The following is a 57,671-nucleotide window of genomic DNA, read 5'->3' as shown; positions in this document are numbered from 1 at the left end:
TATCAAATACCTGGTGGTGGAATAATTTACGTCAAACGTCGTGAAGTAACATCGCTATAGTATAAATTCATACAAAAGGCTTGTCTCACGACAGGCCTTTTTTTTATGAAATTTTTGTCATTTCTGCCAAGGCAGGAATTCCTAATAAGAAACAGATCAGAAAAATAAATTAATTTGACTCACGCTTTTGCGGGAGTGACGGAAAAAAATATTTTATGTACCAACTAACCACCACCTATAAAAAGCTTCTTGCCGACACCATTACCCCTGTAAGTGTTTACCTTAAGGTGCGAGACAAGTACCCCAACAGCCTGTTGCTTGAAAGTAGCGATTACCACGCTAACGATAATAGTTTCTCATATATTTGCTGTAATCCCATCGCTTCCATTAAGATTCAAAATGAAATTATTACGGAAGTTTTCCCTGACGGAAATAAAAATAGTACTGAAATTAACCCTGGAGTAAATGTGCCACTTAAGATCCAGGACTTCGCCAAACAATTCAAGACTGAAGTCTCTGATTTTAAATTCATTAATAACGGGCTTTTTGGTTATATAGCTTACGATGGGGTAAGGTATTTCGAAGACCTGGAGATTAAAAAGCGAAATGGTGATCTTAAACTTCCGGATATTTACTACGCAGTTTATCAAAATATTATTGCCATAAATCATTTCAACAACGAAGCTTATATTTTTGATCACAGCTATGATACTGATTCCAAAATCGCTGAAATTGAGCAACTGCTAAAGGTTAAGAATTTCGCCACCTATAATTTTGAACGCCAGGAAGCACCTGTTTCAAATCTAACGGATGAAGAATTCAGGGAAAATGTAAGGCTTGGCAAAAAACACTGCTATCGCGGGGATGTTTTTCAAATTGTGCTTTCTCGCCGGTTTTCACAAAAATTCAAAGGTGATGAATTCAATGTTTACAGAGCTTTACGCAGCGTAAATCCTTCCCCATACCTTTTTTATTTCGATTACGGAAACTTTAAAATATTCGGAAGTTCTCCTGAAGCCCAATTAGTAGTCCAGGACGGCCAGGCAGAAATTCATCCAATTGCCGGCACCTTCAAACGTACCGGGAACGATGAAGAAGACGCTGAATTAGCCAAAAAACTTGCTGCTGATGAAAAGGAAAATGCAGAACATGTGATGCTGGTAGATTTGGCTAGAAACGATCTTAGTCGGCACGGTAGCAATGTAAAAGTGGAGAAATACCGGGAAATTCAGTTCTTCTCGCACGTGATCCATTTGGTAAGTAAAGTTACCGGTACTAAAGATCCAAAAACGCCTACTATGCAGGTAGTGGCTGATACTTTTCCAGCAGGAACTTTAAGTGGAGCGCCCAAACATAGTGCTATGAAACTTATAGAACAATACGAAAATGTCAACCGTGATGCCTATGGCGGCGCCATTGGGTTTATGGATTTCCATGGCAACTTCAACCACGCGATCATTATCCGCTCTTTTGTGAGTAAAAATCACCAGTTACATTACCAGGCAGGTGCCGGTGTGGTTTCTGAATCGGTAGAGGAAAACGAATTACAGGAAGTTTACAATAAACTCGGAGCCTTGACCAAGGCACTGGGGATTGCTGAAGATATTTAAACTCTAGAAAATTAAATTTAAATTCACACCAGGTAGAATGAAAAAAATATTAGTTATAGATAATTACGATTCCTTTGTGTACAACCTTGTACATTATCTCGAAGAATTGGATTGTGAGGTTACAGTAATTAGGAACGACCAACTGGAACTGGAAGACGTAGAAAAATACGATAAGATTCTTCTCTCCCCCGGCCCTGGGATTCCTGATGAAGCAGGCCTTTTAAAACCCATTATTGAAAAATACGCATCCTCAAAGAGTATCCTGGGAGTTTGCCTTGGCCAACAGGCAATAGGAGAAGTTTTCGGTGGAAAGTTAGGTAATTTGGAATCGGTTTTTCACGGCATTGCCACTAATATGGAACTTTGTGTCGATGACGAGCCGCTTTTTAAAGACTTGCCCAAAACGATGAAGGTAGGTCGTTATCATTCCTGGGTGGTTTTAAAAGAACTCCCCGATTCTTTAGAAGCCACTTCATATGATGAAAAGGGACAAATTATGTCGCTTCGGCACCGGGAATATGACGTACGTGGGGTGCAGTTTCATCCCGAGTCTGTGTTAACCCCGGACGGAAAAAAAATGATTCAGAATTGGGTAAACATTTAAGTTATGAAGGAATTGTTAAACAGGCTTATCAACCACGAAACCATCTCAAAGGATGAGGCTAAACAAGCGCTTTTCAGTATTTCTAATGGGGAGTACAACGAAAGTCAGATCGCGGCATTTCTTACGGTCTATATGATGCGTAGCATTACAATAGAAGAACTCGAAGGTTTTCGAGATGCCCTTTTGGAACTATGTGTGGCCATTGATCTAAGTGATTATAATCCCATAGACCTTTGCGGAACAGGAGGCGATGGTAAAAACACCTTTAATATTTCAACCACTTCTTCTTTTGTGACTGCCGGAGCGGGGGTAAATGTAGCAAAACACGGAAACTACGGGGTCTCGTCGGTAAGCGGTAGTTCCAATGTTATGGAAAGCCTTGGAATTAAATTTAGCAAGGATGAAGGCTTTCTCGAAAAATGTATTTCAGAAGCTGGAATTTGCGTTTTGCACGCTCCCCTATTCCATCCAGCTATGAAAAACGTGGCTCCAATCAGGAAATCTCTTGCGGTAAAAACCTTTTTTAATATGCTGGGCCCAATGGTTAACCCTGCTTTTCCGAAAAATCAGTTAGTAGGCGTATTTAACCTGGAGTTGGCCAGGATGTATGGCTATTTATATCAAAACACCGATAAGAATTTTACTATTTTACACGCTTTGGATGGCTATGATGAAATTTCACTAACCGGAAAGACTAAAACTATCTCCAATAATTCCGAAGGAATGTTGAGTCCGGAAGATTTTGGAGTGGAACCTTTAAAACAGGAAGAAATTGCAGGTGGTGGTTCTATTGAAAGTTCAGCTGAAATTTTTGTGAATATTTTAAAAGGAAAAGGCACCAAAGCACAAAACGATGTAGTTTGTGCCAACGCGGGAATGGCCATAGCTACTACCAAACAAATTAGTGCTCTGGAAGGTTTTGAAACTGCCCGGGAATCTATAAATTCGGGGAAAGCTTTAAAAGCCCTGGAAAAATTGCAGGAACTGAGCAAATAAACCATCTCCGGGAATTCGCATAGGCAAACTTTTAAGCAGGATACTGATCTTCATTAAGATCACAACAAGGTTCAAAAGCAAAAAACCGAGATACATAACAGAAGAATGAACATCTTAGATAAAATCATAGCAGATAAACACAAAGAACTGGTTTTAAAAAAACTTGTAGTTCCCATTTCGCAATTAGAAAAGGCGGAACTTTTTAAGCGCCAAACCATTTCCTTAGGCCAAAAGCTCAAAGCTAGTAAAACCGGAATAATTGCGGAGCACAAAAGACGTTCTCCATCAAAATCAGTAATCAACCAGGATCTAAATGTTGAAGACGTTGCTAAAGGTTATGAAGATGCCGGTATCTCAGGAATGTCCGTACTTACCGATGGCAAATATTTTGGAGGATCTTTAGACGATTTACTTTACGCCCGTGCAGCGGTAAAGCTGCCCTTGCTGCGAAAAGAATTTATTATTGATGAGTATCAAATCCTGGAAGCAAAAGCCCATGGCGCAGATGTTATTCTGCTGATCGCGGCGGTTTTGGAAAACAAACAAATAAAGAAGTTTTCAGAATTTGCACAAAGCCTTGGTCTGGAGGTTTTATTAGAAGTGCATAACGAAGATGAATTAAAAAAATCCATTATGCCCAGCCTGGATATGCTGGGGGTAAACAACCGAAACTTAAAGACATTTGAAGTAAGTACCGATATCAGTAAAGAGCTTTCGAAAAAGATCCCTGAAGAGTTTGTAAAGGTTTCAGAAAGCGGAATAAGTTCGGTGGAAACAATTAAAGATTTACAGCAATACGGCTATAAAGGATTTTTGATCGGTGAGAATTTTATGAAAACCAGTAATCCCGGCAAGGCTGCAACAGCCTTCGTGAAAAAATTAAGCACATCACCTTAAATTTATTTCAGGCAATATGTTTTCTCAAAGCTGAAAGATATTCTGCTTGAACCAAACAAGGACGAAAATCCTTTTAAACATAAGTTCTATAGGTGAGAAATGTCAATGAGATAATCCAATGAAAAACTTAAAGTTAAAAATATGTGGGATGAAAAATCCCGAAAATATCAGTAAAGTCGCACGGCTACAGCCAGACTATATGGGCTTTATATTTTATAAAAAGACGCCACGCCATTTTGATGCTGAAATTCCAGAAATTCCTTCAAAAATAAAGAAAACCGGAGTTTTTGTCAATGAAGCTATCGATGTTATTTTAGAGAAAGTTAAGAAACACGATCTCAATGCAATTCAACTCCACGGAGAGGAAAGTGCCGCATTTTGTGCAGAATTGAAAATACTTTTCACACAAACCCCGGTGGAGATAATCAAAGTGTTTTCGGCGAATGATGATTTCGACTTTAAACTTTTAAAGGATTTTGAAAATGTGATTGATTACTTCCTTTTTGACACTAAAGGCAAAAATAAAGGAGGAAATGGAATCACTTTCAACTGGGAGATTTTAAAAAATTATCCTTCAAACAGACCATTTTTTTTAAGCGGGGGAATAGGCCCTCAAGAAGTTGAAGAAATCAAAGAACTTCAAACTTATTTTTTAAAAAAGGGAAAGGATAATTTGTTATACGCTATTGATGTAAACAGTAAATTTGAAGATCAACCAGGGCAAAAAAACATTGAGAATCTGGAAGGATTCCTCAAGGAATTTAATTAGAAAATTAGTGAATTTGCAGCAAGCCAGTATAGGTCCTTCTGCAAGGTTTGTTATACTGGGGTTTGGATTTAAATAAAATAAATAAAAATGAGCTATCAGGCTAACGAAAAAGGATATTACGGTGATTTTGGCGGGGCTTTTATCCCGGAAATGCTCTATCCAAATGTAGAGGAATTGCGTTCGCAGTACCTGGATATTATGAAAGAGGAATCTTTTCAGAAAGAATTTAAAGCTTTATTGCGAGATTATGTGGGACGCCCTACCCCGCTTTATTATGCGGAACGTTTTAGCAAAAAATACGGGACAAAAATTTACCTAAAACGAGAGGATCTTTGCCATACCGGTGCACATAAGGTGAACAATACGGTTGGCCAGATTTTAATGGCTAAACGCTTGGGTAAAGACCGAATTATCGCTGAAACCGGTGCAGGGCAACACGGAGTTGCTACCGCTACTGTTTGCGCGCTGATGGGCATTGAATGTATCGTTTATATGGGCGAGATTGATATTGAGCGACAGGCCCCGAATGTAGCCCGAATGAAAATGTTAGGTGCTACAGTGGTGCCTGCAAAATCGGGAAGCCGAACCTTGAAAGATGCCACCAACGAAGCGATTCGGGATTGGATTAATAATCCCCTTGATACGCATTATATTATCGGTTCTGTTGTTGGGCCCCATCCCTATCCTGATATGGTAGCCCGGTTCCAGGCGATAATTTCTGAGGAAATTAAAATCCAATTAAAAGAAAAGGAAAATCGTGAAAACCCTGATTATGTTGTGGCCTGTGTAGGTGGCGGAAGCAACGCCGCAGGTGCTTATTTTCATTATCTGGACAATCCCGATGTCGGCATTATCGCTGTTGAAGCTGCAGGAAAAGGTATACAAAGTGGGGAAAGCGCTGCTACCTCGGCGTTGGGAAAAGAAGGAATTATACACGGCAGTAAAACCCTGCTTATGCAAACCGATGACGGTCAGATTACAGAACCCTATTCTATTTCCGCCGGTCTAGATTATCCGGGAGTTGGTCCTATGCATGCCAATTTATTTAGAAGTGGCCGCGGTGAATTTATTTCAATAACCGATAAAGCAGCAATGGATGCCGGCCTTGAACTGGCAAAACTTGAAGGCATCATACCGGCAATAGAAACTTCTCACGCCCTGGCGATTTTCGAGGATCGAAAGTTTAAAAAAGATGATATCGTAGTGATCAATCTTTCGGGACGTGGAGACAAGGATTTGAGTACGTATATCGACTATTTTGGTTTATAGGAACCTGGACTCGTAACTTACAGATTGGAATATAAAAAAGATTGAAGGGGTGATGCTCTCTAAATGGTAATTAGAACAACTTTGATTCTGAATTTCAGAATAATGATTGATAAGCTTATTAAATATGAACAGAATAAATAAAAAACTTCAGGAAGACCATAAACTGCTCTCTATATACTTCACAGCGGGTTATCCTGAAACCGATGATACGGTTTCTATTATCCAGGAATTAGAAAGAAATGGGATTGATTTTATAGAAATTGGCTTACCCTTTAGCGATCCCCTAGCCGATGGACCTACTATTCAGGAAAGCTCTACCAAGGCGCTTAAAAGCGGAATGACCACTAATAAACTCTTTGAACAACTAAGTGGGATAAGGCAGTCTGTGAAAATTCCATTGATTATTATGGGTTACTTTAATCCTATTCTTCAATATGGGGTGGAGAAATTCTGTAAAAAATGTGGAGAAACAGGCATTGACGGACTAATAATTCCCGATCTCCCTGTGGATGTTTATAATGAAGAGTATAGATCTATTTTTGAAGAAAATGGAATCCAAAATATATTCCTGATTACCCCACAAACATCGGAGGAACGAATCCGTTTTATAGATTCGGTTTCCGATGGTTTCATTTATATGGTGAGCACTGCAAGTGTTACTGGTTCAACTTCAGGGTTTAGCCCAGAAACAAGAAAATATTTCCAAAGAATTTCAGAAATGAAACTTCAGAATCCCCAGGTGGTTGGTTTTGGAATAAGCGATGAAGAAACCTTTAACCAGGCCACTGAATTTTCAAAAGGTGCAATTATTGGTTCGGCATTTATTAAACATCTTAACCACAATGGAAAAAATAAAATAAGCGATTTTGTGAAAACTATTAGGCCGGTTTAACCAAATTCTAACATCCTCTTGGGAGTCCTTATGGATCATATTTCTTATCTTAGTAAGTGAATCAAAAAACAATACAATTATGGGAGGCCCAATTGAAGAAAATAAGAAAAAAAGAAAAGATAAGGATTCAGATCCTTTGAATGAAATAGGAAACCGTGATGTTGATACTAATAAAGTGGATATCGACGAAAAAACCATAAAAGACCAACAAAATAAAAAGTAATTTATGGGTCGTGGAGACAAAAAAACAAAACGAGGAAAAATTGCTATTGGTACCCATGGAAGATTACGCCCTAAACGTAAAAAGTTTAAGGTTAAACCAACCACTATGGCCCAACAGGAAAAGAAAGAATTAGAGTAGTTGTAAGTTGACTACGTCTGGAAACCCTGAATTTGAAAGTTTAAACTTTTAGGTTCAGGGTTTTGTTATTAAATAGTATGTCATCTGCTTATCAAGCACCTACTTTGTAAAGGCTACAGACACTCTTCACGAGATTATCTAATTTACCACTATATTGGTTTTATCGACCCCGGTATTTCCGGTGAGAGGATCAAAAGCATAGATTGTGATGGTGTGATATCCTTTTTCTAATTTCGTTTGTGCAGTAAATGTACTTGGCTTCTGGGTAGGATTTAGAGTCACTTCTTTGCTTTTGGTTTCTTGCGAATCTATAATTGCTTTTACTTCATATTGATTGGCATCCCAAATGCCTTCTTCGGTTACAGGACAACCGCACATCATTACTATATTGGCTTTCAGATCGATTTCCTCTGTAGATTTTATACGCTCATGGGTTTGGGGGGAGAGTATATCAACCACGAATCCCGGGACTTCCAGTATTACTCCGTCGCCGGTTATATCCTTTCCTGGGATTACCCAGAGTTGGGTGGTGGAAACCACCCTGGCCTGCTTTTTATTAAAAGGAGCTTGGGCCTCCACCTCTATAAATGTAGGTTTGTCTATATCTAATTCCGCTTTAAACCCGGCGGTTTTCTCATCGGTCAGCCGGGAATAGCGTTTTTGTGGAGTTTCAACAATTAGCTTGGTATTACCCGTGCTTCCGGAAGTTAAGCCCTGATCAAGGATTTCTCCTGTTTGGGCATTCCTGATAACAATTTTTGCGCCTCCAATGGAGCTTCCAATGAATTTCGCGTCCTTCGCCAATGCTCTTACCATAACCGAAGTTTCCTGGGCAGTTAGACTTCCTAAGGAAAATAACAAGACAAATAAACTGAAAAGCTTTATTTTTAATTTCATAAAATAGAATTTCATACTAAAATACAAAATACTGAACAACCTATAATATAATATCGTCCTCCCCCAGATCTTCGAAATTAAAGTTTAACGGGTCGTTTTGATAGCGCTGAGCATAAATCTTAAGGGTGTTGATTTCTTCAGCATTTAACTCATTGTCTTTATTGTTTTGAGCAAGTTTAAACCAGGGCTGAATATCTTCAAAATCATATTGGCCAATAACCATAAATGGGGTTCCATTCTGCACAATCACATCACTTTCCAGGTGCCACATCTCAGCCCAATGGTAAATAAATTTCGCATCTTCCTGGTACATTCTTACACAACCATGGCTAGCAGGATAACCCGGTAAGGTATATTCGTGTGTTCCTATACCTTCAAAATTCATAAAATTGAAGTAAAAGGGCATGACCCAGGAATCATCTATAGTACTTATTTTTCGTTTCGCCTTATAATTTCCGTAATATAAGCCCGAGGGGGTACCTGTACTTTGCTTTCCAGTACTTACCGGGCCCCAGCGTAACAGAATCCCATTCTCATAAAGCGCGAAAGCCTGGATTCGCTGTGAGATTACCACGGTTTTGCTTATAGAATCAAAGAGCCTTAAATTTTTAGGAAATGGAGCATATAAATTCAAATCAGCAACTAAAGAATCTGGAATTATAAGTTTTGTCCCGGGTTCAATTCGGTGAGCATCTATTCGATTTAAAGCATAGACCAACTTTTTCTCCTCTTCAGAAAAACTATTTTTCAGACTATCTAAATGTTCCCTGCTGGAAATAGAATCCAACCTGTAATTAGTTTTAAAAACCGGCGGTTCCAAAGCAATGGTATCCAGTTGGGTGGGTCTGACCTCTTTTATTTTTTCACTTTCTTTATTGTTACAGGACGAAAATAGCATTACTACTATAACGAAAAATATCGAAATCAGTTTAGGGGATTGTTCCTTCAAAATTTGTAGGTTTAAGTTGTGTGCCAAAGAATAAAGCTTCCTTCTAGACACTACTAAATTAGGCCGCTAGCTTATTGTTGGGTGCCAAAGAACCGTTAATAGTTTGTTGTAGGATTGGTAAAAAAATGCTGTTTTATTTGTGATTTTGTTGGGTAATTCCTATTAAAGGTTCGCACTAATATTGTGTCTTAAGCTTGTCTCTCCTTCCGGATGTTCCCAAAGGTCAATCAACCTCAAATTAAGATTATAATAACCTCAATTGCTTACCTCTTTATAATCACCCTCTTAACGGTCACCCCTTCATTGGTGAAAATTTGCAGGGTATAAACCGATTCTGCAACGGCAAGAATACTCATTCGGTAAAAGCGGGCATTGCCACTATAATCCTGTTGCATTATATAGCGCCCTCGGGAATCAAATACACGTATGCGCTCTATAAACATTCCCTCGGGAGTGGCAATGGTGAAAATACCATCACTGGGATTGGGGTAAAGAATTGGAAATTTGATTTCATTATCTTCAGGGGTATCACACTGCTCACCTGTGATATCTAGCTCAATTAATTTTTCTGCTATATTTCCATTTGCATCTTCAACTTCCACATTCACCATATTGTAACCAACGTCCTTACAGGTGAATAGCGATCTATCAAACCGGTAAATAAGTTCTTCACTGCAATTATCTTCAGCCAAAATATCCTCTTGCTTGAGATAGGCAAAACCTTCATTATCCAAACTCAATTCTACAAGATCAGTTCCAATGTAAGGGGGAATTTCATCCCGAACTTCCACGTTAATCATACAACTACCATTCTGTTCCCCTGTATAATTAAGTTGAATTTCCACCTCACCTAAATCGCTGCAGCTAAAATTCAATCGACTTGCTTCCAGGGAAAAGTCGGTGGCATCACCTGTATAAAGATCCTGAAGGTCGAGCCTGGCCTCCCCGTTTTCGTCCAGGCTTAATGCTATATTTTCGCGACACTGAAATGCCCCTGAAGGCTCTTCTACTACCTCCACAGTTGTTTCACAAGAGTCCATATTTCCAGCATCATCACGCACGGTTAAAGTTACTGGCACTTCTCCGATATCCGAGCGGTTGAACTCTGTTTGGCTCAGCGACATAGAAACAATGCCGCAATTATCAGTAGAACTATTGTCCAGCTCCTCGGGAGTTATACTGGCGTTTCCGGAATTATCTAAGTTCACCACAAAGCCAGAAACACAGGAAGCAACCGGAGTTTCATCATCTACCAGGTTTACCATAAAATAGCAGTCGTCTGTTTCGCCGTTAAGGCTGGCGGTGAGTTGTATTTGTGTATTTTCGGTTATAATTGATCCTGGTGGTGGGGTTTGGGTTATCTGGGCACCATCAAAATTAACTTCGGCAGTTCCGGTATAATCTGGTAGCCAAAAACTGCAATTATCATCCGGGCTAACGTTCTTATCTATTTGGCAGGTGATATTTAAAACATCGGTCTCGGTTAATTCCAGCTCAAAACTACAACTGGCTTCCAGGCCGTTTTCATCTTCCACAAAAAGATTTACGGTGGTATTAGTGTAAATTATCTCCCCGGCTTCAGGATCCTGTCGGAAACTCACTTCCCCGCAATTATCTGATACCCCAGCCATATTTTCATAATCAGGGACCTCAAAACCTGTTTCAGGATCAAAGCTTTCCCGCTGATCATCAAGACAGGAAATTGTAGGTGGTATAAGATCTACCAGGTTTGCCGAAAAAGAACATTCGCCCACCAGTTCCCCGGTTGCTTCGTCCCTTATTTCAATAGTAATTAAATAGGTTTCTTCGGTAAGTTGCTCTGGAATTTGGGTAAAATCTGGAGTAAAGTTATCAGTTTCAATCAATTCGGTGTAATAGGGGAATTGAGGAGTACAATTTTCATCCAGACTAATATCGGGAATTTCTGCTTCGGGAATACAGGTGTAATCGCGATTGTCTGGTTCTTCGTCATCAGGCAAAATTTCAATGGAAGCTGTACATTCAGCAATATTTCCGGCTGTATCTTCTACGTAAAGGGTAATATTTTTAGTGCCCGGCGTTGTAAAAGTATCTTCAGAAAGCGTTCTGGTGATTTCACAGTTATCAGTGGAATTTAAATCGATCGCCGAGGGAGAAATCGTTACGCTTCCATTTTCTAATTGGAATTCCCGGCCAGGCGTTATGCAATTGGTCTCGGGAGCAATATCATCCATGACCAATACCTCGGTAGTACAACTACTGCTTAAGCCCGTTTCAGGATCGGTAGCGGTTAAAATCACAGTGTTTTCTCCTAAGCTAGAACAATCAAAATTTTCTGGTGAAACACTTAATTGTAAATCATTTCGTTCGCCATTATACACGGAATTCGGATCCAGAACTGCCTGCCCGTTTTTATCGAGAAAAATCTTCTGGTTAATACATTCTATTTCGGGAGCTTCGGAATCTGCCTGGGTTACGGTGATTGTAAAACTACAATTGGCTGTTAAACCAACTTCATCGATTACTTCAAATTCTATAGTATGAATTCCTTCCTTAAATTCATTTCCTGAAGCTAGACCATCTACCAAAGTGGGAGTGAGATTTTCACTACAGTTATCGGACACTTCAGGCAAATCGTAATTTATAATTATTGAATCTTCTCCGGCAGGAATTTCTCGGGCAATATTTAAAGGACAGGTAATTGCTGGCTCGATTTCATCAATTAATGTAAACTGAAGCTGACAGGTTTCAATAAGTTCTCCATTTTCCAAAACTCCCACTTCAACATTCAGAGTATTATCAACTCGATTTTCATTCACAGAAAAATCCAGATCATTAAAATTATCGGTTTCAATAATATCAGCAAAAGCCGGCAATTCATATTCGCAGTTTCCGTCTAAAGACAGATTTTGAAGATCAGAATTATCAGGGCAGGTAACAACTGGCTGTAATTCCTCTTCCCCATAAAATAACAAAAATTCACATTCAGGTTGTGGATCGCAAGGGAAAAACTCGTTTTCAGCATTTAAAGAAACTTCTACTAAACCTTCTTCCTTAGGAATAACTTCCGCGGTAAAATTATCGTGGCGAGTAAAAATTCTTAATTCGAAATTAAAGTTAGTTTCGATTACATTTTGTCCCGGAAATAGAAAAGGAGTTAAAACCATTTGAATCCAATTGGGATTCAAACCTGGACCACTTAATTTCAAATTATTTACATAAATTTTCCCACAATTTCCAATTTCAAGATCAATTGGAAGGTTCAATCCATCATTAAATGTATGGACCAGATTGAAATTTCCCTGATTTGTATCATACACATTTATTGAATATTTTTTTGAAACTATCTCATCATAATTCAAAATTAAATCTTCAGGAGATTCATAAATACTACTTAATGTTAAATCATCTTCATAGTCGATAACATATAAATAACCATAATCATCAATAACCATGCTTCCAGGAGCACCAAGTTCATCAATATCCTCCCCCTTTATGGTATGAATGAGTTCGTATTTATCAAGATCTGGATTTTTTTGAAAAATTTGAATTCTTCCTAAATCTTCATCGGAGTCACTCTCACCGTCTGCAACATAAATTCTCCCTTCTTTATCTACCGCTATACGATAAGGATCATAAAAATCATATCCTGTTTCCTCGGATAAGGTATATTCCAAATTACCTTGATGATCATATATTTTAACTAAATCTAAACCATCAGCCCCGCCTGTATAAGCGTCCGCTAGATAAACATATTCACTATCTGAAACAAGCCCTGTGGGTCCGTAAAATTCATTTTCCCCATCGCCTAGTGCTCCTGTACCCCAATTTGATAAGCGGATTCCGGCATTATTAAATCTTTTGATCATTAAATCATTTTTATCAGCAATGTAAACTATCTGGGGATTAGGATTTTGCAAATAATTTGTGGCTTCAATGTCTAGTGGTGAATTTAATTCTGAGGAATTTATAAATTTTTCATTTGTAATATTCCCGTTTTTATTTAAATCTTTTACCCCATCTCCGAATGTCAATAAAAGTAAGTGACTATTATTAACTTCTGTTATTGAAATTATACTTTTAGCAAGACGCTCGGCAAGCAAAGCCCCTGTTTTATCGAAATCGAATGAAATTTCACCTGGCTTGACATCTAAATCAAAATTAACTAATGGGATATGCGGATCTTTCTGAATAAACTCAGGAATTCCTCTTTCAAAACTTCTAATTTCTCCATTGGTTATCACAAAATCCTCTTCAATCAATTCACGATTTATTAGGCCTTCAAAATTAAGATCAAGAGGAATGGGACTTTCATCTGTAGGATCAAGTGCCGAACTGTTAATAGTGCAATTTGCCTGCCCAAACCCACTAGAAATATTCAGTAAAAAAAAGAGTAGAAAAAGCGCAGTAGTAATACCAAACGGCTGTAGCCGAAAAGTAAAACCGGGTGGTGTAAGGTAATTTTGCTTCATAGCCGGATTTTAGCGCCTCCGACAGTAAAGATAAATATTGTTGGGTGAAAGAATTAAAAATTACGTTAATTATGTGGTTTTCCGTAATTCAAATATAGGCACAAGAAATCAATGCCAATCGCAAGTTGGCAGGGGGTTGGATTAAAATTCCGGGTAAGAAAACAATGAGAAAGCCTAAAGATGATTAAAACGTGTCATTCTGAAACTGGTTCGCTGACACAAATAGCACATTTAGACGCTCTCATTATTCCCGGAAACTGAAAATTACCTTGCTTTATGCTTCGGCATTTTCGTTGTTCTTTACCACCAATCTAAATCCTTCGCCGTGAATGTTCAAAATCTCAACATTCTCATCTTTCTTAAGATATTTACGAAGTTTGGCGATATATACATCCATACTTCTGGAGGTAAAATAGTTATCGTCCCTCCAAATTTTGGTAAGCGCCAGTTCTCTTGGCATCAGGTCATTTTCGTGAAGGGCAAGTAAACGCAATAATTCGTTTTCTTTTGGAGAAAGTTTTTGAGCCTCCTCTTCCTTATAGGTTAAGAACCTTAGTTTGGAATTGAGGTGGAAACCACCTATTTCAAACTCAAATTGCTTAGAATCTGCCACGCTGTCTGTAGCTTTACGCTGCATAATGGCTTTAATCTTCATCAGCAATACTTCACTATCAAAAGGCTTGTTCAGGTAATCGTCTGCCCCTACTTTATAGCCTTTAAGCACGTCTTCTTTCATCGCTTTTGCGGTAAGGAAGATGATTGGAATTTCTTCGTTCTTCTCTCTTATTTCCTTAGCCAGTGTAAAGCCATCCTTATAAGGCATCATCACATCAAGGATACAAAGGTCGAAATCATCCTTTTTGAACTTTTCAAAACCTTCCATTCCATTCTTGGCGTGTGTTACTTCGTAATCGTTCATCGCCAAATAATCTTTTAAGACAGTACCAAAGTTTGGATCGTCTTCTACTAACAAAATTTTCTTGTCTTCAGTTTCCATATATTTAAGATATTAAAGGTAATTTAATTATAAATGTGCTTCCTTTTCCTTTTTCGCTTTCTACCGAAACCTGTCCATGATGGTCTTCAATAATGCGTTTGGCATAAGCCAAACCTAAACCATGACCTTTTACATTATGGATATCCCCGGTATGTTCGCGATAAAACTTTTCAAATATTTTCTTTTGAACTAGCTTGGTCATTCCCGCGCCCTGGTCACGAATTTTAAGAATGATATAGTTCTTTACATTTTCAGTATAAATATCAATTTTAGGCTCCTCTGCTGAGTATTTTACTGCGTTATCCAGTATATTAACAATCACATTGGTAAAGTGATCCTGATTGGCCAAAATTGAAGAACGTAGCGCGCCAAAATGAGTTGTTACATACCCGCCACGATCTTCTACAATAAGTTCTATGTGAGCTATGGCATCCTCTACGAGTTCATGTAACTGGATCCTTTCTTTTTTTAAGTCCAGCTCATTTCTTTCCAGTTTAGAAATTCGCAATACATTTTCTACCTGGGCATGCATTCTTTTGTTTTCGTCCCGAATCATCTTAAGATAACGCTTTTTCTTTTCTTCGTCACTACTAATCTTAGGATTTTTGATCGCGTCTAAAGCCAGGTTAATAGTGGCAATTGGCGTTTTAAATTCATGAGTCATATTATTGATAAAGTCCGTTTTAATCTGTGAAATCTGCCGCTGTTTTATAAGTTGTGATAAAGCGCTGGAATATGCGATTACGATAATAAGGGTAAAAATTATAGAAAGTGCAGCCATTAACGTAATGGAGGAAAGCACTACCTTTTTCTTTTCAGTAAAATTAACCAGTAGCTGATAATTGCTATTTCCCATATCATCAGCAAAAAGCGGAACCCCATAAGTGGCAGGATGGCTCAGGGAAAAATCATCACTATGCAAATTGGTGGAAATACTATTGCTATAGACACCATATTCAAATTCAGACTGAATATCTCGATTGCTTAGTTCCTTGCTTAATAGCTTTTTTATGGTAGCCTCGCTTACTCTCTGGTGCAGGGGTAGTCTGCTGGTATGTTCAGCAATATATTCCTTAAGCAAATTCTTTTCATATTCGTCCATTCGCATAATACGCTCAATCTGCTGCTGCGAACTTAGCTTGCTCCCATCGATAGTACTACGATTGGTTACAATATTGGTCACCTTTTTATTGATAAGCTTAGTAAAGGGAATACTATCTCGAGCTGATTCTATAAAACCTGAAGAAACCTTATAATCTTCCTCCAGAATCGCATCTGAATGAAAAAGAGTCTGATTCCTTAATTTATTCTCGTTTACGTAAGAGTATTCTGTAAGTGTCGTGGACTCCAATCGACTGTTGGTGCTATCCAGGTCTTTAAATTTGATCCAATAATCCTCAATTTCCTGGTTTTGAATCTGGGTGGCTACGCGTAAAAGCACTTGTTTCACATCGTAGGTAAACTGGGCTTCTTTATCTTCTACAGTACTCTTTATCCAATATCCCTGCACGAAAATAATACCGATAAGGGAAAGACTCATCAAGATAACGAGGAGTAAAAAAAGCTTTCTATTCATGCTGCCAAAAGTAATATTTTAACATTTAGGGCTTCAAGCGTTTAACCAAATGTTAACAAAACTTCTGCTAATTTTTACCTCGTTTTAAGAGAATCTCATGTAATTCGTCAACCTTAGATCTAGCAAGGGCTAAATCGTGGTTTTGAATTTCAAAATCGGCCAGTTTCTTCTTTTTCTCATCACTCCATTGTCTGGCCATTCGGGCTTCAATTTCCTCGATGGTACTCTGATCTCGCTGCTGTAGTCTTTTTAGCCTTTCTTCCTTATTGGCGGTGACCAGAATATTGTAATCACATTTTCTATAACCGCCGGATTCAAACAAGATCGCAGCTTCGTAAATCACATAAACTGAAGTTTGCTTGGTTTTCCATATTTCAAAATCGCTGGCTACAGCAGGGTGAATAATACTGTTAAGGGCTTCCAATTTTTCAGTATCATTAAATACTATGGAAGCGATATATTTTCGGTTGGGTGTATGGTCGTTATACGCCTTCTGACCAAGTAAGGCAATGACCTGTTCGCGGATTTTTTCCGAAGTTTCTAACAAACGTTTGCCTGCATCGTCGGCAATATAAACCGCAATACCTTTTTCCTTGAAGAAACCAGCCACGGTAGTTTTCCCACTACCAATGCCTCCGGTAAGTCCAATTACCATCATCGTTTTATTACAAATTGAATAGTACGCTCATTTAGTCTCAGGTTTCTTACAAACGAGGGAGCTTCGGCAATATGAGCAATAATGAAATCATCCCCTTCATCTATATCATTAAAATCGCATACGACTCTAAAGTTTTCCGCTTCTACCATTTCAAATTGTTGCAAATTCACCTGAAAATAAACCAAAACTTCCTTAGGAAAAATTACAATATTGGTATTTATAGGTACGTTTAGCACCTCAACAGGTACTTTTACATTCCCTTCAGTAAACTTTTCTACATTCTGGCTATAAGCCACTTCATTGGTATAAAAACTCAACATCCCCAGATTAGAAGTGTCAATTTCGACTTTTCCAGCGATATCAGCCTTTATGTCATTGATCTTTAAATAAACTGTATGTAAATTTTGCAGGGTATCAATTATATTTTCCGGACCACTTACCGTTACTGAATCCGGTCGTAGTTTTATAGGTTCGTTGGCGGAATATCCAACCGCGTAACTCAAATCTATATCGGGATTTACCGCTATCTTTTTCTTCTTCTTTGGTTGATAATCTATCGCTATTTTTTCCTGGATAAACCGGGCTTTTTCAAAATTTATATTTACCTGGTCTTCCAAAACCTCCCGGTTAGCTTCAAAATTATAAATCAACTCGCCGTCATCTATGGTTGCTTTGCCCAGGTCTAACTTTATGGTGGGTTTAAAGAGTTGGTAATACCAAATGGCAAAACCTTTGTCCTGTATCCTTAATTTTAAATTCTCGGGACGGTTTTTGGAAAGCGTTTTATCCATAGGAATATTCACATAAGAAACGGGAATATCTATTACCTGGGTATATTCTTTGGAAATTTGCACAAAAAACCAGATCAGGGAAGAGAACAGTAAAAAGAACCCAAAGGTCTTTAAACTGGATCTTCTAATAGAAATACGCTTAAATCTTAAGTTCTTAAACATTCTTAAAGAATAAATTCGGGAATTGGTGTTCCGGGTCCTTTTTTAAAATTTGAATATACCAGATGGACTTTATAAAGCCATATCCATATCCAAAAAATTGTACTAGCGCAGCATAAACGGCCAAAAACCCAATTTCTATACTTTTATTTCTTAATGCAGCATCGGTCGCAATTAGCATAAAATATAGCACATATAATACAAATAACCACCAAATTCCCAGTTTTAAAATCAAAATAGACATTAAAAGTCCCAAACTAAATACTCCCGGAAACCAATAGGTTATTTTCCCGGTGCCCGGGTGCCATTTATTAAGAATGGGCCGTACCATACCAAATTTTTTCACCTGGTAATAAAATTTTGACCAGTCTATTCGGCGTTTATGAAAAACCACGGCCTTTGGAATTAGACATAATCTAAAACCGAGTTTTTTAAGCCTAAGGGATAGGTCGGGGTCCTCTCCTGGATGGATCTGACCGAATCCTCCACAGGCTTCAAAAGCTTTTTTGGAAATGCCCATATTAAAACTTCGCGGCTGAAATGCATTGACCGAGGACTTTTTACCCCGGATTCCCCCGGTAGTAAAAAAAGAGGTCATAGCGTAATCTATGGCCTTTTGAGTTTTGCTGAATGAAGGATGGGCAGCATCCGGTCCGCCAAAACAGTCGCAGTAATTCTGCTGAAGGAAAGCATCTATTTCCTGCAGGTAATTCTCTGGTAATAAAACATCTGAATCCAGAATAAGGAAATAGTTCCCTTTAGCTTTTCGCATTCCAAAATTTCGTGAATCCCCAGGGCCAGAATTCTTCTTAAAATAGTAGCTGATATTGAGTTTTTCCTGGAACTCTTCCACAATCTCTTTGGAAGGCACACTGGAGCCGTCCTCTACGATCACGATCTCATATTCAGGTGTAAATTGCACCTTAAGCATACTCTCTAATAATTCCCTGACCTCCTCGGGCCGGTTATAAATGGGAATCACAAAAGAATATTCCAGGTTCATCTCTTAGTCGAAATTTGAGTGTTTTTGATTATAAATTTCTTCTTATCCCATCCCTGAACTAAGTTAAGGGAATAAGCGGAACGAAAATTAAAAAATCATCATTCCGCTATAAGTATCATTGCTTCAACAAGGTATTAACTTCTGGATTAAAACCAGCTAGCTCACAAAAAATAATTGACCCCAAAATTATTTCTCCTCCTGCCCTTTTACAAAAGACTCCATAACTTCCTGGCTTACTCCCATATTGGAAAATCCTCCATCGTGGAAAAGATTCTGAAGTGTAACTTTTCTAGTAAGATCAGAAAACAGGCTTACCGTATAATCGGCACACTCCAAGGCCGTAGCATTGCCCAGCGGGGACATTTTATCGGCATAGGCAATAAAACCATCAAATCCTTTTACTCCCTGTCCAGCAGTAGTTGGCGTTGGTGATTGGGAAATAGTATTTACCCTTACTTTATGATCCTTTCCAAAGAAATAACCAAAACTACGTGCTATGGATTCCAAAAACGCCTTGTTATCGGCCATATCATTATAATCCGGGAATACGCGCTGTGCAGCCATATAGCTAAGGGCTACAATACTTCCCCACTCGTTCATCGCATTTTTCTTATAAAGCACCTGCATGGTTTTATGAAAAGAAACCGCAGAAATATCCCATCCCTTCTGAGTAAAATCATAATTCTGCTGGGTATAGTGATTACCTTTTCTCACGTTTACTGACATACCGATAGCGTGCAATACAAAATCGATTTTCCCGCCAAGAATCTCCATAGATTTTTCCACAAGGTTTTCCAGGTCTTCTATGTTCGTGGCATCTGCAGGAATTACCTCAGATCCGGTTTTTTCAGCCAGTTCTTTAATGGTTCCCATTCTTAAAGCGATAGGTGCGTTGGTAAGGACAAAATCTCCGCCTTCCTCTTTAATACGTTCAGCAGTTTTCCAGGCGATAGAATTCTCATCTAAAGCTCCAAAAATAATTCCTTTTTTTCCTTTTAACAGGTTATATGACATAGTGGTAAATTTTTTATTGGTTGTTTGTTGAGCCCGTAAATATAATAAAATTACTTTCGGGACATAGTCTAATCCAGGAGTGCCCGTGCGTGAGCGCGGGCAGATTCACCTATATTCTTGCCGCCAAGCATCATAGCTAGCTCTTCTACGCGTTGCTTATCACTTAATTCCTCAATCTTGGTAGTAGTGGCATTTTCCGAATCTTCTTTAAATATTTTAAAATGACTATTTCCTTTGCCAGCGATTTGTGGAAGGTGGGTTATGGCAATCACCTGCATCGCATTACCCATCCGTTTTAAAATACCAGCCATTTTCTGGGCGATATCCCCTGAAACCCCCGTATCTATTTCATCGAAAATGATAGTTGGCAACTTGCTTTGCGCTGCGAGAATACTTTTTACTGCCAGCATAATTCTGGACAATTCACCGCCGGAAGCTGCTTTTCTAATTTCTTTAAAATCACCGCCTTTATTGGCAGCCAGATACCAGCTTAAGTCATCCTGTCCGTTAGCTAAAAAATTCGAAACCTTTTTCAACTCTATTTTTAATCTAGCGTTGGGCATTCCAAGATCACCAAGTAAGTTTTCAGCTTCTTTGATGAAGGCCGGAACGATAGCATTCCTTTTTTGATGTAGTTGGGAGGCAACGCTCCCCAGTTTAGTTTCCTGTTTTACAATGGCGTTCTCCAATTCTGAAAGTGCGTTTTCCGCATTTTCACTGACCGAAACTTTTTCCTGCAGCTCCTCCTTGATCTTCAACAATTCTTCAATTTGCCCTACGGAATGCTTCTTCTGTAAATTATAAATTTCCTGAAGCTTTTGATTGGCAGCTTCAAGTTCTTCAGGATTGGCCTCGACCCTATCCAGGCCATCACTAACTTCTGAAGAAAGATCGTCAAGCTCAATAATCACACTCTCTATACGCTGAAGTAAATTTTCATAAGTTGAAGATAAACTGGCGATTCTTGCCAAGGAGGCTCGAGCCTGCTTTAAACTATCCAGGCTTCCAATCTCCTCCTGTTCCAGTAAATTTAAAGCTGAACTCAGGTTCTCGGTTAATTCTTCCACATTGCTGAGTTCTTCGTAGCGGGTTTCCAGTTCTTCCTGCATCCCGTTTACTAAACGCGCCTCTTCTAGTTCATTGAGCAGAAATAAATTATAATCGTATTCCTTAATAGCCTGGGCCTGTTCTTCCTTTAATTCAATCAGGCGTTTTTGAAGTTTTTTGTATGCCCTGAGTTCGCTTTTATATTCCAGCAATAGGGATTCACTGTTGGCAATGGTATCGATTACCCGAAATTGATAATCATTATTTCCCAAACTCAAAGTTTCGTGCTGACTATGGATATCGATCAAATATTGACCAAGTTTATTGAGGGAAGTTAGTTTCACCGGCGTATCGTTTACAAAAGCACGAGATTTGCCAGAAGCTAAGATTTCTCTTCTAATTATGGTATTTTCTTCATAATCCAGATCCTGCGAAATAAAAAAATCTTTTAAGCGATAATTGGAAATATTGAAGGAGCCTTCAATTACACATTTTTGCTCTACATCACGAATACTTCCGTAATCCGCACGATTACCCAGGAGAAGTCCCATCGCGCCCAGCATAATGGATTTTCCAGCACCAGTTTCACCAGTGATAATGGTAAAGCCTTCCTGAAGTTTGATATTTATATCTTCAATTAAGGCGTAGTTTTTTATAGATAAGTTTGTGAGCAAAGTGTCCTAAATTTGCCCTAAATATACGGGAGAAATTATTCCCAATCAACTGTAAAAACCCTTTATTGCAGGTTTCTCCAGTTTCGGGCATAACGTGGGGCCAGACTGTTTAAAGTCTGGTTTAAAGCAGGTCGCTCAATTTCCGGTCCGCCACCAAAAATCTGGGTAACCTCTTCTGCTTTGGCATCAAAAAAGGTTCTGAGCAATAAAGAATTAGCTCTTCGGGAGTTCATAGAGGTAAAATTCTCAATAGCATCGGCAATAACTATTTTTCCGGCTTCCGGGTCTTTATGCATCACATCCAGACCCTGGCGATGGTATTGATATAATGCCGTACGATATTCCGTAAACATATTTGAAAGTAAATCGGCAATCAATCGAAAACGAGATCCTGGTCCATCAGCACCGGTCCAGCCAAGCCTACCACTTTGCTGGGCGGTATTTGCAATTCGATTGGCCTCCTGGTAATACTGGGTACCCCCTTCTGGCGCAAATGTATCGGCATCCATGCCTAGAATTGTATACACGTAGAAAGAGATTACCGAAACAAGATTGTTGGAAAAAGTACTCTGGCTGTAATTCAAGGGTTGATACTCGCGATAATTAAAACTGAACTGATCGTCGTTAAAATTAAAAACCGGAGTGATCATTGTAGAACCATAAACCGGTCTGGAAGATTGCACCTGAATAGTTCCGCTAAAGGACTCGCCTTCAAACTCGTTTATAGTAATAAACATACTACAGCTAATACGTTCCTGAGGTTCAAACTCTTTGTTGGTCCAAGAGGTTTGGTTTACAAACTCGCTTAAAGAATTCTCTAAAGTTCTAAAAACCGACAGATTGCTTTGTCCTGTTTGTTCGGTATTGATTACAATTTCGCAGTTGAGTTCCTGGGCAATTCCAATTGAGGCCCCTGTGATGAAAAAAATAAGGAAAAGTAATTTACGCATCTAACAAATGTACGATTTCGTTTAAAATATCGGCAGCGACCTCAGATTTGCTTTTTAAATCAAAAGCCTTTTCTGAATCTTTATAGACCAAAGTTATTTTATTAGTATCTTTTTTAAAGCCTGCTCCCGTATCATTTAGGGAATTAAGGACAATAAAGTCCAGGTTTTTCTTTAAGAGCTTTTCCCGGGCATAAGCGAGCTCATTATTGGTTTCTAAAGCAAAACCGACCAATTTCTGAAAGGTTTTCTTTTCCCCCATAGACAACAAAATATCCTGGGTTTTAGTAAGCTCCAAACTCAGGTTTTCTTCTGCCTTTTTAATTTTCTGAGCAGCTACAATTTTTGGCTTATAATCTGAAACCGCAGCTGCAGCAATAGCTACGTCAACATTTTCAAAATGAGCATGTACAGCAACATACATTTCGTGCGCGCTGGTCACCCTAATTAGGTTAATGCCGGGATCCTTAATTTCTAAATTCGTAGGTCCGGAAATAAGAATAACCTTGGCTCCAAGTGCAGCGGCTGTTTTAGCGAGCTCAAATCCCATTTTTCCACTGGAGTGATTGCCTATAAATCGAACCGGATCTATGGCCTCATATGTAGGCCCCGCGGTAATGAGAAACTTCTTTCCCCTTAATGGCAGGTTCGCAGAAAAATATTCTTCTAGAAAAGTCAGAATTTCTTCGGGTTCTGCCATTCTTCCCTCACCGGTTAATCCACTGGCCAGTTCGCCGGTTCCGGCAGGAATCATAATATTCCCGTAGGATTTTAAACTCTCAAAACTCTTTCTTGTAGAGGGGTGCTTATACATATCCAGGTCCATCGCCGGGGCAAAAAAAACCGGGCATTTGGCAGAAAGATAAGTGGCAAGCAATAGATTATCACTACTGCCCGAGGCCATTTTCGATAAGGTATTCGCCGTGGCAGGGGCTAAAAGCATAAAATCGGCCCAAAGGCCGAGTTCTACGTGATTGTTCCAATTTTCGTCTTCATCATCCTGGGTAAAAGAGGAAAACACCTCGTTTTTTGATAAGGTAGAAAGCGTAAGTGGAGTAACAAATTCTTTTGCAGCCGGGGTCATCAAAACTTTTACCTCTGCACCGGCCTTAATAAATAAGCGTACTAAAAATGCAGATTTATAAGCAGCGATACCACCACTTATGCCTAAAAGCACTTTTTTGCCCTTTAGTACAGACATCTTAATTAAGCTTCTGCTTCAGAATCTTTTGTATTACGGTAATAGATCTTACCATCTAACCATTCCTGGATAGCAAGGGCATGTGGCTTTGGAAGTTTTTCATAAAACTTAGAAACCTCAATTTGCTCCTTGTTTTCAAAAATCTCATCAAGGCTATCATTGTATGTCGCAAATTCGTCCAGCTTCTCCAACAATTCCTTTTTGATTTCAGAGTTGATCTGGTTAGCTCTTTTAGCAACCACTGAAATAGCCTCGTAAATATTACTTGTTGGCTCATCTACCTTGTTCTTATCGAAGGTAACTGTGTTAATTGGTGCGTCTGTCTTTTTAATATCCATCTTTCTTCTACTATTAAAAATTTTGTAAGCGTGATTTTATATCTTCTACTGCAGCTTCCATTGGCTCTATATACTTGCCTTCAGGATAGTACTTTTTATAAGTCTGGTAATATTCCAAAGCTTCCTTTAAGCGCTCTTCCATTAAATCTCTGAAACTATTAATAGCTAGCCTATATGCTGAATCGAACCGGTAATAATAAGCATCTTCCCTAAAGGGTGATCCGGGATTATTAGCCAGGAAATTTGTAAAAGAGGTTATAGCAGCCTGATAATTTCCGCCCCTTGCTTCTCCGGTTAAATGATATTGTTTTGCAATCTCATATTCCTTTTTTTCAAGTTTTATACGCAGCTCAGCAGCCATATCATTGGCCTGCTCCACGTGCTCGCCTTCCGGGAATGCATTGAGATAAGCCTGAAGTTCTGTGATTGCCTTACGAGTATCGGTTTGATCCAGGTTATAACTTGGTGAAAGTTCGTAAAAACTTCTTGCTTTCTTGTATGCTGCTTCCTCAATCTTTTCACTATTAGGATAGGATTGCTGAAAACGTTCAAACTCATAAGAGGATAAGTAATAACTCCCTAACTGATAATAAGTATCCGCAAACAAATAGCTAAGTTTTTCTCCTTGTGGTTTTCCGCGATATTCAGGAACAATTTGCTCAAATAACCTAAGGGCTTTTCGAAATTTTCGTTTATCATCTTCTTCCTTCGCCTCATTGTATAACTGCTCTGCGTAGGAATATTTCTTTCCGCTATCCTCACTTTTAAGTAAGTCCTGATACTCCCCGCAGGATACCGTTAACAATAAAACTGCTGCTAATAAGATTGCTTTCTTCATCATTTGTAAAAACATCTGGCAAAAGTACATTTTTCTTCAGTATAAAAAAAACTTTGTGTTATAGCCTTAAAGAACCATAAACACTACCTTTTATTGTGCTCATATTCGATAGAATACAGGTATTATAAAAAAAGAAGTACAGCAAGTGCTTTTTTCCTCAAGATCTGGGTGACCTTCAGAATTCTTTCAACTGGTCCCCAAATTTGATTTTCAAAACCTTAGGTTCTTGGTTAATTCTTCTTGGTAACATTTGACTCCTATCTTCAAAGTCTAGCTGAAATTCTTTAAAAAATTTTCAATTTGTTGCTGAAGTCCAGGAGTTGCTTTCACCAAAGGCAGTCTAAGATAATTTTCAACACTCCCTTTTTGCGAAAGCAAAGCTTTAATTCCCGCAGGATTTCCTTCCGCAAAAATCAAATCTATAGCTTGCTGCATTTTATAATGGAGTTGGTAAGCTTCTGTAGGTTTTCCTTCCAATCCAAGTGAAACCATTTTAGAGAATTCTGCAGGCAGACCTTGTGCAATTACCGAAATCACTCCCTTTCCTCCTGCCAAAACCATCGGCAAGGTAAGCATATCGTCTCCAGAAATCACCAGGAAATCCTTTGGAACCTGGCTTATTAATCTCATAGCCTGCACCATATCCCCGGCTGCTTCTTTAACCCCCACAATATTATCACAATCTCTTGCAATACGACTAATGGTCTCCGGCAACATATTGGAAGCTGTTCTTCCCGGTACATTGTAAAGAATTATTGGAAGCGGTGAAACCAGGGACAATGCTTTAAAATGTTGATAAATACCTTCCTGAGTTGGTTTATTATAATAAGGCGAAACAGAAAGAATAGCTTCAAAACCACTGAAATCACCGGCTTGAAGTTCATCACATAAGTCACGGGTGTTATTTCCTCCCAGACCTAAAACCAAAGGCACGCGCTTATTGTTCTTTTCAACTACGGTTTTTATTACCAGTTGTTTTTCTTCTTTATTAAGACTGGCGCTTTCGGCAGTGGTTCCTAAAACCACCAGGTAATTTATTCCGCTTGTGATTTGGTCTTCTACCAAGTTTTCCAGGGCCTGCACATCTACCGATAAATCGTTCTTAAAAGGAGTTATCAATGCGACACCGGTACCAATAAATGAGTTCATTGTATTTTATTTTTATGATAATCGAAAAGATTTCCGCTATTTCATATTAAAATTGAAAAATGAAAAATTTTCGGGCGACAAATGTATTGATTTTGTGAAATTGAGAAAGTAAAAACTGCATTCGTATTTAAGATGAAAGCACATATTTAACAGCTTTGTTTTTTCTGTTAAAAAATAAACAAGAAGATGGAGGCTCCGGCTCCTTCTCAAAGGAAGTGTGTGCTAATAATAATCGGTTGATTTTGTTTTCTAAAAAGAAAGCATTGGATCCATATATACATCTACTCAAGATTAATTGCCAGAATTATTGATCATTCATCTTGATCCTACAACGGCAGGTATACTACTTTTCAAATTGAATAAAAGCCAGGGTTTCAAAAGCGTTTTTATCAAACCTGGGGTCAGGTTCCGGTTACCAAAGGGAAAAACATTAAGAGTTGTTCTGTCTGTCAACACCTTTTTAGATTTTGGAATAAGTTATCCTTTAATCCTTAAAGCTTAAGATAAAAGTGGTCCCATCTCCGGTTTTGCTTACAACATCGATTTCACCTCCCAGGCTAGTCATATAACTTTTCACCAAATATAAGCCAATACCTTTGCTGTCCTTATTGTTGGTAAAGACCTGATGCAATCCGAATAGTTCATTCCCATTTCTTTTCAGATCGAAACCAATTCCATTATCTGAAAATCGGACCTCAGCCCCGGCTTCATTTCTTTTGGAATAAATGGATATTCTGGGTGGAATTCCAGGTTTGGCGTATTTGATTGAATTTGTTATAAGATTTAAGAAAATGCTGTGCAGGTAAAACTGATTAACCCTTAGGAATTCAATTTCAGAAAAATCAATTTCAAGGCTGGTCCTGGTCTCTACAATCAAAGAACCAAGGGAATTTAAAATGCTATCAAGAAGCTCTTTCAGGTTCACCGGCTTTACACTGGGTTTTAACAAAAGATTTTCCTTGAGATGATCAACCTGATTGTTTAAAGTGTCCTTTAACTTATAAACCGATATTTCTAATAAGTCCAGGCATGATAAGGTTTCTTCATCCTGGATTTTGGAGCGGTCTAATAAATTAACCAGGGAAATCAGATTATTTACCGGTGACCTTAGATCGTGAGCAGTTGTATAACTCAACTGGGTAAGCCCTGAATTCTTTGAAGTAAGGTCCCTGATTCGAAAGTGACGATCTTCCTCCAGTCTTTTAATATGGGTGATATTTTTTGAAATAGCGTAGATCAATTCTTTTTCCGGCACGGGAATAGAGGTCCAGGTCAGCCAAACAATTTCACCGGTTTTGGTGATATACCTATTTTGAAAATGCAACAAGGGTAATCCTTCCAGAACCTTTGCCCTGGTTTCGGCCGTATTCTTTTTATCTTCAGGATGAACAAAATGGCTGATGGGACTGGCAAATAATTCTTCCAGGGTATAACCCATTAATTTAATGAAAGCCGGATTTATTTTCCTAAAATAGCCATCAAACCCCGCAATACACAAATAATCGTGAGATAGGGAGAAGAAAGGTTCCAGATCATATTCGCTTTCAATAATTTTTAAATCCATCCTAGCTTGGGGCTTCGGCATTAAAATTTTTGTTTAAAAATAACCATTAGGCTTGACCCGGGCACCATCTAAATTTAAATAAGGTCCATTAAGCGAAGTTTTCTTTCAGGAGTAAGAAAAAAAAGCAAACTAAAGATCAAACCGATAAACCAAAGTAAATTTCCGATAATCAAAATAGCTAAATCTTGCATGTAAAAATGCGCTGCATCCTTAAACACGTCGGCAAATACAAACGCAAGGACAAGGGTCACACAGTAAATTGATTTTTCAGAATAGGAATTCAAATAATAAATAAGTGATATAACACCCAGAATTAACAAATTAAGATAATAAACTATATAAGCCGTAAACCGGAAATCACTACTTATGTAACTTTTAAGCTCTAGCAAATGTGTGAACAGCAAATAGGCATTTATAACAAAAAGCAAAAAAGAATACAACAACATTACTTTACTGGCTTTCTCTCTTTTTGTTTGACTTATTACCTCCCTGCTTAGCGCAATAAAAGCGAGGATATAAAAAAACAAAGAAAGAAGCTCATAATTTCCGCTAATCGCAAAAAATTCAGCAAATTTAGCAAGAAAGAAAAATACTATAAAGCAGCACTCGTTTATTCTGGGGCGTTTTTTCTGCTTTAAATAAATGGCTAAAATCCCCATGATAAACAACAGCTGAGTAGCTTGTTTCAACCAAAATATTTCTCCCACTGTGGCATATAAATTTATACCCAGAATCGGAAAAACAAGTAATAGGATCCAGTGAAAAAGACTCATTTTTTTTAAATTGCCGCCCGAAAATAAAAAAATCATTCTACCATTCTTAGCTTTTTCCTTAAAGCATTAACGTTTTTAATACAATCATTCAATTTTTCGACAAGATGTCTGATTTCTAGGTTGAATCACCATAGTATTATCAAAATCAAAACCTTATACGACCAGGATAATCTATTTATCTTTGTTTTCTTAATAAGATTTAAATGAACACATTCAGACTAAGTTTTTACCTGACTATTACTCTATTTGTATTGAGTTGCAAAGGAAATTCTATAGAAACCGCTCAAATTAAGGCGGAAAGAATTCCTATAGATAAAAGCATCAATGGCGATCCCGAAATAGAAAGATTTATAGCTCCGTACAAGAAACATCTCAATAAAACACTGGATAGTGCATTAGCCTATAATCCAAAGAGTATGCTGAAAAGCGACGGAGATCTCAATACTGCTATTGGTAATTTAATGGCCGATATTGTTATGGAGCAGGCCAACCCCATCCTTGTAAAGCGAACCGGCAAGGAAATCGATATGGTATTATTAAATCACGGTGGAATCAGATCTGGCTTAAACCAAGGAAATATCACCACCAGAAGTGCTTACGCCCTGATGCCTTTTGAGAATGAAATCGTGGTTGCTGAACTTTCCGGTGAAAAAATAGTAGAAATGCTTACTTACCTCGAACAAGCGAAAACCGCTCATCCCGTTAGTGGAGTCCGGATAGAAATGGATCAAAATTATAAAGTTACCCGGGCAACAATAAACGGTAAGAAAATTGATAAAGAAAAAACATATTTCGTTGCAACTTCTGATTATTTGCAGCAAGGCGGAGATAATATGAACTTTTTTAAAGACCCGATTGCGCTTCATCAAGTAGATTATAAATTGCGAAATGCGATAATAGACTATTTTAAAAAAGTAGATACATTGAAAGTTGAAAAAGACGATAGGTTTATTAGAAAGTGAGTAACGCTATAAGAACTCACCACCCAGGATTTGAAAATATTTTATTTAATTGCGAGCCGGAGTATTTAAAACTCGAGTATCGAATAAGAAGTAATGAAAAGAAGAAATTTTATACAACAAACCTCAGCAGCAACTGCTTTTATCGGTTTTGGTGGTTTAAGTTCACTTTCGTTTAAACCCAGTAATAAAAAACACATCACTATTCTGCACACCAACGATGTGCATAGCCATATTGAACCTTTTGGACCTGAGGATTCGAGAAATCCAAATTTGGGTGGAGTGGCAAGAAGAGCAACTTTAATACAAAGGATAAGAAATGAAAACCCGAATACCTTATTATTGGATGCCGGAGATATCTTTCAGGGAACACCTTATTTTAATTTTTACGGAGGTGAACTGGAATTTAAGCTGATGAGCAAAATGAAATACGATGCAGCTACCTTGGGGAACCATGATTTTGACAATGGGATAGCTGGTTTATATGCCCAGCTCCCGCATGCAGAATTCAATTTTATTTCCTCGAATTACGACTTCAAAAATACACTTTTGGATGGGCATACTCAGAAATATAAAGTTTTTACAAAAGATGGGGTAAAAATCGGCGTTTTTGGCTTAGGAATAGAGTTGCAAGGCCTGGTAAATAAAAGCCTATACAAAGAAACCAAATACCTTGACCCTATAGAAACTGCGCAGGAGATGAGTAGCATTCTAAAAAAAGAGAAAAACTGCGATTTAATCATTTGTCTTTCCCATTTAGGATATGAGTACAGCAGCGATAAAGTCTCGGATATTAAACTGGCACAAGCAACAGCTGATATTGACCTAATTATTGGTGGTCACACCCATACTTTCTTAGACAAACCAAGGGTAGAAATAAATAAGTCCGGTAAAAAAGTACTGGTGAATCAGGTGGGCTGCTATGGCCTTTATTTGGGAAGGATCGATTTTTATTTAGATGATAACAATGAAAATCAAACCACAGGAGTAAGTCTTGAGGTGTAAGATTCTTAGTTATTATTCTTTAAACAATAGGATCCACTTACCTATTCCAGCATTTTTAAGAATTCGTCTTCACTCACTATTTTTGTTCCCAATTTCTCTGCCTTTGCGAGCTTACTGGGTCCCATATTTTCACCAGCGACCAAATAGTGGGTTTTTCCTGAAATAGATCCGGAAACTTTGCCTCCATTCTCTTCAATCATTTTCTTTAGCTCGTTTCTGGAAACCTTTTCAAAAACCCCGGAGATGACAAAAGTATTTCCCTGGAGAACATTGCTTTGATTTTCCATTTCCTCCGCAGCGATTTCCAATTGAAGCCCATAAGTTTTTAAACGCTCAACAATATCCTGGTTATCTTGAGAAGAAAAGAAGTCCGTTACACTCTCCGCTATACGAACCCCAATCTCCTCAACCTCCGTTAAACTTTCAGTAGAAGCAGAGGCCAAAGCATCAATATTTTTATAATGTCTTGCTAATTTTTTGGCTACTGTTTCCCCTACGTATCTGATTCCTAAGGCAAATAAGACGCGTTCAAAAGGAATCTCTTTCGATTTTTCAATACCACGGATCAAGTTCTCAGCCGATTTTTCCGCCATTCGCTCCAGGGGAAGAATATCATCTTTTTTCAAAATATAGAGGTCGGCATAATTGGTAATTAAATTCGCATTTACCAATAGAGCAACAGTTTCACCGCCAAGCCCCTCAATATCCATGGCTTTTCGGGAAATAAAATGCTGAATTCTTCCTACGATTTGCGGCGGACAGCCGTTATAATTCGGGCAGTAATGTTGTGCTTCACCTTCATTTCTGATCAATTCCGTCCCACATTCAGGGCAGGTTTTGGCATATGTTGTTTCCTTTGTTTCTGGATTTCTTTGAGTAAAATCCACCCCGACGATTTTTGGAATTATTTCCCCGCCTTTTTCTACAAACACAATATCACCTTCCCTGACATCCAATTTTTCAATTTGATCTGCATTATGTAAGGATGCCCGTTTTACGGTCGTCCCTGCCAACTGCACCGGTTCTAAATTTGCAACCGGGGTTATAGCTCCGGTTCTCCCAACCTGGTATGTGATTTTATTCAATCTTGTACGCTCTTGCTCGGCTTTAAATTTATAGGCCATTGCCCAACGTGGTGATTTTGCCGTATACCCCAACTCGTCCTGTTGATCAAAACTATTGACTTTTACCACCACACCATCAGTCTCGTAAGGCAAATCGTGGCGATGCTTATCCCAGTAATTCACATAATCCAATACTTCGGTAATGCTATTTTTCAACTCCGCTTCTGGCGGAACTTTAAAACCCCATTCCCTGGCCTTTTCAAGGCCCTCGAACTGGGAGTTTACCGGTAGCTTTTCAGCCACTAAACTATATAGCAAACAATCCAAAGGTCTTTTTGAAACCTCCCCACTATCCTGAAGTTTTAAACTTCCGGATGCCGTATTTCTTGGATTTGCATAAGGTTCCTCCCCGGCTTCCACCCTTTCGGCATTCATTTTTGCAAAACCTTCATAGGGTAATACAATCTCGCCCCGAATATCAAATTTCTGCGGATATTCACCTTTCAACTTTAAAGGAACCGATCTAATAGTTTTGATATTATTGGTAACATCATCCCCCTGGAAACCATCTCCCCGTGTTACAGCACGTTTCAACTCTCCATTTTCATAGGTGAGACTGATAGAAGCTCCATCATATTTCAATTCACAAACATACTGCACTTTTCCACCTATAGACTTTTCAATACGTTTTTCCCATTCCTCCAGCTCTTCCTTGGAGTATGAATTTGAAAGGGAATACATTCTGTACTGGTGAACTACCGTTTCAAAGTTTTTAGTTATGGCTCCACCAACACGATGTGTCGGGGAATTAGGATCTTCAAATTCAGGGTTTTTTTCTTCTAATTCCTGTAATTCTTTCAGCTTCATATCAAAATCATAATCACTGATTTCGGGCTTATCCTCTATATAATACAAATAATTATGTCGGTGTAATTCTTCGCGTAACTGTTTGATCTTTTCTTGGGTACTCATAAATGCTAAGTTATTGCTGAAATGAAAGTTTGTCATTTTTAAAAACAAGAGAATGCTTTGATTCTTTGTAAGTAAATTCAATTTCGAATTCAGATTTATAGGCTTTATCGTCGGTAGGAAACCAGTCTTTTAGTTTCTGGTTAATAGTAATAAACAAACCTTCATCATCACCAATGGCACAAAATCGCTTAAAATCGCCATCGTATTTCTCCAGTTGAACATTAGATTTCAAAAACTCAAATTTCTCCTGGATGTTTTCGGTTGCCAAACCAATTTCACTTACTCCCAAAATACTTTTTTCTGAAAATAATGCTGATTCGGGTTTGGTAAAACTCTCACGAGAAATGAATTCTATGATATTCTTATCTTCATCATAGAAATAGAGCGATTTTGCACTCCAGGCCAAAAAATCAACAATTTCCTGTCCGTTACCTTCCAAAACAGGAATACGTTCTTTTATCCATGTCAGGGCTTCATTATGCTGATTATCGGGAATATGAAAGGCAATATGGTAGGGTGTGGCGTTTTCCTTCTGCTGAAAGCTTAGTTTGGAAAATCCGGTTTCAACTTCAAAATAATCTTCAGTGTAATCGATAATTTTCAGATTCAGTTTATCCCGATAAAAATGAAGTTGCTCCTTTATATTAGCTGTATATAATTGAAGTTTAAGGATTTTCATAATATACTTTTTTAGGTCTGGTCTTTATTCATCCATTGAGGAACAGGCATAGGTTTAAAATTATGCATTTTTTCCATGATTTCCTCAATATTATCAGCAATGAGCAAAAGATCAAAATTCTCTTTCCTTAGCAAAGCCTTTCTCACCATGGTTTTGAGCATTGCGATAAGCTCGTCATAGAAACCATTAATATTTAAAAGTCCGATAGGTTTACGGTGCAGGCCTAATTGTCCCCAGGTAACAATTTCAAAAAGTTCTTCGAAAGTCCCAAAACCTCCGGGCAAAGCGATAAATCCCCCGCTTAATTCGTGCATTTTAAGCTTTCGCTCATGCATATCTTTTGTAGTGACCAATTCTGTTAAACCCGCATGAACTACCTCTTTGGTTTTTAAAAAGTCGGGGATCACACCAATTACCTGACCTCCATTTTGAAGTGCCCCCGCAGCCACCTGTCCCATTAAACCCAGTTTGCTCCCACCATAGACCAGGGTAATATCTCTCTGAGCTAAAATTTTCCCCATTCGGTAAGATTCAGTGTATATTTTTGAATCATTGCCATCGCTGCTTGCACAAAAAACGGCAACGCTTTTGAGCTGATTTCCTTTATTATTTTTCAAACCTATTGATTTCTTGTTTTGACTTTTTGACCATTAAAAAGTGTTTCTAAAATGGCTATTTTAAAGTTTATCCACTTTTATCATTCTAAAATTTCCAAACATATCCTTTCGCAATTCTGTTTTAAAACCTTTTTCCTGTACCATTTTTACAGTTTCTGTTGCCAGATACTGATTGATTTCAAAGTAAAGCTTCCCTCCAGGGCTCAAAGCGTATTTAGCCAGGTCTGCAATTTTATTGTAAAAAATCAAAGGATTTTCATCTTTAACATACAAGGCAGAAGGTGGATCGTAATTTAAAACATTTTTATGCATTTCTTTTTTCTCCAACTCCCGGACATAAGGTGGATTAGACACTATAATGTCGTAGGTTTCTGGAAGCTTTTCCAACTGAAGTATATCCTGCCTTATAAATTCCAGGTTTCCTGTATGGCCTTCAGCATTTTGGGAAGCTATATTCAGTGCAGCTTGAGAAATATCCATCGCTGAAATTTTAGCCTGCGGTAGATTTTTCATCAGGCTAATTGCGATGCATCCACTCCCAGTTCCAATATCCAGGATCTTCAGGGTCTTATTTTCCGAAGAAAAATCATCTATTATCCATTGCACCAATTCTTCGGTTTCCGGTCTTGGCACCAGCACATTTCTATCGACTTTGAAGGTCAATCCAAGAAATGCTGTATTCCCAATGATATGCTGAATAGGTTCGTGGCTTTCTAATCGTTTTAAAGCCGAATCCAATCGCTGAGCCTGGTTCTCATCGATTTGAATTTCAGGATCTAAAGCCAGATCAATTCGTTTAATTCCAAATAAAGCTTCAGTTAGTAAGAAGAAAAAAGAGAACACTTCTTCAACCGGGTAATCCTTTTCCAGTGTTTTTATGAAGATCTCTTTTTGCACTTTCAGTTTCATTCTGATTTCTTGATTTTTGAATCTTCCTGCTTAAGCTTTAGATGTCCCTTAGCATCCACATCGTGCAATTGTAATGCCCGGTGTCGCCCAGTGGCTTTTCCAGGGATTTGAATCCGCTACGGCTATAGAGTTTTCTGGCACTTTCCATATAGGGGAGAGTCTCGATATAACATTGTTCGAAATTATGGGACTTTGCAAATTTCAGGCAGGTATCCATCATTTGAGCACCAAGACCTTTACCACGTGCCTCAGGTAGAAAATACATCTTTTGCAATTCGCAGACCTTCTCTTCCAGCCCAATTAAGGGCGCTATCCCAGCTCCTCCGATTATTTTCTCATCGTCTTCCACCACAAAATAGTTCATTCGTGGGTACTGATACGTTCCAAACATATCGTCCAAGGCCACGTCTTCATAAGCCGTTCCTACTTTAGGCACACCCATTTCCACTAAAACCTTTCTCACTACTTCGGCAACTTGTTGATTGTCTTCGGGTTGAATTTCCCGTATTTTTAGCATCCTCATTCTTGGTAAATAATCCTATTTTAGTGGCGTGAATATACACGAAAATTATATAAATCGATGCATCCAACTAGCCAAAAATGGTCAAGGAGCTACCTATCCCAATCCGCTTGTAGGTAGCGTAATTGTTCATAAAAACAAAATAATTGGCGAAGGATGGCACCACAAAGCTGGGGCACCCCATGCCGAGGTAAACGCTATTAATTCAGTTAAGGATACCTCGCTTCTAAAAAAGGCGACTATTTACGTTAGCCTGGAACCTTGCAGTCATTTTGGAAAAACACCACCCTGTAGTGATTTGATAATAGCCAAAGAGATAAAAAAAGTAGTGATTGGTTGTGTAGATCCCTTTGCAGAAGTAGCCGGACGTGGAATCAAGAAATTAATGGAAGCCGGCTGCGAGGTCACGGTAGGTGTTTTAGAAAAAGAATGCCAGGATCTCAACAAGCGCTTTTTCACCTTTCACCAAAAAAAAAGGGCTTATATTATTTTGAAATGGGCCCAATCGCTCGACGGGTTTATCGCTCCTGCATTTCAGGAAAAGCGAGAACCGGTTTGGATTAGCAATCGATATTCTAAACAACTGGTGCATAAATGGCGTAGTGAGGAACAGGCCATTATGGTTGGCACAAAAACCGCAGTTGCTGATAATCCTCAATTAAATACAAGGCTCTGGAAAGGGAACAATCCGGTTAGAGTGGTAATAGATAAAAATCTAAAAATTTCACAGGATTCTGCCTTGTTTGATGGCAGTACAAAAACGCTGGTTTTAACTGAAAAATCCACTGGAATGTATGCTAAAAATAATTTAGTTTTTGAAACAATTGATTTTCGGGAAAATTTACCTTCACAAATTTGCCAGGTTCTCTACAGGCATAATTTACAATCGGTTATTATTGAAGGAGGCGCTCATACGCTTCAGTCATTCATTGATATAAACCTTTGGGATGAAGCCCGAATTTTTACTGGGATTTCTAATTTTCACAAAGGTGTAAAGGCCCCGCTATTTTCAGGGAAAATACAATCCACAACCTCCCTTGAGCTCGATAATTTAAAAATTTACAAAAATGATTAAAACCATAATTTTCGATTTTGGGGATGTTTTCATAAATCTGGATAAAGCCGCCACAATGCGGGAAATGAACAGATATGAAATTAAAACGCTTTCCGAAAATTTGTTGAACATCAACCAGCAATACGAGAAAGGACTCATATCTTCTGAAGATTTTGTGAAATCCTATCAAATCGAACACGCACAACTACAGGAAAACCAATTTAAAAATTCCTGGAATGCCATCTTGGTAGATTTCCCAGAATATCGGTACCAGTTTTTAAAAAAACTTTCCCAGGAAAAAGATTACCAGCTGATTTTATTGAGCAACACCAATAAAATCCATATTGACTGGGTCAAGGAAAACGTATCGTTCTTCCAGGATTTTAAAGCTTGTTTTGATGCCTTTTATCTTTCTTATGAAATCTTTTCTAGAAAGCCCGATCCTGAGATTTATCAGTATGTACTCACAGCGCACAACCTTAAACCGGAAGAATGCTTGTTTATAGATGATACCCGGGAAAATACCGATGCTGCTGAGAATTTAGGTATTCACACCTGGAATATTGAGCCTACCAGGGAAGATGTGATTGATTTATTTACCGCCAAAAAGGAATTATTTTGATCTACCTACTGCTTAGCATCCTCTCTTCCACAATTATTTTTGTAGTATTCAGGCTTTATAAAAAGTATGGCGTAAATACAATGCAGGCCATAATAGTAAATTATTTTATCGCCTGTAGTGTTGGCTTTTTCGGTTATATCGATGGAGTTGAAGATTTGATAAGAATTCCCGAAGAATCATGGTTTCCAGGTATCGTTTTTCTCGGCGCTATGTTTATTACGGTTTTCAATCTAGCCGCCATCACCACCCAGCGCAGTGGGCTTTCGGTAGTTTCTGTAGCTACGAAGATGTCCGTTGCGATCCCAGTACTTTTCGGAATATTTATTTACAACGAAAGCATGGGTTTTCTAAAAATTGCAGGGATCTCACTCGCCCTGGTAGCGGTTTATCTAAGTTCGATTAAAACAAAAAAAGGAATTTCAATAAAAAAGGAAAATCTCATATTTCCCTTACTGGTTTTCATTGGAAGCGGAATCATTGATACCACTATAAACTACCTCGAAAATTTCTATGTTTCAAAAACGGATGTGGGACTTTTTTCTTCAAGTATCTTTGGGGTGGCTGGAATTATCGGAACCCTTATTTTAATTGGACAGGCACTGCTGGGGAAATTAAAAATCACCTGGAAAAATATTGCCGGAGGTATCGCCCTGGGAATTCCAAATTATTTTTCAATATACTTCCTGGTGAAAGCATTACGACATCCCGGTTTTGAAAATTCAATAATTTTCACCTTAAATCATGTAGGCATAGTTCTGGCTTCTACTATATTGGGAATTGTTTTTTTTAAAGAAGTTTTACTAAGGAAAAACTGGATTGGGATTGCCATTGCTGTGATAAGTATTATACTTGTGGCCAGTAGTCAGTAGAAATCATTAATTCTTTAAAGGGATTCTGTAATTGCGCTTTCAATTTTGAGTTGGTGCTCTTAACCTGTAGACAAATGAATCGACAACCCTAAAGACGTGTTAATAATTCTGAAGAGGATTTGAAGCATCATATGAAATGAAAGACACCTATAAAACCATAATCAAAGCTTCCCCGGAAGTCTTATTCAAGGACAGGAACTCTAAGTTTTTCGGCTATGCATTTCCTGTAAGAAATGAAGAAGAGACCAGTATGCACCTGGAAGAACTAAAAAGCAAACACCATAAAGCTCGCCACTGGTGTTATGCCTGGCAGTTAGGAAAATCTGATTTCCATTACCGCGTCAATGATGATGGCGAACCTTCTAATTCGGCCGGAATGCCAATCTATGGACAAATCCAGTCTTTTGAAGTTACCAATGTTTTAATTGTAGTGGTCCGGTATTTCGGGGGTGTAAAACTCGGGGTGGGCGGTCTTATCAATGCCTATAAAACTGCGGCCCAAATGGCCCTGGAACAAGCCCATATTGTTACCAGAACGATCGATGAGGTTTTCACTATCAGTTTTGATTATCCTCAAATGAATATTGTGATGAGATTAATCAAGGAAAACAATCTGAAAATTATTGAACAAAAATTGGAGTTGGATTGCATGATTTATATAGCTGTAAGAAAAAAAGATGCGCAGGCGGTTTTTGAAAAATTTGATTCCACCTATAAGGTTAAAATAAGAAAATTGGAATCGTAAATACTATTTCAGAGCATAGTAGATGCTAAAACCAATATGCTTATCAAGGATATATAAAATCGCATGAATCTACTTCAACTTATCTAATATATACTGGGGACAGCGAATAGGTTTTTTGGTTTTAGCGTCCATAAAAACCAAAGTTGTATAAGCTTTGGTAAGTAAGTCTTCACATTGGTTAAAAATCAAATATTCAAAAGTAATTTTTACCGATGGCAGTTCCTTTAAAATCACCTGTATTTTAAGTTCATCCTCAAAAACCGCGGGTTTCAAAAATTTGGTATTGAGTTCATACACAGGCAACATCACCCCATTTTCCTCCATAGTTTTATAAGATATCCCTAAGGCTGAAAGCCAATCCAGACGGGCAATTTCAAGGTATTGAGCATAATTTCCATGATGGACCACCCCCATTTGATCCGTCTCAGCATAACGGACTTTAACAAAAGATTCGTGACTTTTCATTCTGAATTTAACAGGTTAAGTGAATGAGGTTTTGTACTTTCATAATCGGATTTAAGTATGCGTAAATTTTTCTTAAAATTCAACCCCAAACAGGTTTTTTTATTACATAATTTGTTCACATATTTGTTCCACTAAGTTATAAGACCCCTAAATCTTTTAACTGCTAATAAACCACTACTAATCTAAAATAATACAACACAAAGCATGTCAAAAACTGCGCAATCAGTTTGGAATAGCTGTCTGGCTTTTATCAAAGATAACATTACTCCACAGGCTTATAAAACGTGGTTTGAACCTATTCAAGCAGTAAAACTCACAGATTGTGCACTCAGCATACAGGTGCCTTCAAAGTTTTTTTATGAGTGGTTAGAAGAACACTATGTAAAACTCTTAAAGGTTTCGCTTACCAAAGAATTAGGAGAAAAAGCCAAATTGGTCTATGTGATCAAAATGGAGAATACCTACGGTAATAAAATGCCGTTCACCGAAAAAATCCCTAGTACTCAGCGCAGCCATATGGCTTCTCAAGAAGTTGATGTGCCAATTAAAAATAAAAACCCTGAATTAAAAAATCCTTTTATAATTCCAGGAATTCGGAATGTAAAAATTGAGTCTCAATTAAACCCGAGCTATAACTTTGAGAATTTTCTGGAAGGAGATTCTAACCGATTAGCAAGATCGGCAGGATTGGCAGTAGCCAATAAACCTGGGGGCACTTCTTTTAATCCGCTCCTGATTTTTGGTGGCGTTGGATTAGGGAAAACCCATTTGGCGCACGCTATTGGTGTTGAAATAAAAGACAAATATCCCGAGAAGACCGTTTTATATATTTCTGCAGAAAAATTCACTCAACAGTACATAGAATCAGTCAAGAAAAACAACCGAAATGATTTTATTCATTTTTACCAGATCATTGATGTTTTAATTGTTGATGATATCCAGTTGCTTTCTGGAAAAGCTGGAACTCAGGATGTATTTTTCCATATTTTTAATCATTTACATCAAAACGGAAAACAGGTAATTCTTACCAGTGACAAAGCACCAGTAGATATGCAGGATATTGAACAACGCCTGCTTTCTAGATTTAAATGGGGACTTTCAGCCGAATTACAACATCCCGATTTCGAAACACGAATATCCATTATTAAAAATAAACTCTATCGCGACGGTGTGGAAATGCCAGAAGAGATCGTCGAGTTTTTAGCCAATAACATTAAGACAAATATCAGGGAGCTGGAAGGTGCAATTATCTCGCTTATCGCCCATTCTTCTTTTAATAAGAAGGATATCACTTTGGAACTTGCCAAGAAGATCGTAGATAATTATGTAAAAAACACCAAACGAGAAGTTTCCATAGATTATATTCAAAAAGTGGTAAGTGACTACTTCCAGATGGATGTACAAACCTTGCAGTCTAAAACCAGGAAAAGACATATTGTTCAGGCAAGACAGCTTGCCATGTTCTTTGCGAAAAAGTTCACCAAGGCTTCTTTAGCAAGTATTGGGTCGCAGATTGGAAAACGTGATCACGCTACTGTTTTACACGCCTGCAAAACGGTAGATAATTTATCCACTACCGATAAACAATTCAAGAAATTTGTTGAAGACCTCAACAAAAAACTGACCATATAAAAAATACTATGAAAACTAAGGTATTGATGGTGTGCCTTGGCAACATTTGCAGATCACCGCTTGCCGAGGGAATTTTAAAATCTAAAGTAGACGAATCTCAGGTATTAGTAGATTCTGCTGGAACTGGAGACTACCATATTGATGATTCACCAGATCCTCGATCTATTGCGGTGGCCAAAAAAAATAAGCTGGATATTTCATATCAGCGTGGAAGACAATTTCAAACGGAAGATTTTGACAGGTTTGATCGCATTTATGTAATGGACAATGCCAATTTTAAGGATGTAATTGCCCTGGCCAGAAATGATGACGACAGAGCCAAAGTTCAGCTGATTCTGGATGAAATATTTCCTGCGGAAAACGTAGATGTTCCCGATCCTTATTTTGGAGGAGACCATGGTTTTGAGAATGTATATCAAATGCTTGATGAAGCTTGCGAAAAGATAGCAGCACAACTCAAAGAAGAAAACAGAGCTTAATGGCTGACTTTAAATATTCCGGAAAACTTTACCTTATACCCACTACAATGGGAGCTTCTAACCCAATGCAGGTTTTACCTTTGCAGGTTAAGGAAATGGTCGAAAATTTGAATATTTTCATTGCGGAAAATGAAAAAACAGCCCGAAGGCATATAAAGCAACTAGTTCCCGAGAAACAACAATCATTACTTCAATTTTATCATCTTAATAAATTTACCGAACCTTCAGAAATCCCTTCTTTTTTAAACCTATGCAAAGAAGGATATGACATGGGGCTGTTAAGTGAAGCAGGTTGCCCAGGGGTGGCAGATCCCGGTGCCGAAATTGTAAGGCTAGCGCACCGTGAAGGCATCCAGGTAATCCCTTTGGTTGGCCCCTCTTCAATTTTACTGGCTATGATGGGCAGTGGAATGAATGGTCAACGATTTACCTTCAATGGTTATTTACCCATAGATAAAAAAGAAAGAAAAAAAGAGATAAAAGATCTGGAGCGGCTTTCATTTGATAAAAAGGAGGCTCAAATTTTCATTGAAACTCCTTATCGAAATAACAAATTGTTAGAGGATTTCCTTCAACTACTAAATCCGGTAACCCAGCTTTGTGTGGCATGTGATCTAACTCTGCCCACGGAATTCATTCTGACCAAACCAGTTTCCCAATGGGGTAAAATAAAAACAGACCTCCATAAGAGGCCTGCAATTTTTATCTTTCAGAAAGAATATTAAGCTCTAAAAGCTTCAATATCTACCCTTGGGTTTTGTTCAGGTTTTACAAAGGAAGTATCATAACCTTGGAATTTCCTCATATAATTTCTTATTGAAGTTCCAAAAGCATCACTAAAGGATTGTGCCCCCCAGCTCCTAAGGTATTTTTTGACACTCCCTGGCCCCGCCAGATGCGCAGCAGCAAGAATACCAGATTCCGTCACTTTTACACCGTTAATTACCTGACCTTCAAACCGGGCAATATCACGAATCAAAATCCATTTGTTTCTGGAAGCATTCGTATAAAAAGCAGCTTCCTGAAGTCGTGGCGAATTAAGGAATTCTCCACCATTGTAAATGCCAAGTAATTCCAGGGTGCCAATACCAAACTGGTATTTTCCCATATAACCAAAATCATTAATCGTTTTATAATTTCCGCGTGATTCTTTAAAACCCAGCGCTTCTTTAAAACCAACATAGGACTTTCCTAGTTTTGGTAATGCCCTCTCAAGGCTTTGATCCCTGACTATTTCGCTTTCCTCTAAAAGGGCTACGGTATAGTTTAGATCAAGGTTGGAAGTCGAATAACCTTCAATTTCCAGATTTGCTGCTTCTCTAGTTGAAAAACTGAAAAACATGCAGCCTGCGATTACAGGCAAGATTGAAAATTTTGCAACTTTCTTTCTCATTACATTAAATTTATGAAGAGCTATTGGCAAGGTCAAAATGTTAGACTTTAGCCCTCTTCAATTTTGCCGTGCAAATGTACAACAATTTTTAAAAATCTGAAATACAATGTGTTAACTAATTTATAAAGTTTTAAAAAAGCTTAACATGGCTCTAAGAAAGCTTAAGCAATGACCTTAACACGTTACCCAGGTGAGAAATGAAACTTTTTTTACTACCTATTTATACCCTGCTCATTAATCCATCGCACATATTCCTGTTTATTTCTGTTATGTTGCGATAAGGTTTTAGCAAACTTGTGATAGCCAAAATTTTCAACATTGGCTACAAAATAGAAGTAATCATGATTTTCATAATTAAGTACCGCGTTAATTGCAGAAATGTCTGGCATAAATATAGGCCCGGGAGGCAATTCTTTATTCATATAGGTATTATAAGGAGATTCAATTTCTAAATCCTTATATAGTACTCTTTTTATGATCGTATCCCATTGTTTAGTAGTGTGCTTCAATGCATAAATAACCGTAGGATCGGCTTCCAGTTTCCATCCGTTTTTATACCGGTTCATATAAACTCCGGCCACCTTAGGACGTTCATCTATTTTTACTGTTTCTTTATGAACGATGGAAGCCAAGGTTGAAACTTCTTTAGGATTCAACCCTATCTCTTTAGCCTTTTCCTTTTTTTCTTCCGTCCAAAAACGCTCATATTCACGTTTCATGCGGCTTCTAAATTCCTTAGCAGAAGTATTCCAGTACAGTTCATATTGGTTAGGAATATACATCGCCAAAGCTTCTGCCTGGGTAAAGTTGTTTTCAGCTAAAAATTCCTCATCCTTAAAGGCTTTAATTAATGCCGTACTGTCGGCTTCAATTTGACTGCCAATTCTTCCAGCGAGATCCTCTAAACGCTCCTGATTATTAAAAGTGACCTTCACGGGAATATTACCACTACGAAGCGCATTTACCAATTGGTTGTTATTCATACCAGCCTTTATGAGATACCTACCGGGTTGAATGTTCGAGGCATAGCCTTTTTTCCTGGCGACCAGGTCAAAAGATTCCATATTTTCAACATAAGGCTGAAGACTATCTATTACTGCCTTATAATCGGATCCCGTAGCTACGTAAACCATTTTTTCTTCTTCAGAGAAACTCGTGTTTGCCGAAAATATACTTGTATAGATGTAATAGCTAAAAACAGAAAGGGCAATAAGGCCTAGAATAGTAATAGCCAGCAGAATTTTTTTAATGTACATTACTTATTGATCAGTTGATATAGAATTTCATCTTTAAACCGGCCATTTACATAGGTCCAGTCTTTTTTAACCCCTACTCTTTTGAAGCTCAGGTTTTCGAATAGTTTTACACTGGTTTCATTTCCTTCGGTAATATTGGCATAAACCTGATGCATCGCTAAGTGTTTGAAACAGTAATTACAAATAAGTTTTAAGGTCTCTGCACCATAACCCTTTCCGCGTTCTGAAGCATCAGCAATAAGAATTCCCAGGGCTGCTCGCCTGTCTTTTGGTTCAAAATCGAAGACGTCTATAAGTCCTATTTCTTTATCCTGCAGATCGCAAATTACCAAACGTAGCTGCTTCACATCATAGATATCACGATGTGCATTTTCCAGGTACTGTTTAATCATAAACCGGGAATAAGGTGTTTGCGTAGCACTTACCTCCCAAAAATCCTCGGTATTCTCCACCGAATGAACAAAATCGAGATCTTCCGGTTCCAGGGCTCGCAGATAAACCTTATCTCCTTTTAGACTTAGCATACTATTTCTCCTTTAAAAACTTGCATGGCCGGACCGGTTAACCAAACATCGGTGTAAATTTCGCTTTCTTTTTTGAAAGAAACCGACAATTCCCCTCCGGGCACAATAAGTTTTATTGTATTGGCATTTGCCTTACCCGAAGCGTGTGCTGCTAAAGCTACGGCAGTAACTCCGGTTCCGCAAGAAAGAGTTTCATCCTCCACTCCTCTTTCGTAAGTGCGCACAAGAAAAGTATTTTCCTCCTGCAGATCCACAAAATTCACATTAGTTCCACCATTAGCAACATAATCCTTAGAATACCGAATCGCTGCTCCTTCTTTCTTCACATCAAGATCGGCAATGTTTTTAGTAAAAATCACATGATGGGGAGATCCCGTATTTAAAAATGCACTATTTCCCAATTGCTTAATTTCTGAAATATTCTGCATTTGTAAACTTACCTGGTCATTCTTAATTGTAGCCTTATGTGGTCCGTCTATCGCAGTAAAAGTAGCTTCATTTTCAATAATGCCAAGGAATTTTGCAAAAGCAACCAGACAACGACCACCATTACCACACATAGAGCTCTGGTTTCCATCTGCATTAAAGTAAACCATTTTAAAATCATCTCCTTCTATTTCGGGATTTTCCAAAAGTATAAGTCCGTCACCTCCAATACCAAATTTACGATCGCAAAGCATTTTGATAATTCTGGTATTGTTTTTGGATAATACCTCTTGACGATTATCTATCATTACAAAATCGTTTCCGGTACCTTGATATTTATAAAATGGAATTTTCATAACTTAAATTTTCAGGGCTACAAAGATACTATAAATAACACGATTTTCAGGGGTGTTAAATGGTCGTTAAAGTTAAAAACATAGCATACTAATATTATAATTTTAAAGTTGAATTATATAAAAATCCGTTGTAAAAAATGAAAAATTTATCAAAATTACTTATTGTTTCCATCCTTGGAGGTGCGTTGACATTAGGGAGTTATAAAATCTTTTTTGAGCAAGAAGTTCCCTCAGGTTTACCTCCCGTTGCATCTAATACAAACCCATCCAATTCTACTGCTCAAGTTATTCCTGCGAGTTATACCGGGAATGTTTACGGGACCAATGCCGATTTCACTGAAGCAGCAGAAAAGACGGTAAATGGAGTTGTTCACGTAAAGAACGTTGCCGTATTTAAAGGCCCGCGTACTATGAGAGACCTTATTTATGGTAATAACAGCAGTGAAAAAGCTCTTCAGGGTGCAGGTTCCGGAGTGATTATTTCTCCAGATGGGTATATTGTAACAAATAACCACGTGATCAAAGGGGCTAGCGAGATTGAAGTTACTTTGAACAATAACAAAACCTATACTGCTGAAGTTGTAGGTGCCGATGAAATCTCAGACATCGCTTTATTAAAAATAGATGCTGAAGGATTAGATTATATTCCCTTTGGAGATTCAGATAATGTAAAACTTGGGGAGTGGGTTTTGGCAGTTGGAAATCCATTCAATTTAAAATCAACAGTGACGGCCGGAATCATCAGTGCTACTGCTAGAGATTTGAATACCTATGATGCCACACCGCAATCTTTTATTCAAACCGATGCCGCAATTAATCCGGGGAACAGTGGGGGTGCTTTGGTGAATATAAACGGAGAACTCGTAGGGATAAATACCGCAATCACCTCTCAAACCGGAAGTTATGTCGGATATGCTTTTGCCGTACCTTCTAACAATACCCGAAAAATTGTGGAAGACATTATGGAATTTGGCGATGTTCAAAAAGGAATTCTTGGAATCAGGGGAGGTAGTGTCAATCAAGAATCCATCGAGGAACTCAATTTACAAACTTCACAAGGTGTCCTTGTAGCTGAAGTTACAGAAGGCAGTGGCGCAGATAAAGCCGGTCTAAAACCAGGTGATATTATTCGCAGAATAGACGATATAAATATTACCAAATTTTCTGATCTTACAGGATACATCTTTACAAAACGACCCCAGGACAAGGTTTTGGTTACTTACTTAAGAGATGGTAATGAAAAAAAGGTTAGGGTTACTCTTACTAAATTTGAAACCTATATTATTGAACCCATTAAGATTGAAATTACCAATGCAAGCGAAAAAGAACTGGCAGCCCTGAAAGTTGAAAACGGAGTAAAAATCCACCGTACCTTGTCACCACAATTACCGGCCAAGGAACTGGTAGGAACTATTATTACTGCGATAGATAATAAAAACGTATCCAGTGTAAGTGATGTGGAAAGAATTTTTAGGAGCAAGCACCCATCAGAAGATATAGTGATTACTATTGTTGATAGAAACGGCCAAAAACAACGCATAGTTTGGCGTTAAAATTTCAATAAAAAACACCTTAAAACTCCCTTCTTATTAGGGAGTTTTTTTATGCAGAATTTTCTTTACGAAAACGTTTGAAATATATATTTTTGCCCCATTATTAAAACAACACAAACCACACATGAGCTTTAATAACGTTTACGAAAAGGAACTTTCTTTTCAAGCAAATCGGCGCAAAGCGACCGTAGAATTCATTAATATAATAAGCGACCTCTGGTATGATAAATCTATCGAGCTAGTCTTATTTAGAAATCAATTGCTCAACCGAAATGTGAGTGATATTTTAAACCTTCACGAATATGCCGGGGAATTTGTAGAAAAACCAATTTCAATATTTGACTCGGTTGAAATCGCCAAAGCGATCCAGGACATGGATTTACCTCCCGCAAAGCTTGATATAGGAAAACTAACTTACGAATACCACTTGGAAGACCAGGGACATTTAAACCCCATGGCTTTTGTTTCCGATAAACTAAGGGACGCTAAGAAATATAATAAAGTTGTGCCCAAAGATGTAGTTCTTTATGGCTTTGGACGTATCGGCCGGTTAGTAGCTAGAGAACTTATGGCCAGAACCGGAAAGGGAAGTCAGTTGCGTTTAAGAGCCATTGTAACGCGAGGATTAGTGGATAAAAATGTTTTGGAAAAACGAGCCTCTTTACTTAAAAACGATTCCATTCACGGAGACTTTTCAGGTACTGTTAGTATTGATGAAAACAATAGCGCACTGATTATTAACGGTACTACTGTAAAAGTAATTTCGGCAGATAAACCTGAAGAGATCGATTATACTAAATTTGGAATTAATAAAGCCCTCATTATAGATAATACCGGTGCCTTCAGGGACAAAGAAGCTTTAAGCAGGCATTTAAAAGCGAAAGGAGCAGCAAAGGTACTGCTTTCGGCTCCAGGAAAAGGCATACCCAATATTGTTCACGGGGTAAATCATAAAGCCCACAACCCGGATAAAATTTCCATATTCTCAGCGGCGTCCTGCACTACAAATGCAATTACCCCAGTTTTAAAAGCCGTTCAGGATACTTTAGGGGTAGTACACGGACACTTGGAAACTATTCACGCATATACAAACGATCAGAACTTGGTAGATAATATGCATAGCAAATATCGCCGTGGTCGTGCTGCGGCCCTTAATATGGTAATTACCGAAACCGGTGCTGGAAAAGCTGTAGCTAAAGCGCTGCCAGTTTTTGAAGGAAAGTTAACTTCCAATGCCATTAGAGTTCCAGTACCCAACGGTTCACTTGCTATATTAAATCTTGAAATTGAAGGTCAAACTACCGTTGAAGGGGTCAATAGTATTTTAAAGAAATATGCTCTAGAAGGGGAACTTGTCGAACAAATCAGGTACTCGATAGATAATGAGTTGGTATCCTCGGATATAGTAGGTTCAAATGCCCCTGCTATCTATGATAGTAAAGCGACTATAGTTTCAGCAGACGGCAAGAATGTTATTTTATATATCTGGTATGATAACGAGTTCGGTTACAGTCACCAATTAATAAGATTGGCCAAATATATTGCCAAAGTAAGAAGGTTTACTTATTATTAGAATTTAGCTTTAAACTAAATTACCTGAAAACCCACCAGAATTTGGTGGGTTTTTTACTGAGAATACTTTACATTTGCGCGCTCAAATTATTAATTTAAAGGAATTTAGAGAATTAAATTTAAATTAGTGAGTGCCATTACAATAAGTGAAAAAAGAAGGCGTTCAAGCATATAAATTTCAACCAGAAAAACCCCAAATGATGCGTAAAATTATTTTTTTAAGTCTACTTTTAATTTTTTCAGTCAATGCCTTAAGCGCTCAAGATTCTCTTGCAACCTCTAATTTTATTGAAGATGAATTTGACAATCTCATTGAAGCTTCGAACAATTATCAGGGCTATAAAGTAGTAGATTATGATGCTTTAATAGAATTACGGGATAATACAAAAAGCCATGTTCAGGATCTAAAGAATGAGCTTCAGGAAGAGCAGCGTACTATTTCTCGTCAAAATGAAGAAATCGCAAGTCTTGAAAATCAACTAGCGGAAACTCAGACAAATCTTCAACGTGTAAATGAGGAAAAAGATGCTATAAAGTTTCTCGGGATGCCCTTTAGTAAAGGAAGTTATATGGCTCTAATGTGGGGGATAGTTGGCGTGTTAATCCTGGCCCTATTTTTCTTTATCTATAAGTTTAAAAACTCAAACTCAACTACTAAAGAAGCAAAACATAGATTAAACGAAACCGAAAAGGAGTTTGATCTTTACCGCGCTAAAGCCCTGGAAAAAGAACAACGTTTAGGTCGTATGCTTCAGGATGAAAAGAATAAGTCTAAAGAATAATTCCTGTTCAGCTCAATTAATAATTAGCATCTTTGCAACTTATAAGAAAATATGCGCATAGATATTATTACCGTAGTTCCGGATTTGCTTAAAAGCCCTTTTGAAGCTTCTATTCTCAAAAGAGCCATAGACAATGGGCATGTAGAAATTCATCTTCATAACTTAAGGGATTATGTAACTGACAATTACAAACAAATTGATGACTACCAGTTTGGAGGTGGAGCAGGAATGGTAATGATGGTGGAACCTATAGATAAGTGTATATCACATCTAAAAGGTCAGCGGGATTATGACGAGGTTATATATATGAGCCCTGATGGTGAATCCTTCAACCAAAGAACTGCAAATACACTTTCGCTTAAAGAAAATCTTATTATTCTTTGCGGACATTATAAAGGAGTAGATCAACGGGTACGTGACCATTTTATTTCCAGAGAAATTTCCATTGGGGATTATGTACTTTCCGGGGGTGAACTCGGAGCAGCCGTTGTTTGTGATGCGATCATCAGGCTTATCCCCGGTGTTTTAGGCAATGAGACCTCCGCCCTAACCGATTCCTTTCAGGATAATTTATTGGCTCCTCCGGTTTACACAAGACCAGCAGAATATAAGGGATGGAAGGTTCCAGATATTTTAACTTCCGGCAATTTCCCTAAAATAGAAGCCTGGCGCGAAGAAAAAGCCTACGAACGTACCAAACGCTTAAGGCCTGATCTTTTGGATGAAACAGAAAAATAATTGCGAATTATCAATTGCATTATAAATTAAAATTAATACTTTTGCACTCGTTCTAAAATAACCTCTGGCGAGGTCCGTGCATGTTGTTTTGGATTTACATTAAATAAGAAATTATGGAATCGTTAATTAAGTACGTACAAGACGAATTCGTTGAAAGAAAAGATTTACCTGAATTCTCTGCAGGTGATACCATTACTGTGTATTACGAAATTAAAGAGGGACAGAAAACCCGTACCCAGTTTTTTAAAGGGGTAGTAATTCAGAAAAGAGGAACAGGTGCCTCACAAACCTTTACCATTAGAAAAATGAGTGGTACTGTTGGAGTAGAAAGAATTTTTCCTTTGAACCTTCCAGCAATTCAAAAAATAGAATTGAACAAACGAGGAAAAGTAAGAAGAGCTCGTATTTATTACTTTAGAGAACTTACCGGGAAAAAAGCCCGTATTAAAGAAGCTAAAAGATAGAATGCATCTTATTGAACTTATAAAAGCCTCGAAATTCGAGGCTTTTTTTATATACTAGCTTTACCATACACCCTAGCTTTAATCAACTGTATAACAAAAAGTTAAAAATTTTATTTTACAAATGCTTTGTTGTATATTTAATATGGAGTTTAGTTGAAAGGAATGACAAAAGGATTTCCTATAAATTAAAATCCAGTGTAAAGCCTAAAAATCTTTACATACGGTTTTTATCTTCTATATAACGCTCATATTTTGCCAGGTCAAAAGTAGTTTGAAGGATAAAAACCCCATAGATTCAAAAATATAACTTTAGAAAATTTTATTTTTGGATCATTGAAATAATACACACCGGGATTTTTCCCTTAAAGAATTTCGAAAATTCAGTGAGAACGTATTATTTCAGTAGAAGCCATTTCATTTTAGATACTAAGATGAAGTGGCTTTTTTTTATGCGCTTTTAATATTAATTAACAAGCTTTAATGCAGCTTCAGCTATGATAAAAGCTTGAAAAATATTATATTGCGCAGAGCTCGAACGCCCAATGAAGATTGGGCGTTCCCTGAGTTTAGACTATTTATAATTAATCAGCTATAAAAATCACAAAATGACACAGATTGGAAAGATCATTTATACCAAAACAGATGAAGCTCCGGCTTTAGCTACTTATTCTTTTTATCCTATTGTAAAGTCCTATACCAAAGCGGCTCAAGTAGGCATGGAAACCAAAGATATTTCACTTGCCGGGAGAATTTTATCCCAGTTTCCTCAATACCTTTCAGACGATCAAAAAGTAAGCGACGACTTGGCTGAGCTCGGAGAACTTGCCAAAAAACCGGAAGCTAATATTATAAAACTACCAAATATTAGCGCTTCCATACCGCAGTTAAAAGCAGCAATTCAAGAGCTTCAGGAAAAAGGCTATAAGCTTCCTGATTATCCCGATGAACCAGCTAATGAAGAAGAAAAGAAAATCCAGAAAACTTACGATAAAGTAAAAGGGAGTGCTGTAAACCCAGTGCTTCGTGAAGGTAATTCCGACAGGCGGGCTCCAAAAGCGGTTAAGAATTTCGCGAAAAAGCATCCACATTCTATGGGTAAATGGAGTGCTGATTCCAAAACCCACGTGGCAACCATGAAGGGTGGAGATTTTAAAGCCAATGAAAAATCTTTAACCTTGAATGAAGAAACAGAGGTGAAAATTGAATTCACTTCTAAAAGTGGAGACAAAAAAATACTTAAAGATGAGCTTCATTTACTTAAAGGAGAAGTTATTGATACCAGCTTAATGAGTAAAAATGCACTTCTGCAATTTTTAAGAAATGAGGTAAAAGATGCAAAGGAAAAGGGTGTGCTGTTTTCATTGCATATGAAAGCTACCATGATGAAGGTTTCAGACCCCATTATTTTTGGTCATGCTGTAAAAGTCTTTTTTGAAGATGTTTTTAAGGAATATGGCGAGGAACTAAAGGAGGCTGGTGCAGATCCTACCAGCGGACTTGGCGATGTTTTAAATGCCATAGAAAAACTTCCTGAAACTAAAAAAGCTGAGATAGAATCGAAAATTAAAGCTGATATTGAGCAGGGCCCAGATTTGGCTATGGTAAATTCTGATAAGGGAATAACCAATCTTCACGTACCAAGTGATGTGATAATTGATGCCTCGATGCCGGCTATGATCAGAACATCAGGACAAATGTGGAATAAGAATAATGAAACTCAGGATACTAAAGCGGTAATTCCCGACAGTAGTTATGCGCCACTTTACCAGGAAACTATTGAATTCTGTCAAAAGCACGGCGCTTTTGATCCTACTACTATGGGAACTGTTCCCAATGTAGGATTAATGGCTCAAAAAGCTGAAGAATATGGCTCCCACGATAAGACATTTGAAATTCCTGCTGCTGGAACTGTTCGTGTAGTTGATAATAAGGGGAAGGTTTTAACCGAGCATGAAGTTGAAGAAGGCGATATCTGGAGAATGTGCCAGGTAAAAGATGCACCGGTACAAGATTGGGTTAAATTAGCTGTGAACAGAGCAAAAGCCACTGGATGGCCAACTATTTTCTGGTTAGACAAGAACCGTGCTCACGATGCCGAATTAATAAAAAAGGTAAATAAATATCTTGCAGATTATGATACTGACGGTTTAGATATCAAAATAATGTCTGTAGCCGAAGCAACCAAATTTACTTTGGAACGCGTAAAAGCCGGAGAAAATACAATTTCGGTAACAGGGAATGTCTTAAGAGATTACCTTACCGACCTTTTCCCTATTTTGGAAGTTGGAACAAGTGCAAAAATGCTTTCTATCGTTCCTCTTATGAATGGTGGTGGATTATTTGAAACCGGTGCTGGTGGATCTGCTCCCAAACACGTACAGCAATTCTTAGAAGAAGGACACCTGCGTTGGGATTCTCTAGGTGAGTTTCTGGCACTTGCCGCTTCTTTGGAACATTTAGGTGAGAAATATGAAAATAAAAAGGCTCTTATACTTTCGGAAGCACTAGATGAAGCAACTAATAAATTTTTAGAAAAAAGTAAATCGCCATCAAGGAAAGTAAACGAATTAGATAACCGCGGTAGTCATTTTTATTTAGCACTATATTGGGCACAAGCTTTAGCTTCTCAGGATAAAGACACCGATTTAAAAGCACACTTTACCACAATCGCTTCAAAACTGGAAGAAAATGAGCAACAGATCAATAAGGAATTAATCGACGCTCAAGGATCTTCTGTAGATATTGGAGGATACTTCAAGCCGGATGAAGATCTTACTTCTAAAGCTATGAGACCGAGTAAACTATTGAATGAAATTATTGGATAAATAAGTTCCAATTGAATTATTTTTATAGCCGGGAAATATCTCCCGGCTTTATTTTTTTCTTATGGCAAAGGTTTCCATTATAATACCAACTTTTAATCGGGCTCATATTATAGCTGAGACCTTGGACTCCATACAAAATCAAACTTTCCAAAATTGGGAATGTATAATCATTGATGATGGATCCCAGGATAACACCTCTGAGTTAATAGGAAAATATGTAGAGACAGATCAAAGGTTTCACTATATTCTTAGAAAGGAATATCAAAAAAAAGGAGCTTCATCTTGCCGTAATATTGGCCTAAGAAATAGTTCTGGAAAATATATCCAGTTTCTGGATTCAGATGATATTATCGAAAATAATAAACTTGCAAAACAAGTTGAAATCCTAGATAAAAAAAAATCATTAACCTTTAGCACTTGCAAATGGGGAAGAATAAGTAACAGTGGTGAGATAAAAATCAAACATCAATCCTTATCAACCTATTTTTCAACATCCCGACCTTTCGAATTATTAAATATATTTGGTAACTGTGCAACCTATTTGCCGATTCATACTTTTCTTTTTCATAAAGATTTAATCAATACCTCTGGATATTGGAATGAAACCTTAACTAATAATGATGATGGAGAATTTATAACACGAATTTGTATAAATAGTGAAGGCATGTACTTCACTTCCGAGACTATAGTTTATTACAGGACTGGAGAACAAAATAGATTGAGTAATTTAAATGAATCAAAGAATATTTCAAGTTTCATAGAGGCATGGAATATTATCGATAAGACAATTTATTCTCATACATCAATTAAAAACCACACTTCCGTCAAGAATGCCAAAAGAGATCTATATCTCAAACTTTCTTCAAAAAATATTTTAACCAAGCAACAGAAAGCTTTTTGTAAAAATAGAAGATTATATGTTTCAAGTCTACTATTAAAAGTCCTTACTAAACTAAGGTTATGGAAGTTACTAAGGAAATTTTCATTTTAAGTACAAAATGACTTCAACATTTCTTAATAATGGAATTAAGTTTTTAATTAATTAGCTTCTACACTATATTTACTTAAAAAATTGAAATTTAATCTTTCTGCCCTCCTTTTATTGTTTTTCCTAATTTTCAGTTTAGGCTTAGAAGCACAAGAAACCTATACTTTAAATGGAATCATAACCAATGCATCAAGTAATGAAACTTTAATCGGCGTCAATATTATAATTCCTGAAGAAAAAAAAGGTGTGATCACCAATGAATATGGTTTCTATTCCATTAAATTACCAGAAGGCACTCATATTGTTGAAATTTCCTATCTCGGTTTTGAAAGTTTAAGAAAGGAAATTACGATCACTCAAGACACTACCTTAGATGCAGCCCTAAGTGAAAGCTCCGAAAACTTAGAAGAAGTAGTTATTAAATCCAATACGGAAGGTTTAAATATTAAAAGTCCTGAAATGAGCGTCAACAAACTCTCTATTAACACGATACAAAAGTTACCGGTTGTTTTTGGCGAAGTTGATATTATAAAATCATTACTGCTCCTACCGGGTGTTTCGAACGCCGGCGAAGGTGCTTCCGGGTTTAATGTTCGAGGGGGTGCAGTAGATCAAAACCTTATTTTACTTGATGAAGCAACTATTTTTAACTCTTCTCACCTATTTGGTTTCTTTTCGGTCTTTAATCCGGATGCTGTAAAAAATATAAAACTGTATAAGGGCGGTATTCCTGCAAAATATGGTGGAAGGGTTTCTTCAGTACTGGATATTTATCAAAGGGATGGTAATAGCAAAGAATTTGAAGCCCAGGGCGGCATTGGAATTATCTCCAGCAGATTACTGGCAGAAGGCCCCATTGTTTTAGATAAAGGTTCCTTTCTGGTTGCCGGCAGAAGCTCCTATGCACATTTATTCCTGAAGCTGGCTGATAATCCGAATTCAGCATACTTCTATGATCTTAATACAAAATTGACATACACAATTAATGAGAAGAATAAATTATTGTTCTCTGGATATTTTGGCCGTGATGTTTTTGATATTAATCAAAACTTTCTAAATACCTACGGAAATTCTGTCTTCAACCTTAGATGGAATCACCTAATTTCAGATGAAATTTTCACGAACCTATCACTTATCTACAGTGATTATTATTACGGGCTTACCTTAAACTTCGTTGGCTTCAACTGGGATAGTGGTATAAAAAATCTGAATATTAAATATGATTTTAACCACTATTTAAACGATGCTTTTCAATTGGAGTATGGGATGCACAATACCTATTACGAATTTAACCCGGGTGAAATCGCTCCGGTAGACGAAAACTCCGGAATAAATTATTTTAAGCTCACTAATAAATATGCCCTGGAGAATGCCAATTACTTTTCTGTGGAGCATAAAATATCCGATAGAATTACAGCCCAATATGGATTACGATTTAGCAATTTTTTTAGGTTGGGGCAGAACAGGCTTAATGAATATCGAAATAATAATCCTATAATTTATAATGCTGCACTGGATATCTACCAGGAAGCAGAACCGATCAGTCAAAGATCCATTTCCAGATCGGAAGTAATAAAAACTTATTCCAATCTGGAACCCCGCCTTGCTTTAGCATATAATTTTAATGACCATCAATCTGTGAAAGCCAGTTATAACAGAATGGCACAATATCTCCATTTGATTTCCAATACTAGCTCCCCTACCCCACTAGATGTTTGGGCTCCAAGCGGACCCTTTATTAAACCACAAATTCTAGATCAATTTGCTTTAGGATATTTTCGCAATTTCCAGAAAGGAAAATATTCCCTGGAAACTGAAATCTTCTACAAGGATATCAAAAACCGGATCGATTATGTAAATGGTGCAAATCTTATTGCAAATAACAATATCGAAACTATAATTCTAAATGGTAAAACCAGGGCCTATGGGTTAGAATTTTTAGCCAAAAAAAATGAAGGATCTCTAACGGGCTGGGTTGCTTATACCCTATCAAGATCTGAACAACAAACCCCTGGTAGAACTCCAATAGAAAGTGGGATAAATAATGGAAAATGGTATGCCACAAATTATGATAAAACGCACGATATTAGCATCACCGCAACTTACGATTATAACAAAAAATGGGATTTCAGCGCTAATTTCGCATTTCAAACTGGGTTACCGGTCACCTATCCTACTGGACAATATAATTTTAACGGGATAAGTATTCCGGTTTATGGGGATAGGAATAGCAATAGATTACCAGCCTACCACAGGCTGGACCTTTCAGCCACTTATATTCCTAAACCCGAGAAACAAGATGGTTTTAGATCTTCCTGGAATTTTGGTATTTACAACATATATAACCGGAAAAACGCAAACTCCATTAGTTTTAGAGAGAATGATGATACGGGGAGAAATGAGGCCGCTAAATTAAGTTTATTTGGAATTATACCATCAGTAACCTTTAATTTCGAATTTTAAGATGAAAAATTTAAATATTCTATTACTATTATTTTCGGCTATTAGTTTATCTTCTTGTGAAGAAGTCATAGAATTAGATCTTAAGGAGAGTAAACCCAGGTTAGTAATAGACGCGTCTTTAATCTGGTATTTAGATACTTCAGGAAATAATCAGGAAATTATATTATCCAAAACAACAGGGTTCTATGAGGAAGAAATTAACCCCGTAACTGATGCGGAAGTTGTTGTTGAAACCATTAATGGAGAACGATTTATCTTCACACATCAGGAGCAAGGCATTTATACAAACACTAATTTTAATCCGGTATTTGAAAAAGACTATACTTTAGAAATTATTTATCAGGATGAAATCTATACTTCCAGTTCAAGTTTTGTGCCGGCATCCGGAATTGATTATATAGCGCAAAATAGCGAAGGTGGTTTCACAAGAGAAGATTTGGAAGTAGAAGTATATTTCACCGACCCGGTTGATGAAAATAATTTTTATCTCTTTAACTTTCGTAATATTTCTGAATCAAAAATATCACTGGAAATATATGAAGATGAATTTACCAATGGAAACCAGGTTTCAGTATCGTATTCCAATGAAGAATTAATGGAAAATGATGAAATTCATATTACTATGGAAGGTATTTCACCAGCCTTCTACCAGTACTTATTCATTCTTCGTTCTCAAGGGGGTAATAATGGTGGGGGACCTTTCCAGTCTCAACCTGCAACTGTTAAAGGAAATATAGTGAATGAAACTAATCCGGAAAATTATCCTTTTGGGTATTTTAGACTTTCACAAGCCGATTCAACTACTTATATTGTACAATAAGGAAAAAATGAAACATACTAATAAAGAAATATTGGGCAAAGGAATTAAGTATTTGGCTTTTGCAATACCTCTGATATTAATAGGCCCTTCGGTGCTTTTCACTGCGTTCAACAATCAGAATCATCCCTATTATATTCCGGTTTTAATAATTGGAATACTTGCCCTGATTGCTGCTATATTTTTATTATTCAAAGGAATAATGACAGTGGTAAAAGCAGTTTTTGATTAATATCAAACATTTTTATTTCAAAAGCAGATAGCTTTAATACCAGGAGTTTCAGTGTAAGGATATAATAAAACGCCATGGTCCTTTTGGGGATGGCCATCTTTAACTTTTTAAGCTACTTCTATAACATTTTACAGCCCTCACTTTAGGGCAAAAAAAAAGACCCTTACAGTTAAACTGTAAGGGTCTTTAAAAAAAAGGCGGTGACATACTCTCCCACAAATAGCAGTACCATCTGCGCTAACGGGCTTAACTTCTCTGTTCGGAATG

55 protein-coding genes are annotated in these 57,671 nt (G+C 37.6%); 28 read left to right on the top strand and 27 right to left on the bottom strand.

Annotated features, from left to right (window positions below):
• The first annotated feature begins 215 nt into the window (after positions 1-215).
• The 9 genes from DET49_RS07420 to DET49_RS07385 all read left to right on the top strand — a co-directional run bounded on the left by DET49_RS07420 (position 216) and on the right by DET49_RS07385 (position 7,398).
• On the top strand, positions 216-1,610 hold the full coding sequence (locus tag DET49_RS07420) for an anthranilate synthase component I family protein (protein WP_133547465.1): 1,395 nt from the start codon (positions 216-218) through the stop codon (positions 1,608-1,610).
• Between the two features lie 37 nt (positions 1,611-1,647).
• Complete coding sequence (locus DET49_RS07415) at positions 1,648-2,214, top strand: anthranilate synthase component II (protein WP_133547464.1); 567 nt, start codon at positions 1,648-1,650, stop codon at positions 2,212-2,214.
• 3 nt (positions 2,215-2,217) lie between these two features.
• Complete coding sequence (gene trpD, locus DET49_RS07410) at positions 2,218-3,210, top strand: anthranilate phosphoribosyltransferase (protein WP_133547463.1); 993 nt, start codon at positions 2,218-2,220, stop codon at positions 3,208-3,210.
• A gap of 105 nt (positions 3,211-3,315) precedes the next feature.
• Positions 3,316-4,107, top strand: coding sequence for an indole-3-glycerol phosphate synthase TrpC (trpC, locus tag DET49_RS07405; RefSeq protein WP_133547462.1), 792 nt, complete (start codon positions 3,316-3,318; stop codon positions 4,105-4,107).
• A 148-nt stretch (positions 4,108-4,255) separates the two neighbouring features.
• Positions 4,256-4,876: a phosphoribosylanthranilate isomerase gene (locus DET49_RS07400; RefSeq protein WP_133547461.1), complete on the top strand. Its 621-nt coding sequence runs from the start codon at positions 4,256-4,258 to the stop codon at positions 4,874-4,876.
• A gap of 87 nt (positions 4,877-4,963) precedes the next feature.
• Positions 4,964-6,145, top strand: coding sequence for a tryptophan synthase subunit beta (gene trpB, locus DET49_RS07395; protein ID WP_133547460.1), 1,182 nt, complete (start codon positions 4,964-4,966; stop codon positions 6,143-6,145).
• Between the two features lie 124 nt (positions 6,146-6,269).
• Positions 6,270-7,037, top strand: coding sequence for a tryptophan synthase subunit alpha (gene trpA / locus DET49_RS07390; RefSeq protein WP_133547459.1), 768 nt, complete (start codon positions 6,270-6,272; stop codon positions 7,035-7,037).
• 79 nt (positions 7,038-7,116) lie between these two features.
• Positions 7,117-7,260, top strand: a complete 144-nt coding sequence (locus DET49_RS18450) for a hypothetical protein (RefSeq protein ID WP_166636557.1) — start codon at positions 7,117-7,119, stop codon at positions 7,258-7,260.
• Between the two features lie 3 nt (positions 7,261-7,263).
• Complete coding sequence (locus DET49_RS07385) at positions 7,264-7,398, top strand: 30S ribosomal protein THX (RefSeq protein WP_133547458.1); 135 nt, start codon at positions 7,264-7,266, stop codon at positions 7,396-7,398.
• A gap of 138 nt (positions 7,399-7,536) precedes the next feature.
• Here the strand turns inward: DET49_RS07385 and DET49_RS07380 are convergent, their stop codons facing one another.
• From DET49_RS07380 to DET49_RS07300, 17 genes are all read right to left on the bottom strand, one after another.
• Positions 7,537-8,295, bottom strand: coding sequence for a hypothetical protein (locus DET49_RS07380; RefSeq protein WP_133547457.1), 759 nt, complete (start codon positions 8,293-8,295; stop codon positions 7,537-7,539).
• 40 nt (positions 8,296-8,335) lie between these two features.
• Positions 8,336-9,244 carry a L,D-transpeptidase gene (locus DET49_RS07375; RefSeq protein WP_243729572.1) on the bottom strand — a complete coding sequence of 303 codons (909 nt, stop codon included), beginning with the start codon at positions 9,242-9,244 and terminating at the stop codon, positions 8,336-8,338.
• 263 nt (positions 9,245-9,507) lie between these two features.
• Positions 9,508-13,695: an HYR domain-containing protein gene (locus tag DET49_RS07370; protein ID WP_133547456.1), complete on the bottom strand. Its 4,188-nt coding sequence runs from the start codon at positions 13,693-13,695 to the stop codon at positions 9,508-9,510.
• 274 nt (positions 13,696-13,969) lie between these two features.
• Positions 13,970-14,692 (bottom strand): response regulator transcription factor, encoded by a 723-nt coding sequence (locus tag DET49_RS07365; protein WP_133547455.1) that lies wholly within the window; start codon positions 14,690-14,692, stop codon positions 13,970-13,972.
• 4 nt (positions 14,693-14,696) lie between these two features.
• Positions 14,697-16,268 carry a sensor histidine kinase gene (locus tag DET49_RS07360; protein ID WP_133547454.1) on the bottom strand — a complete coding sequence of 524 codons (1,572 nt, stop codon included), beginning with the start codon at positions 16,266-16,268 and terminating at the stop codon, positions 14,697-14,699.
• A gap of 67 nt (positions 16,269-16,335) precedes the next feature.
• Positions 16,336-16,926, bottom strand: coding sequence for a dephospho-CoA kinase (coaE, locus tag DET49_RS07355; protein ID WP_133547453.1), 591 nt, complete (start codon positions 16,924-16,926; stop codon positions 16,336-16,338).
• Positions 16,923-17,879, bottom strand: a complete 957-nt coding sequence (locus DET49_RS07350; protein ID WP_133547452.1) for a YbbR-like domain-containing protein — start codon at positions 17,877-17,879, stop codon at positions 16,923-16,925. Before DET49_RS07350 ends, coaE begins: the two co-directional genes overlap by 4 nt.
• Positions 17,872-18,879 carry a glycosyltransferase gene (locus DET49_RS07345; protein WP_133547451.1) on the bottom strand — a complete coding sequence of 336 codons (1,008 nt, stop codon included), beginning with the start codon at positions 18,877-18,879 and terminating at the stop codon, positions 17,872-17,874. The genes DET49_RS07350 and DET49_RS07345 overlap by 8 nt, the downstream gene beginning before the upstream one ends.
• A gap of 186 nt (positions 18,880-19,065) precedes the next feature.
• Complete coding sequence (locus DET49_RS07340; RefSeq protein WP_133547450.1) at positions 19,066-19,893, bottom strand: enoyl-ACP reductase; 828 nt, start codon at positions 19,891-19,893, stop codon at positions 19,066-19,068.
• 68 nt (positions 19,894-19,961) lie between these two features.
• On the bottom strand, positions 19,962-21,614 hold the full coding sequence (recN, locus tag DET49_RS07335; protein ID WP_133547449.1) for a DNA repair protein RecN: 1,653 nt from the start codon (positions 21,612-21,614) through the stop codon (positions 19,962-19,964).
• A 62-nt stretch (positions 21,615-21,676) separates the two neighbouring features.
• Positions 21,677-22,564 (bottom strand): DUF4835 family protein, encoded by an 888-nt coding sequence (locus tag DET49_RS07330; RefSeq protein ID WP_133547448.1) that lies wholly within the window; start codon positions 22,562-22,564, stop codon positions 21,677-21,679.
• On the bottom strand, positions 22,557-23,762 hold the full coding sequence (coaBC, locus tag DET49_RS07325; RefSeq protein ID WP_133547447.1) for a bifunctional phosphopantothenoylcysteine decarboxylase/phosphopantothenate--cysteine ligase CoaBC: 1,206 nt from the start codon (positions 23,760-23,762) through the stop codon (positions 22,557-22,559). Before coaBC ends, DET49_RS07330 begins: the two co-directional genes overlap by 8 nt.
• 5 nt (positions 23,763-23,767) lie before the next feature.
• Positions 23,768-24,100, bottom strand: coding sequence for a DNA-directed RNA polymerase subunit omega (locus tag DET49_RS07320; protein WP_133547446.1), 333 nt, complete (start codon positions 24,098-24,100; stop codon positions 23,768-23,770).
• 13 nt (positions 24,101-24,113) lie between these two features.
• Positions 24,114-24,941, bottom strand: coding sequence for an outer membrane protein assembly factor BamD (locus tag DET49_RS07315; protein WP_243729570.1), 828 nt, complete (start codon positions 24,939-24,941; stop codon positions 24,114-24,116).
• Between the two features lie 267 nt (positions 24,942-25,208).
• Complete coding sequence (dapA, locus tag DET49_RS07310) at positions 25,209-26,087, bottom strand: 4-hydroxy-tetrahydrodipicolinate synthase (RefSeq protein WP_133547445.1); 879 nt, start codon at positions 26,085-26,087, stop codon at positions 25,209-25,211.
• Positions 26,088-26,571: 484 nt separating this feature from the next.
• Complete coding sequence (locus tag DET49_RS07305) at positions 26,572-27,672, bottom strand: sensor histidine kinase (RefSeq protein ID WP_243729568.1); 1,101 nt, start codon at positions 27,670-27,672, stop codon at positions 26,572-26,574.
• Positions 27,673-27,725: 53 nt separating this feature from the next.
• Positions 27,726-28,424, bottom strand: a complete 699-nt coding sequence (locus DET49_RS07300) for a hypothetical protein (protein ID WP_133547444.1) — start codon at positions 28,422-28,424, stop codon at positions 27,726-27,728.
• A 203-nt stretch (positions 28,425-28,627) separates the two neighbouring features.
• Here DET49_RS07300 and DET49_RS07295 point away from each other — a divergent pair, with 203 nt between their 5' ends.
• On the top strand, positions 28,628-29,386 hold the full coding sequence (locus tag DET49_RS07295; protein WP_133547443.1) for a 5'-nucleotidase C-terminal domain-containing protein: 759 nt from the start codon (positions 28,628-28,630) through the stop codon (positions 29,384-29,386).
• 93 nt (positions 29,387-29,479) lie between these two features.
• Positions 29,480-30,388 carry a bifunctional metallophosphatase/5'-nucleotidase gene (locus DET49_RS07290; protein ID WP_133547442.1) on the top strand — a complete coding sequence of 303 codons (909 nt, stop codon included), beginning with the start codon at positions 29,480-29,482 and terminating at the stop codon, positions 30,386-30,388.
• 41 nt (positions 30,389-30,429) lie between these two features.
• Here the strand turns inward: DET49_RS07290 and ligA are convergent, their stop codons facing one another.
• The 5 genes from ligA to DET49_RS07265 are packed head-to-tail and all read right to left on the bottom strand — an operon-like array spanning position 30,430 to position 35,152.
• On the bottom strand, positions 30,430-32,424 hold the full coding sequence (gene ligA, locus DET49_RS07285) for an NAD-dependent DNA ligase LigA (RefSeq protein ID WP_133547441.1): 1,995 nt from the start codon (positions 32,422-32,424) through the stop codon (positions 30,430-30,432).
• A 10-nt stretch (positions 32,425-32,434) separates the two neighbouring features.
• Positions 32,435-33,103 carry a VOC family protein gene (locus DET49_RS07280; protein ID WP_133547440.1) on the bottom strand — a complete coding sequence of 223 codons (669 nt, stop codon included), beginning with the start codon at positions 33,101-33,103 and terminating at the stop codon, positions 32,435-32,437.
• Positions 33,104-33,114: 11 nt separating this feature from the next.
• A complete protein-coding gene (locus tag DET49_RS07275; RefSeq protein ID WP_410527957.1) occupies positions 33,115-33,720 on the bottom strand; it encodes a TIGR00730 family Rossman fold protein in 606 nt (201 codons plus the stop codon).
• Between the two features lie 60 nt (positions 33,721-33,780).
• Positions 33,781-34,629 carry a peptide chain release factor N(5)-glutamine methyltransferase gene (prmC, locus tag DET49_RS07270; RefSeq protein WP_133547438.1) on the bottom strand — a complete coding sequence of 283 codons (849 nt, stop codon included), beginning with the start codon at positions 34,627-34,629 and terminating at the stop codon, positions 33,781-33,783.
• Between the two features lie 37 nt (positions 34,630-34,666).
• The gene (locus tag DET49_RS07265) at positions 34,667-35,152 is read right to left on the bottom strand and encodes a GNAT family N-acetyltransferase (protein WP_133547437.1); all 486 of its coding nucleotides are present in this window, start codon (positions 35,150-35,152) and stop codon (positions 34,667-34,669) included.
• A 28-nt stretch (positions 35,153-35,180) separates the two neighbouring features.
• On the opposite strand from DET49_RS07265, the gene ribD reads away from it, so the two are divergent.
• The 4 genes from ribD to DET49_RS07245 all read left to right on the top strand — a co-directional run bounded on the left by ribD (position 35,181) and on the right by DET49_RS07245 (position 38,439).
• The gene (gene ribD, locus DET49_RS07260; RefSeq protein ID WP_133547436.1) at positions 35,181-36,224 is read left to right on the top strand and encodes a bifunctional diaminohydroxyphosphoribosylaminopyrimidine deaminase/5-amino-6-(5-phosphoribosylamino)uracil reductase RibD; all 1,044 of its coding nucleotides are present in this window, start codon (positions 35,181-35,183) and stop codon (positions 36,222-36,224) included.
• A complete protein-coding gene (locus DET49_RS07255) occupies positions 36,217-36,825 on the top strand; it encodes an HAD family hydrolase (protein WP_133547435.1) in 609 nt (202 codons plus the stop codon). The genes ribD and DET49_RS07255 overlap by 8 nt, the downstream gene beginning before the upstream one ends.
• A complete protein-coding gene (locus tag DET49_RS07250; protein WP_133547434.1) occupies positions 36,822-37,694 on the top strand; it encodes an EamA family transporter in 873 nt (290 codons plus the stop codon). Before DET49_RS07255 ends, DET49_RS07250 begins: the two co-directional genes overlap by 4 nt.
• Positions 37,695-37,830: 136 nt before the next feature.
• Positions 37,831-38,439, top strand: coding sequence for an IMPACT family protein (locus DET49_RS07245; RefSeq protein ID WP_133547433.1), 609 nt, complete (start codon positions 37,831-37,833; stop codon positions 38,437-38,439).
• 69 nt (positions 38,440-38,508) lie between these two features.
• Here the strand turns inward: DET49_RS07245 and DET49_RS07240 are convergent, their stop codons facing one another.
• The gene (locus tag DET49_RS07240) at positions 38,509-38,904 is read right to left on the bottom strand and encodes an acyl-CoA thioesterase (protein ID WP_133547432.1); all 396 of its coding nucleotides are present in this window, start codon (positions 38,902-38,904) and stop codon (positions 38,509-38,511) included.
• 204 nt (positions 38,905-39,108) lie between these two features.
• On the opposite strand from DET49_RS07240, the gene dnaA reads away from it, so the two are divergent.
• From dnaA to DET49_RS07225, 3 genes are read left to right on the top strand one after another with little or no spacing between them, the layout of a single operon-like run.
• The gene (gene dnaA, locus DET49_RS07235) at positions 39,109-40,536 is read left to right on the top strand and encodes a chromosomal replication initiator protein DnaA (RefSeq protein ID WP_133547431.1); all 1,428 of its coding nucleotides are present in this window, start codon (positions 39,109-39,111) and stop codon (positions 40,534-40,536) included.
• Positions 40,537-40,544: 8 nt separating this feature from the next.
• Complete coding sequence (locus DET49_RS07230; protein ID WP_133547430.1) at positions 40,545-41,015, top strand: low molecular weight protein-tyrosine-phosphatase; 471 nt, start codon at positions 40,545-40,547, stop codon at positions 41,013-41,015.
• Positions 41,015-41,740 (top strand): SAM-dependent methyltransferase, encoded by a 726-nt coding sequence (locus DET49_RS07225; protein WP_133547429.1) that lies wholly within the window; start codon positions 41,015-41,017, stop codon positions 41,738-41,740. Before DET49_RS07230 ends, DET49_RS07225 begins: the two co-directional genes overlap by 1 nt.
• On the opposite strand, the gene DET49_RS07220 is transcribed toward DET49_RS07225, so the two are convergent.
• The 4 genes from DET49_RS07220 to dapF form a co-directional block, all read right to left on the bottom strand.
• A complete protein-coding gene (locus DET49_RS07220; RefSeq protein ID WP_133547428.1) occupies positions 41,737-42,408 on the bottom strand; it encodes a peptidoglycan-binding protein LysM in 672 nt (223 codons plus the stop codon). The genes DET49_RS07225 and DET49_RS07220 overlap by 4 nt on opposite strands.
• A gap of 212 nt (positions 42,409-42,620) precedes the next feature.
• Positions 42,621-43,664 (bottom strand): endolytic transglycosylase MltG, encoded by a 1,044-nt coding sequence (gene mltG / locus DET49_RS07215; protein ID WP_133547427.1) that lies wholly within the window; start codon positions 43,662-43,664, stop codon positions 42,621-42,623.
• Entirely contained in the window at positions 43,664-44,188 is a 525-nt protein-coding gene (locus tag DET49_RS07210) for a GNAT family N-acetyltransferase (RefSeq protein WP_133547426.1), read from the bottom strand. Before DET49_RS07210 ends, mltG begins: the two co-directional genes overlap by 1 nt.
• Positions 44,182-44,970, bottom strand: coding sequence for a diaminopimelate epimerase (gene dapF / locus DET49_RS07205; RefSeq protein ID WP_133547425.1), 789 nt, complete (start codon positions 44,968-44,970; stop codon positions 44,182-44,184). Before dapF ends, DET49_RS07210 begins: the two co-directional genes overlap by 7 nt.
• A 137-nt stretch (positions 44,971-45,107) precedes the next feature.
• Here dapF and DET49_RS07200 point away from each other — a divergent pair, with 137 nt between their 5' ends.
• From DET49_RS07200 to DET49_RS07155, 10 genes are all read left to right on the top strand, one after another.
• A complete protein-coding gene (locus tag DET49_RS07200) occupies positions 45,108-46,523 on the top strand; it encodes a trypsin-like peptidase domain-containing protein (protein ID WP_133547424.1) in 1,416 nt (471 codons plus the stop codon).
• Between the two features lie 124 nt (positions 46,524-46,647).
• Positions 46,648-48,096: a glyceraldehyde-3-phosphate dehydrogenase gene (locus DET49_RS07195; RefSeq protein ID WP_133547423.1), complete on the top strand. Its 1,449-nt coding sequence runs from the start codon at positions 46,648-46,650 to the stop codon at positions 48,094-48,096.
• Between the two features lie 145 nt (positions 48,097-48,241).
• Positions 48,242-48,877 carry a hypothetical protein gene (locus DET49_RS07190; protein ID WP_243729567.1) on the top strand — a complete coding sequence of 212 codons (636 nt, stop codon included), beginning with the start codon at positions 48,242-48,244 and terminating at the stop codon, positions 48,875-48,877.
• A 51-nt stretch (positions 48,878-48,928) separates the two neighbouring features.
• A complete protein-coding gene (gene trmD / locus DET49_RS07185; RefSeq protein WP_133547422.1) occupies positions 48,929-49,615 on the top strand; it encodes a tRNA (guanosine(37)-N1)-methyltransferase TrmD in 687 nt (228 codons plus the stop codon).
• Positions 49,616-49,728: 113 nt separating this feature from the next.
• Positions 49,729-50,079 carry a 50S ribosomal protein L19 gene (gene rplS / locus DET49_RS07180; RefSeq protein ID WP_133547421.1) on the top strand — a complete coding sequence of 117 codons (351 nt, stop codon included), beginning with the start codon at positions 49,729-49,731 and terminating at the stop codon, positions 50,077-50,079.
• Between the two features lie 605 nt (positions 50,080-50,684).
• Entirely contained in the window at positions 50,685-52,904 is a 2,220-nt protein-coding gene (locus tag DET49_RS07175) for an NADP-dependent isocitrate dehydrogenase (protein WP_133547420.1), read from the top strand.
• Between the two features lie 61 nt (positions 52,905-52,965).
• Positions 52,966-53,895, top strand: a complete 930-nt coding sequence (locus tag DET49_RS07170) for a glycosyltransferase family 2 protein (protein ID WP_133547419.1) — start codon at positions 52,966-52,968, stop codon at positions 53,893-53,895.
• Between the two features lie 81 nt (positions 53,896-53,976).
• Positions 53,977-56,355, top strand: coding sequence for a TonB-dependent receptor (locus tag DET49_RS07165; protein WP_243729565.1), 2,379 nt, complete (start codon positions 53,977-53,979; stop codon positions 56,353-56,355).
• A gap of 1 nt (position 56,356) precedes the next feature.
• Positions 56,357-57,175 carry a DUF4249 domain-containing protein gene (locus DET49_RS07160; protein WP_133547418.1) on the top strand — a complete coding sequence of 273 codons (819 nt, stop codon included), beginning with the start codon at positions 56,357-56,359 and terminating at the stop codon, positions 57,173-57,175.
• 7 nt (positions 57,176-57,182) lie between these two features.
• The gene (locus DET49_RS07155) at positions 57,183-57,404 is read left to right on the top strand and encodes a DUF6095 family protein (protein WP_133547559.1); all 222 of its coding nucleotides are present in this window, start codon (positions 57,183-57,185) and stop codon (positions 57,402-57,404) included.
• Positions 57,405-57,671: the final 267 nt, after the last annotated feature.

Origin of the sequence: Salegentibacter sp. 24 (assembly GCF_004362395.1) — a bacterium.
Classification (GTDB): Bacteria; Bacteroidota; Bacteroidia; order Flavobacteriales; family Flavobacteriaceae; genus Salegentibacter.
This window is presented reverse-complemented; position numbering and strand designations above follow the sequence as displayed.

Coding starts and splice junctions, on each gene's coding strand:
- DET49_RS07255 (WP_133547435.1), top strand. CDS start 36,217: ATGATTAAAACCATAATTTTCGATTTTGGGGATGTTTTCATAAATCTG.
- trpA (WP_133547459.1), top strand. CDS start 6,270: ATGAACAGAATAAATAAAAAACTTCAGGAAGACCATAAACTGCTCTCT.
- DET49_RS07330 (WP_133547448.1), bottom strand. CDS start 22,564: ATGCGTAAATTACTTTTCCTTATTTTTTTCATCACAGGGGCCTCAATT.
- ligA (WP_133547441.1), bottom strand. CDS start 32,424: ATGAGTACCCAAGAAAAGATCAAACAGTTACGCGAAGAATTACACCGA.
- DET49_RS07230 (WP_133547430.1), top strand. CDS start 40,545: ATGAAAACTAAGGTATTGATGGTGTGCCTTGGCAACATTTGCAGATCA.
- DET49_RS07340 (WP_133547450.1), bottom strand. CDS start 19,893: ATGTCATATAACCTGTTAAAAGGAAAAAAAGGAATTATTTTTGGAGCT.
- DET49_RS07240 (WP_133547432.1), bottom strand. CDS start 38,904: ATGAAAAGTCACGAATCTTTTGTTAAAGTCCGTTATGCTGAGACGGAT.
- DET49_RS07225 (WP_133547429.1), top strand. CDS start 41,015: ATGGCTGACTTTAAATATTCCGGAAAACTTTACCTTATACCCACTACA.
- DET49_RS07300 (WP_133547444.1), bottom strand. CDS start 28,424: ATGAGTCTTTTTCACTGGATCCTATTACTTGTTTTTCCGATTCTGGGT.
- DET49_RS07195 (WP_133547423.1), top strand. CDS start 46,648: ATGAGCTTTAATAACGTTTACGAAAAGGAACTTTCTTTTCAAGCAAAT.
- DET49_RS07245 (WP_133547433.1), top strand. CDS start 37,831: ATGAAAGACACCTATAAAACCATAATCAAAGCTTCCCCGGAAGTCTTA.
- DET49_RS07400 (WP_133547461.1), top strand. CDS start 4,256: ATGAAAAATCCCGAAAATATCAGTAAAGTCGCACGGCTACAGCCAGAC.
- DET49_RS07320 (WP_133547446.1), bottom strand. CDS start 24,100: ATGGATATTAAAAAGACAGACGCACCAATTAACACAGTTACCTTCGAT.
- coaE (WP_133547453.1), bottom strand. CDS start 16,926: ATGATGGTAATTGGACTTACCGGAGGCATTGGTAGTGGGAAAACTACC.
- dapA (WP_133547445.1), bottom strand. CDS start 26,087: ATGAACTCATTTATTGGTACCGGTGTCGCATTGATAACTCCTTTTAAG.
- coaBC (WP_133547447.1), bottom strand. CDS start 23,762: ATGTCTGTACTAAAGGGCAAAAAAGTGCTTTTAGGCATAAGTGGTGGT.
- trpB (WP_133547460.1), top strand. CDS start 4,964: ATGAGCTATCAGGCTAACGAAAAAGGATATTACGGTGATTTTGGCGGG.
- DET49_RS07420 (WP_133547465.1), top strand. CDS start 216: ATGTACCAACTAACCACCACCTATAAAAAGCTTCTTGCCGACACCATT.
- DET49_RS07175 (WP_133547420.1), top strand. CDS start 50,685: ATGACACAGATTGGAAAGATCATTTATACCAAAACAGATGAAGCTCCG.
- mltG (WP_133547427.1), bottom strand. CDS start 43,664: ATGTACATTAAAAAAATTCTGCTGGCTATTACTATTCTAGGCCTTATT.
- DET49_RS07220 (WP_133547428.1), bottom strand. CDS start 42,408: ATGAGAAAGAAAGTTGCAAAATTTTCAATCTTGCCTGTAATCGCAGGC.
- dapF (WP_133547425.1), bottom strand. CDS start 44,970: ATGAAAATTCCATTTTATAAATATCAAGGTACCGGAAACGATTTTGTA.
- DET49_RS07160 (WP_133547418.1), top strand. CDS start 56,357: ATGAAAAATTTAAATATTCTATTACTATTATTTTCGGCTATTAGTTTA.
- DET49_RS07210 (WP_133547426.1), bottom strand. CDS start 44,188: ATGCTAAGTCTAAAAGGAGATAAGGTTTATCTGCGAGCCCTGGAACCG.
- DET49_RS07365 (WP_133547455.1), bottom strand. CDS start 14,692: ATGGAAACTGAAGACAAGAAAATTTTGTTAGTAGAAGACGATCCAAAC.
- DET49_RS07305 (WP_243729568.1), bottom strand. CDS start 27,672: ATGCCGAAGCCCCAAGCTAGGATGGATTTAAAAATTATTGAAAGCGAA.
- DET49_RS07315 (WP_243729570.1), bottom strand. CDS start 24,941: ATGATGAAGAAAGCAATCTTATTAGCAGCAGTTTTATTGTTAACGGTA.
- DET49_RS07415 (WP_133547464.1), top strand. CDS start 1,648: ATGAAAAAAATATTAGTTATAGATAATTACGATTCCTTTGTGTACAAC.
- DET49_RS18450 (WP_166636557.1), top strand. CDS start 7,117: ATGGGAGGCCCAATTGAAGAAAATAAGAAAAAAAGAAAAGATAAGGAT.
- rplS (WP_133547421.1), top strand. CDS start 49,729: ATGGAATCGTTAATTAAGTACGTACAAGACGAATTCGTTGAAAGAAAA.
- DET49_RS07200 (WP_133547424.1), top strand. CDS start 45,108: ATGAAAAATTTATCAAAATTACTTATTGTTTCCATCCTTGGAGGTGCG.
- DET49_RS07290 (WP_133547442.1), top strand. CDS start 29,480: ATGAAAAGAAGAAATTTTATACAACAAACCTCAGCAGCAACTGCTTTT.
- DET49_RS07280 (WP_133547440.1), bottom strand. CDS start 33,103: ATGAAAATCCTTAAACTTCAATTATATACAGCTAATATAAAGGAGCAA.
- DET49_RS07360 (WP_133547454.1), bottom strand. CDS start 16,268: ATGAATAGAAAGCTTTTTTTACTCCTCGTTATCTTGATGAGTCTTTCC.
- dnaA (WP_133547431.1), top strand. CDS start 39,109: ATGTCAAAAACTGCGCAATCAGTTTGGAATAGCTGTCTGGCTTTTATC.
- DET49_RS07350 (WP_133547452.1), bottom strand. CDS start 17,879: ATGTTTAAGAACTTAAGATTTAAGCGTATTTCTATTAGAAGATCCAGT.
- trmD (WP_133547422.1), top strand. CDS start 48,929: ATGCGCATAGATATTATTACCGTAGTTCCGGATTTGCTTAAAAGCCCT.
- prmC (WP_133547438.1), bottom strand. CDS start 34,629: ATGAAACTGAAAGTGCAAAAAGAGATCTTCATAAAAACACTGGAAAAG.
- DET49_RS07265 (WP_133547437.1), bottom strand. CDS start 35,152: ATGAGGATGCTAAAAATACGGGAAATTCAACCCGAAGACAATCAACAA.
- DET49_RS07370 (WP_133547456.1), bottom strand. CDS start 13,695: ATGAAGCAAAATTACCTTACACCACCCGGTTTTACTTTTCGGCTACAG.
- DET49_RS07155 (WP_133547559.1), top strand. CDS start 57,183: ATGAAACATACTAATAAAGAAATATTGGGCAAAGGAATTAAGTATTTG.
- trpC (WP_133547462.1), top strand. CDS start 3,316: ATGAACATCTTAGATAAAATCATAGCAGATAAACACAAAGAACTGGTT.
- DET49_RS07345 (WP_133547451.1), bottom strand. CDS start 18,879: ATGAACCTGGAATATTCTTTTGTGATTCCCATTTATAACCGGCCCGAG.
- trpD (WP_133547463.1), top strand. CDS start 2,218: ATGAAGGAATTGTTAAACAGGCTTATCAACCACGAAACCATCTCAAAG.
- DET49_RS07385 (WP_133547458.1), top strand. CDS start 7,264: ATGGGTCGTGGAGACAAAAAAACAAAACGAGGAAAAATTGCTATTGGT.
- DET49_RS07170 (WP_133547419.1), top strand. CDS start 52,966: ATGGCAAAGGTTTCCATTATAATACCAACTTTTAATCGGGCTCATATT.
- DET49_RS07380 (WP_133547457.1), bottom strand. CDS start 8,295: ATGAAATTAAAAATAAAGCTTTTCAGTTTATTTGTCTTGTTATTTTCC.
- DET49_RS07295 (WP_133547443.1), top strand. CDS start 28,628: ATGAACACATTCAGACTAAGTTTTTACCTGACTATTACTCTATTTGTA.